Below are 55,972 nucleotides of genomic sequence, written 5' to 3' on the forward strand. Positions count from 1 at the left end.
GCGCTCGCCGCCATTGAGAACCCAGGCACGGTCACACTTCCGAAGAGCCAGGACTGACGGTCGCTCCTGCCGGCCGTCCCGGGCGGGTCAGCACGGCGCCGGGACGGGGCACGGCGAACAGTTACGATTTCGACGCCGTGCGGAATCATCGCGCTGTGCTCCGCCCCGCGGCCTCGAGTGCCTCCAGCGCCACCCGCACCGTCGCCGCGTCCGCGCCAGCCGGCACCAGGACACGTGCGCCTTGCACTTCGATGATGACCTGGGCGGCCCTGGGCGCCGCCTCGACGGAGGCCGGGGTCGTGACCAGCCGCACCATGGGCAGCACGGCGCCCGTCTCACCGCGCGCCGTCCCCGCCAGACGACTCGACCACCGATACAGCGGGCCTGTCGTGAACTCCTGGCCCTTACAGTGCTCCGCCGCACTCAGCCCGCTGGCGCGCCAGTCCGCGACTCGCTTTCTCCACAGCTCCGCGTTTGCCATGCGCGCCACCCTGCTCGCGTCGGCTCAGCTCTGCCAGACGGGGCTCATGCAGCGGATACCCTTCTCATGGGGGGCCGCGTCCGAGCCAAGCAGTCGCCGGTAGGCATCAATCCGCCCAGCGTCATCAATGTGGAGGAGTCGACCGCAGGCACGGCGCAGGGACGCCTCATGAGGGCCTGCCGGGAGTACTGGGAGCCCTGCGTCCTGGCACAGGTCCGACCAGCTCTTGTCCGCAGCATAGATGTCTTCGATCTCAAGCTCGGTCTCTGCCAGGAAGCCGCTGAGCGACATGCTCGCGGCGGTCTCGGCATAGCTGCGCAGCTCCTCCACCTTCTCGCTCCAACGTGAAGGGACGGCGTTGCGGATGCTTGCGAGGACGATCTCACTCGCGACGCGGTCAAACTCCATGTGACAACCCGCTGGGAGAAAGGGGAAGCCTTGCTCAACTTGCCTGGCCACTTCGACGCGAGTTCCACCTAGCAGCGCCCGGAGACGCTGGTCGAACCGGAACTCCGCATGATGGTGGCCGACGAAGTCGAGGACGGTGCACACCGATTTGGACGGATGACGGCGAAGTCCGCGGCCCAACTGCTGAAGAAAGAGCGTGGGACTCTCCGTAGGCCTCAGCATCAAGAGGGTGTCGACCGACGGGACGTCCACGCCCTCGTTGAATAGGTCGACCGAGAACACGACGTTCACGCGCCGCTGCGCCAAATCCCGAAGCGCCTGGCGTCGCTCATCATCAGGCGTGTCAGACCAGATCGCGATGGCACGAATGCCCGCAGCACTGAAGGCCCGCGCCATAAAGCGAGCGTGCTCGACGCTCACGCAGAACCCCAGTGCTCTCATCTGCGAGAGGTCTTCTGTCCGGCGTGCGACTTCTTTCAAGACGAGGCGCACCCACGCGTCATTGTGCGTGAACAAGTTCGAGAGGCTCTCGACGTCGTAGCCACGTCCGCGGCGCCATGGCACCTCTCGCAGGTCCATTCCGTCGTGAACGGCGTAGTAGGCGAAGGGAACGAGCCGATGCTGGTCGATGGCATCCCAGAGCCTCAGCTCCGCAGCAATTCGGCCATCAAACCAGTCGAGCACGGGCATGCCGTCGCTTCGCTCCGGGGTGGCGGTCAGCCCAAGCAACTCCGCAGGACGGAGGTGCTCCAGGAGGCTTTGGTAGGTAGGGGCTGCGGCGTGGTGGAACTCGTCGACGATCACAACGTCGAAGTGGGCTGGGTCCAGATGCTTGAGCCCCGTCGCCGTCAGGCTCTGGACAGATGCGAAGACATGCTCGAAGTGAGCGGGTCGCTCGCCGCCCACCCACAGTTCTCCAAAAGAATGCTCGCGGAGCGCATGGCGAAAGGTTGCACGGGTTTGCGTGAGGATCTCTTCGCGGTGGGCAACAAAGAGGAGGCGAGCGCGAGGAAGGGCCTCGCGCAGGCGCGCGTAGTCAAGTGCCGCCATGACCGTCTTGCCTGTACCCGTTGCGGAGACGAGCAGGTTCCGGTGATGGCCACACTGCCGTGACAAGGCGATCTGTTCGAGCAGTCGCTCCTGAAATGGCTCAGGGCGAAGTTCAATGGGGCTCAGTTCGAGTTGCGAGTGGTGGTCGTCAGCGCTTGCCGTCCGTGCCAGGAACTGCTCGCGGTCGTATGGAACAAAGTCCCCGCTGTTCCAGTAACTTTCAAAGACCGCTGCGACCTTGTCGACAACGCTCGGGTTGCGTGCGCGCGATGCGCGAACGTTCCACTCGAGGCCACTGACTTGCGCAGAATGGGTCAAGTTGGATGAGCCGATGTAGGCCGTCGAAAACCCTGACCGACGGTGGAAGAGCCACGCCTTCGCATGGAGCCGCGTACTGCTCTGGTCGTAGGACACCCGGATGTCCGCTCCCAACTCCCGGAGTGCATCGAGTGCCCGTGCCTCTGTCGAGCCTGTGTAGGTTGTCGTCAGCACGCGGAGGCGCCGGCCTGGCTGGCAATGTGCACGGAGGGCCTCCAGCATGGGGGCAATTCCGCTGCGCCGGATGAACGCCATGACGACATCAATTTGGTCGGCTGAGTGGATCTCCGCGAGCACCTGATTGCCTACGCGCGGTTCTCCGGGGGCATTTGTAAGCAGGGTCGTGTCGAGGAGTGGGATGAGTGGCTCAGAGAGTGTCTCGGTGCGGCCATCGGGGAGCTTTCCGAGAATGCTGCGAAGCATGCTGCCGGGCTCCACCGGACGCTCGCCCGTAAGGGCGCTCGCATTTGTTGCGCCGACAACGAGCTCGATGACCTTGCGCGCCAGGGCCGTGCCGACAGCAACTCGCTCTTCTCTATCGAGCGAGGCGATGGCTCGTTCAATCACCCGAGCCAAGTGGAGGCCGATGCGGTCCGCCGCCTCTGCTTCATGAAGTGCTGAGCGGTTGGCTTCGAGCTGAGGGTCCAAGGCGCTGAGCTGATCTTGGAGCGCTTCGGTGAGCAGGAGGTCGTAGAGACCGCGTTCGTTCCGCGACATCCTTTGATTCTATCCCCTCAGTCCCAGGCAATCTGGTCGAAGAGTGCGCGCAGCCTGGCTCCGCGGGCGGGGTGGAGGTGCGTCACCCAGGCAATCCTTCCGCGCAGGTGCGCGCGAAAATCGGGATGGCCGTTGGTGTTCTGGCTTGCTGGCCCTCGCGTGCGGCACAGGTGCAGGAGGGCCTTCAGCCGGTCGTAGTCCGCGCGGCGGAGGGCGGGGTGCTGATTCACCACCACCCCTGCCAGCCACTGCTGATGGCCTTGGTGCATGACCCGCGTCTTGTCCTCGCGCACCGTGAAGCCCTCTTCGCGCACGATGCGGCGCACGCACCGCAGCAGCCGACGCGTGCTCCCGGGCCTCGCGTCGCCTCCTGAGAACGCCAAGTCATCCGCGTAGCGCGTGTAACGCAGACCCAAGGCCGCTGCGAGCGCCGACAACCGGACGTCAAGCTTGTACGCCGCGAGGTTGGCGAGCGCGGGCGAGGTCGGTGCGCCTTGTGGCAGGTGCCGCGACTCCAGCCTCCGTGCCAGCAGCCAGCGCGCGTCCACCTCCCGGGCATGGCCTGCCTTGCGGGCCTTCGCGACGACTGCGCCGGGCGTCCGGTTCGTGCAGAGCCTCGCCAGGGCCCCCGCCACGCCATCCGGATACCCGGCGGCACGGAACACGCCCCAGACCCTCGGAGGCCTCACGGAGAGGAAGAAGTCCTCCAGGTCCAACCGCACGACGACCGCTTGTCCCGTGTGCGGCTCGACGAAGCCGCGGATGCCCCGGCTCTTCACGAAGCCGTGCGCCGCTTCGTGCGGAGGAATCCGGTCCAGGATGCCGTGAAGCACTTGGCGCTGAAGTCTCGCAAGCGCCTCGCTGGGCTGCTCGAGGAGTCGATCGCCGCCGCTGCGCTTGGGAATCCAGGTGTAGCGATAGCGCCGCCAGCGCCCCGGCGATGACGTGTGCTCCCGGCCCGACCCATCCGCGAGCCAATCCAACTGGGCGGCCGTCACTCTCAGCCAGTCCGCGAGGTGCGCCTGAGTGGGTAGGTCGGGAACGGGCCACGGTTGGCGTCCCATCTCTGGCTCGGAGGTGAGCCAGCGCACGACCCGCACCGGCATCGCGGGATTCGCACAGGCGCGCTTCAACGCGACCCGTGTCGCGAGCACCTCTGCGAGCAGCTCGAGCCTTCCGTGTGGCGGCCGGGGAAAGAACCTCAGCGCGCTCCGCGCGAGCGACCGGAGCCAGGGGAACCGGCCGCCCACAACCTCGGCGCCGTTCGCGACCATGCTCGACACCGTCCAGGGAGCCGCGAGGAATGCGGACGCAAGCGCCCGGGCCACCACGTTTCGGTCGCTCATCCGCCACGCATCCGCCATGCGGCGGTCCGGTCCCACCTGTCCCGTCTGGCGTGGCCCGCTTCGCGGCTTGCCGCGAGGTCGGCCACGCGTGGGGAAGTGCTCCGTGTATGAATTCCCCGGGGGTGCCCCGGAGAGGCAGGGGACCGTGTCTCCACGGACCGACTACCTGCTGAGTTTCCAGACCGCCGCATGACGTGGAAACCGTACACGGGGCCGGGGCTCCGGTCGAGCCTGGCGCGCAGGGTCCGGACGCTCCCTCCCGATGACTCAAGGGGCGGCCGGCGCCTGGGTCACGAAGCCGCGCTCTCGCATCAGGGCGTCGAGGCTCGCGTCCCGTCCGCGGAACGCCCGGTAGCCCTCGAACGGGTCGACGGTGTTTCCCACGGACAGCACGTGTTCGCGCAGCCGCGCGGCCACCTTCGCGTCGTAGGCGCCTCCGCCTTCCTGGAAGGCCTCGAACGCGTCCGCCGCGAGCATGTCCGCCCAGAGATACCGGTAGTAGCCCGCCGCGTAGGCGTTGCTGGCGAAGACGTGCCCGAAGTGGGGCATGCGGAAGCGCATCCCGACCTCCTCGGGCGCACCCGTCTGGCGGAGCACGTCGCGCTCGAAGGCGTCGGGGTCGATGCGCCTGCTCCCCGCCAGGTGCATCTTCATCTCCACCAGCGCGGAGGTCAGGAAGTCGACGGTGTAGAAGCCCTGGTTGAACGTCGCCGCCTTCTGGATGCGGGCCACGAGCGCCTGCGGCATGGGCTGGCCGGTCGCGTGGTGCACGGCGAAGCGGCTCAGCACCTCCGGCGTGGCGAGCCAGTGCTCGAACAGCTTGGAGGGGAACTCCGCGTAGTCGCTCACCACGCGCGTGCCGCCGAGCGACGGGTACGTCACGTCCCCATTCAGCGTGTGCATCGCGTGGCCGAACTCGTGGAACAGGGTCTGCGCGTCGCGCCAGCCCAGCAGCGCGGGGCTCCCCGCCCCCGGCTTCACGAAGGGCATGCTGATGGCCACCAGGGCCGGGACCTCGCCCCGGAAGCGCTCCTGGACGCGGTACGTCTCCGTCTGCCCGCCGTTGTACTTGCCCTCCCGCGCGTAGGGGTCGAAGTAGAGGAGCCCCCGCTCGCGGCCCGTCTCTCGGTCCTTCACCGCGAAGACGCGCACGTCCGGGTGGTAGACGGGCACGTCCGGCGCGGGCGCGAAGGTGAAGCCGAAGAGCTGGCCCGCCACCCAGAACATGCCCTCGCGCAGGGTCTCCAGCTGGAGGTAGGGCTTCACCTCGCTGTCGTCGAAGTCATACGCCTGCTTGCGCACCTTCTCCGCGTAGTAGCGGTAGTCCCAGGGCGCGATGGGCGCCTGCTGTCCCCGGCTCCGCGCAATCACAGTCATCGCGGCGACCTCTTCCTTCACGCGCGCGACGGCGGGCGTCCACATCGTCTCCAGCAACTGCATGGCCCGTTCCGGGGTCTTCACCATCGCGCGCTCGAGCTGCCGGTGCGCATGGGTGGGGTAGCCCATCAGCTTCGCCTGCTCCGCGCGCGCGGCGAGGATCTGCTTGATGACCGCGTTGTTGTCATGCGCGTCGCCGTGGTCCCCGCGGCTGTCGTAGTTGCGCCAGACCTTCTCTCGCAGGTCCCTCCGGTCGGAGTACGTGAGGAAGTCCGCCACCACCGAGCGGGTGTTCGCCACGGCCCACTTCCCCGGCTGGCCTCGCGCGCTGGCCTCGGCCGCCGCGGCCCTCCGCAGGGGCTCCGGCAGGCCCGCCAGGTCCGCCTCGCGCTCCAGGAGCGTGTAGCGCTTCTCGTCGGCGAGCACGTTCTGGTTGAACGTCGTGTAGAGCGTGGCGAGCTTCTGGTTGAGCGCGGCCAGGCGCTTCGCGCCCGCCGTGCTCAGCAGGGCGCCCGAGCGCACGAAGTCGTCGTAGTAGTACGCCACCAGGCGCTGCTGCTCCGGCGTCAGCCCGGCCTTCGCGGCCGAGTCCCGGACCGCCTTGACGCGGCGGAAGAGCCTCCGGTCCTGGGACTGCTCGTCCCAGAACGCCGACAACCGGGGCGCCATCGCGCGTTCCACGGCCTGGTACTCCGGGGTGCTCACGAACGAGGACCACGCGTTGTAGACCTCGTAGACGCGGTTGAACGCGCGGCCGGAGTCCTCGAGCGCGGCGACGGTGTTCTCGAAGGTGGGGGGCTCCTTCGAGTTCGCGATGGCGCCAAGCTCGCTCCGTGCCTGTGCCATGGCGGCCTCGAGCGCCGGCGTGAAATCCTCCACCCGCACACGGTCGAAAGGCGGAACGCCCCCATGCGGCCCGGACCAGGGCGCGAGCAGGACTTGCGGCGACGAAGCGGGGGCCGCGAAGGCCGTGCCCGCCAGGAGGAGGAGGCATGCAGCGATTCTGTGTCGTGGCATGCGGACAGAATACGGGTCAGGATTGTGCGCCATCCATCGAATGGAATTCGCCTGGGAGCCCCGAATGGCCGCACTCGACCGAATTGATCGCGCGATTCTGGAGGCCCTCCAGAACAATGCGCGGCTGTCCAACAAGGAGCTGGCCGCGCGCGTGGGGCTGGCCCCGTCATCGTGCCTCGCGCGGGTGAAGCGGCTGGAGACGGACGGTGTCATCCGCTCCTATCGGGCGGACCTGGATCCGCGCTCGCTGGGGTTGGGGCTCCAGGCGCTCATCGGCGTGCAGCTCCGGCTCCACGTGGGCGAGGCCTTTGGCAGCATCGGGGACCACCTGCGCTCGCTGCCGGAGACGGTGGCCGTCTACTGCCTGGGGGGCACCACGGACTTCCTGGTGCACGTCGTGTGTCGGGACACGGAACACCTGCGCGTGCTCACCATCCAGTCCTTCACCAGCCGTCCGGAGGTGAGCCGCATCGAGACGTCGCTGGTGTTCTCCTTCGCGCGCTCGGGGCTGCCGGTGGACCGCGGCGCATGAGGAACACGGCCCTGTAACCTTTGCGCGTGCTTCGTCGTGGTGGCCGGCGGATGCCTGGAGTGGCCTGGGCGCCTGGACGGAGGGCGGACATGCAGCGGATGAGGGTGGCCGTGGTGGGCGGGGGGCTGGGCGGCCTCACGGCGGCGGCGTTGCTCGCGCGAGGAGGCTGCGAGGTGACGCTGTACGAGCGCTCGAAGCACCTGGGCGGACGGGCGCGGACGACGGAGGTGGAGGGCTTCCGCTTCAACCTGGGCCCGCATGCCCTGTACCGGGCGGGGGCGGCGTTGCGCGTGCTGGCGCGGCTGGGCGTGAAGCCCACGGGAGGCATTCCAGCGCAGGCGGGCTCTCATGCGCTGCTCGCGGGCCGGCTGCACACGCTGCCCCGAGGCGCCGTGACGCTGATGACGACGGACGTGCTGTCGCTCGCGGGGAAGCTGGAGGTGGCGAAGCTGCTGGCGGGACTGGCCCGTATCGACACGCGGTCCCTGGGGGCGCTGTCCCTGCGCGAGTGGCTGGAGACGCGTCTGACGCGCAAGGACGGCCGGGCGCTCCTCGCTGCGCTGATCCGCGTGTCCACCTACTGCGCGGACATGGATGCGCTCAGCGCGGGGGCGGCGCTGAAGCAGCTCCAGTGCGCGACCGCCGCGAGCGTGCTGTACGTGGATGGCGGCTGGAGCACCCTCGTGGACGCAGTGGAGCGCGTGGGTCGCGAGGCCGGTGCGCGTCTGGAGTTGTCCGCGCGGGTGGCAGCCGTTGCCCTCCAGGAAGGCGGTAAGCGGGTCGAAGGCGTGCGGCTCGCGGGGGGCACGGTGCACCGCGCGGACGCGGTGGTGTTGGCGGGGAGCCCCGCGGACGTGGCGGCGCTCCTGCCGGGCGACGCGGTACTGGCGCGGGAGGCGCGGGAGGCGGTGCCCATCCAGGCGGCGACGCTGGAGCTGGGGCTGTCCGTGCTGCCGCGGCCGGAGGCGTTGTTCGCGCTGGGCTTGGACGGGCCCTGGTACGCGTCGGTGCATTCAGCCTCCGCGAAGCTGGCCCCGGCAGGGAGCGCGATGGTGCATGTGGCGAAGTACCTGGGCGGCGCGGACACAGCGGCGAGCGAGGCGGAGCTGGAAGCCGTGATGGATGTGCTTCAGCCGGGCTGGCGCGCGAAGGTCGTGGCGCGGCGCTTCCGTCCCTCGCTCATCGTCAGCGCGGGACTGCCGTGTGCGGCGAACGGAGGGCTGCTGGGGCGTCCCGCGGTGGAGGTGCCGCACGTGGCCGGGCTGTACCGCGTGGGTGACTGGGTGGGCGCGGAGGGAATGCTCGCGGACGCATCCCTGGCGAGCGCCGAGGCCGTGTGGCAAGCCCTGATGCGACGCACCAGGACGTCCCAGCGCCGCGCGGCGGGAGCCTGAGTCGAATGGACGTACACGCCAGGAGCCCCTCCCCGGAGGCGCAGGGCAAGAACCTGTCGGACAGCCGGACAGGTTTGGAGCACCTGGGGTGGGCCCTCGGCACTGACTCCAGGAAGCGGAGACCTGTCGGACAGTCGGACAGGTTTGGGGGACCATGCGGGGCCCAGTCGTGATTCCGAGTGGCGGAACTTGTCGGACAGTCGGACCGGCTTGGGGGGGCAAGCGGGACCCCATGGTGAGCCCGGATGACAGAACCTGTCGGACAGCCGGACAGGTTTGGGAACACCGTGCGTGGCCGGGGCCTTGGCTCAGGCACCAGGAAGCGGACCTGTCGGACAGTCGGACAGGTTTGGGAACACCGTGCGTGGCCGGGGCCTCGGTGCTGGCACCAGGAAGCGGGGACCTGTTGGACCGGTTTGGGAACACGGGGTCGGGGCGTCGGCACTGACTCCAGGATGCGGAGAGCTGTCGGACAGTCGGACAGGTTGGGTGGAACAGGCATGGACCGTGGTGACTCCGAGTGGTGGAGCCCTGTCGGACAGTCGGACAGGTTCGTGGACCGTGGCGGGCTGCCGGTGCTGCCCCCGGGCTGCGGGAACCTGTCGGACAGTCGGACAGGTTTTGACCGGTCCGGGCCCGGAGGGGCTCGGTGTGGACGTCCAGGGGCTTGGGGCTCCAACCATGGCGGTGCTCCGCTGCCGCTCCTGGATTGTTGGAGCGTGAGGACTTGAGCGGGATGGATGCACAGGCGCGAGGTGCACTGGAGCAGGCAGCGCGTGACCACGAGCGCTTCCTCTGGGGGCTCTGCTACCGGATGACGGGCGTGGCCGCGGACGCGGATGAGCTGGTGCAGGAGGTCTACGCTCGCGCGCTCGCGACGCCGCCGGAGCGGATGGACACGCTGCGGCCCTGGCTGACCCGCGTCGCCGTGAACCTGACGCGGGACCACCTGCGCCGGCGGCGCCGTGAGGCGTACGTCGGACCGTGGCTGCCCTCTCCGGTGGAGACCGGAGACGAGGAGGTCCCACCCTCGGTGGAGGCGCGGCTCCCCGGGGGCGGCTCGACGGAGGGGCGCTACGAGCTGCTGGAGAGCGTGTCCTTCGCCTTCCTCCTGGCGCTGGAAGCCCTGTCACCCAAACAGCGGGCGGTGCTGCTGCTGCGCGATGTCTTTGATTACTCGGTGCTGGAGGTGGCCGAGGCGCTGCGCATGTCCGAAGCGAACGTGAAGGTCGTGCACCACCGCGCCCGGACGGCCATGGCCGCGTATGCTCAGGCGCGCTGCGTGCCCACGCGCGACGTGCAGGCTCGCACGCGGGCCGCGCTGGCGGCCTTCCTGGGCGCGCTCGTGATGGGAGACGTGGCCGCCGCGGAGGCGCTGCTGGCCTCGGATGTGCGCGCCCTCTCGGACGGAGGCGGCAAGGTGCGCGCGGCCCTGGTGCCCATCGTGGGCCCCCGGCGCGTCACCCTCTTCATGCGCCGGCTGATGGAGCTGAGGGGCCCTCCCGTGGCGTGGGAGGCGCGCATGCTCAACGGCCTGCCCGCCGTGGTGGCGGTGTTCTCGCCGGCGATGGATCCGCTGCTGGCCCTGCGCGCCGTGATTCGCGTGGACGTGGATGCGAGCGGACGCATCCAGGCGCTGCACTCCGTGTTGGTGGACCGGAAGCTCACCGGCGTGCGCATGCCCGTGCCGGCATGACTCGGACTTCTGGAAAAATGGCTCTGGTAGATCTTTCGTGAGGCGCATCCGTTTGAGCGGGTTCCCAGGGAGAGGTGGGCAGGGCTCGCCACGTCCAGCAGAGAGGAACTCGAGTGATGATGCGGAAGAGGTGGGTCTCCAGGATCCTGATGTTGGGTGGTCTGACGCTGCTCGCCGCTTGCGGCCGTGAGCCCCGCCCCGTGGAGGTCATCCAGGCCCGGGGACCTGGAGACGTGGCGCTGTTGATCGAGCGGGAGGATGGCGCGGGGCCCTACGTCGAGAGCACGGCGGAGCGCTTCCGGGTCGTCGCCTCGGGAGAGGCCCTCAAGTCCGTGCGCTGGAGCGCCAACGCGGGGACCCTCGCGCCCTCCGCGGAGCGGGTCACCTGGACGCTGCCGTCCGCGGGGACGGCATCCCTGACCGTCTCCATCGAGACGGAGTCCGGAAAGACGGCGGAGGGCGCGTTCCACTTCAACGTGGTGGCCGCGCCGCTCGCGTCCATCACCGCCATCGACCCGGGGCCAGAGGTCACGGGGAGCAGCTGCGACATCGCGTTCGACGACGCGGGCACGGGCCACGTCGTCTACATGAACGACACCCACAACAGCCTCTGGTACGCCAGCTGGGACGGCAGCACCTGGAAGCGGGAGCAGATTGACGGGGCCGGGCTCAACAACGGCGGCGTCTTCGTCCAGAAGGGCGTGCTGGCCGTGGATCCGGCGACCGGCACGCCGCACGTCGCCTATGCCAGGGGCACCGGCAACCTCTCCACCGCGACGCTGCGGCTGGCCTATGCCACGCGAGTCAATGGCGTCTGGGTCCGCGAGGAGGTCGACGCCGGGCACGTGAACCGCATGGCCCTCGCGCTCAACCCGGCGCAGGGGCAGCAGCCGTCCATCGTCTTTGGCACCAGCGCCACGGGGAGCGTCAAGGTCGCGACCCGGACGGCCGCCAACACGTGGTCCATCACGCCGCTCTCCGTCGCCTCCCAGGTGCTCACGAGCGACGCCCTCTTCGACGGGAGCGGCGCGCTGCATTTCATCACGTACCAGCCCGTGGGCGGCGCCTACAACCACACCCTGCGGGTCCTCACGGGGGCGACCGTGGAGTCCTTCCCGCTGAAGGCCGCCAGCTCCATCCCCTGGTTCGCGATGGCCTGGGCGCCGGAGCAACACCTCCTGGCGCTCGCCAATGGCATCAATGTCGGCGAGCCCTCGGCCATCGAGGACATCGCGCTCGCGACGCCCATCGCGTCCAGCAGCCGGAGGGCCTCCCCCGTGGACTACGGCTATGGCTCGTCGGACCTGGCCTACGGCGCGGACAGGCCGGTGGTCGCCCTGCGCAACGGGACGACGCTGGCGCTCGGCACGACGGACGCGCAGGGCTTCTGGACGTACACGCAGCTGGGGACGGTGCAGGACGCCACCCGGCCGAGCGTGGCGGTCAACCCTTGGACCGGCCTGGCGCATGTCTGCTACCAACGGGACGGCAAGGTGACCTTCCAGTAAGCCGTTCACTCCCGCATTGCCCCAGGGGATGAAGCCCCTGCCCAAGCGCTCCTCCCGTCACCAGTTCCCTGGGGTGCGACGGAGCGGGCGGACGGGGGGCTGGCATGGCGGGGCGGAGTGACGACTCACCGGTGGGGGGCGGACCGTCCTGGTTCGCCCGCCTGGCGGTGGGCGTGTTCCGGCACCGGAGCTGGGTGTTGGTGGGCACGCTGCTGCTGCTCGGCGCGGCGGTCTGGGCGCTGCTCCGGGGCGGGCACCTCACCACCGGGACCATCGAGGGCATCGAGTCCGCGCGGGCGGAGGCGCTCGCGCGGGGCGCCGCCGCGGGGTCGAACGACCAGACCCTCGCGGTCATCTTCCATCACGACGCCTGGACCTCGGACGACCCGCGCTTCACCCAGGCGCTGACGTCCGTGCTGGCGCGCGTGGGGCGGCTGCCGGAGGTCGCGTCGGTGGTGTCGCCCGTCGGGGCACCCGAGGCCCTCCGGGCCCGCTTCGTGGCGCGCACGGGCCACGACGTGCTGGCGCTGGTGCGGCTCAAGGGCGGCGAGCGCGAGGCCACCGCCGCGTTCCCCGCCGTGCGCGCGGCGCTCAGCGACCCGCACCTCCGGACGACGCTCACCGGCAAGGTGGCCTTCCTGGCCGCGCTCAACGAGCTGCTGGAGCACGACCTGCTGCGCGCGGAGCTGCTGTCCTTCCCGCTGGCGCTGCTGGTCCTGCTGTGGGTGTTCCGGACGGTGGTGGCGGCCATGCTGCCCCTGGTGGTGGGCGGGCTGGCGGTGCTCTGCGGCGTGGCGGGCGTGCTGCTCCTGTCGCGCGTCACGAACATGGCCCAGTACACGCTCAATGTCGTCTCGCTCATCGGGCTGGGCGTGGCCATCGACTACTCGCTCTTCATCGTGAGCCGCTTCCGCTCCGAGCTCGCCAGTGGCTCCAGCACGGAGGCGGCCCTGGCGCGCACGCTGGACACCGCCGGCCGGGCGGTGGCGTTCTCGGGGCTGGCCGTCACGGTGGGGCTGGGCGGCCTGCTCTTCTTCCGGGGCTCGTACCTGAGCGCCATGGGCCTGGGCGGCGCGCTGGTGGTGGCCTTCGCCGTCCTCTTCGCGCTCACCGTGCTGCCCGCGCTCCTGGCCTGGCTGGGCCCCCGGGTGGACTGGGGGCGGCTGCCCTTCACGCGCACGGCGGGGCGCGGCGGCGGCTGGCATGCGCTGGCCACGTGGGTGATGCGGCATCCCTGGTGGGTGCTGCTGCCGACGCTGACGCTCCTGCTGGCCATGGGGCTGCCGTTCCGCCGCCTGCAACTGGCGGCCACGGACATCACCGCCCTGCCCGAGCACACCGAGGCCCGCCAGGGCGCGGAGACCCTGGCCCGCCTGTTCCCGCGCGAGGCCGCCACCCGCGTGCTGGTGGCGGTGGAGTTCCCCGGGGGGAGCCCCCTCGCCCCGGAGCGCGCGGGCGCCCTCTACGACGCCAGCCGCCGGGTGGCCGCCATGCCCGGCGTGGTCGGCGTGGAGAGCGCGGTGGACGTGGTCCCCGGCGTGGACCGCGCGACCGCCCTGCGGATGGCCGCCTCGCCGCCCGGGCTCCTTCCACCGGAGGTCCAGGCCGCGCGGGCCGCGTATGTCACCGGCAACGTGGCGGTGATGCAGGTGCTGACCTCCGCGCCCCCCAGCAGCCTGGAGGCGCGGAACCTGGTGCGCGCGCTGCGCGAGGACCGCGGCGTGGGCGACGGCCGGTGGCTCGTGGGCGGGCAGACCGCGGCGGACGTGGACGCGGCGGCCTTCGTGAAGCGCCACACGCCCGCGGCGGTGGGGTTCGTGATGGGGATGACGTGCCTGGTGCTCTTCGCGCTCCTGCGCTCCGTGCTGCTGCCCTTGAAGGCGCTCCTGATGAACCTGCTGTCGCTGGCGGGGTCGTTCGGAGCCCTGGTGTGGATCTTCCAGGAGGGGCACCTGCACCGGCTGCTGCGCTTCGAGCCCGGGCCCATCGAGCCGTCGCTGCCCATCCTGCTGTTCTGCGCGCTGTTCGGCCTGTCCATGGACTACGAGGTCCTGCTGCTGAGCCGCATCCGCGAGGAGTGGCTGCGCACGGGCGACAACACCCGCGCCGTGGCCGAGGGGCTGGAGCGGACCGGCGGCCTCATCACCAGCGCGGCGGCCATCATGGTCGCGGTGTTCGCGGCCTTCACGCTGGCGTCGGTGGTGGTGGTGAAGGCGATGGGGCTGGGCATGGCCATCGCGGTCGCGCTGGACGCGACGCTGGTCCGGGTGCTCATCGTCCCCGCGATGATGCGGCTGATGGGGGACCTGAACTGGTGGGGGCCCGGCCACTGGAGGCGCTCGCGGGCGCGGGCCCCTGGGACGGAGGTGCGGCCATGAGCGCGCAAGACCTCGGGTGGGCGGCGGCGGGAGCGGTGGCGCTGGGCGTGCTCGCGCGGGGACACCGGCAACTGATGGCCGGCCTGCGGCGACGTGTGGCGCCGCCCGCGAGTCGCTTCGAGCCCCCTTCCGTGACGGTCATCCGGCCCATCCGCGGCCTGGACGTGGAGGCGCGGGAGAACGTGCGCGCGCTCCTGGATCTGGACTATCCCGGTGAGTGGGAGGTGCTCTTCGTCTTCGACAGCGAGGACGACCCGGCGTTCCTCCCCACCCGCGACGAGGTGTCCGCGAGGCCGACGCGCGCGCGGCGGGTGGAGCTGGTGGTCGCGGGCGAGCCCCCCGCGGGGATGACCGGCAAGCTCAACGCGATGCAGGTGGGCGTGGCCCGCTCCCGGTGCGAGCTGCTGGCCTTCAGCGACTCGGACACGCGCCCCCCGCCCGGAGGGCTCACGGCGCTGGTGGGCGCGCTGCTGGAGGATGAGCGGACGGGCGCCACGTTCGCGCCCATCTACGCGGCGGCGGACGCGCCCCTGGCGGGCGACGTGGGCTACGGGCTGCTGGTGAACGCGTGGTACGGCGCGTCGGTCGCGTGCAACGCGGCGCCGGACGGCGCGCTGCCCTTCATCATGGGGCAGCTGATGGTCTTCCGCCGGGAGGCGCTCGCGGCCGTCGGGGGCGTGGGCTGCGCCGCCGGGCAGTTCGTGGACGACATGTACCTGGGCCGCCGGCTGCACGAGGCCGGCTGGAAGAACCGCGTCGTCCACGCGCCCCTGCGCGTCGTCACCGGACACCTGGGGCTGGGCCCCTTCCTGCGCGTCTTCCGGCGGTGGATCCTCTTCGCGGAGGCGGGCATCCCCGGCGGCTTCGCGCGGCCCCACTGGGTGCGTGGAGCGGTGAGCTGGCTGTCGTGGGCGGGCCTGACGCTGGCGGTGGCGAGGCGGAAATGGAGCCTGGCGCTCGTGTCGGCGCTGCCCATCGGGTTCTCCGTCTGGAGCCAGCTGCGCTTGCAGCGGGCCTGCCACGGGCCGGACATCGCGCCCCGGCACTACTGGGTGCCGGCGGTCCTTCCCCTGCTGGGCGCCGGGGTGGCGCTGTCCGCGAAGCTGTCGCGCGAGGTGGTCTGGCGCGGCCGGGGATACCGGCTGGACGCGAAGGCGCGCCTGGGGGAGACCCAGCCGGCCCGGGCCAGCGAGTAGACGGGGCGGCGGACGCGATGATGCAGCCAGCTCTCCACCTGCTCCACCGCGCTCGCCACGGTGCCACGCAAGGGCGGCCCGGCCGAGCGCAGCAGCGGCACGGCGGACCGCAGGCTGCCGCCGGGGCCCTGGGGCGCGAGCATCGCGGCGAAGGCGTGGACGACGACGCGCAGGTACTCGCGGGCCATCACCCGCATGCGGGGCTCCTCGGAGGAGAGCAGGGCCATGGAGGCGCGCGCGCCGCGGGGGCTGTGCTGCCAGTAGTGCAGCAGGCCCATGCGCAGCGCCCGCATGCCGTCGTCCTGCCCCGCGAAGGCGCTGTAGAGCGCGGAGGCGAGCGCGACGCGGGTGCGCTGCGCCGGCCGCCGCGCGTGCGCGTAGTGCTCCAGCGCGCGGGCGACGTCGTCCGGGTGGCGGTGCAGCGACTCCTGGAGCGCGCGGGCGTCGTGGAAGCACGACGCCATGCCGCTCGCCGTGAGCGGGTGGCAGCACGCGGCGGCGTCGCCCACCAGCACGGCGCTGCCCATCCACACGGTCTCCGCCAGCCAGTCGTCGTTGGAGGCCATGCGCACCGCGGCCCGCTGCTCCAGCGCCCGCCAGACGGCCTCCCTCAGCCGGGGGGGCAGGGCGAGCAGCAGGTCCGGCTGGTCCCGCACCGTCTGGACGGTGCTGCCCAGGGGCAGGTCCACCATCACGCGCGCCACGCCGGGCTGGATGGCGTACGCCAGCGCGTGCACGGCGCCGCCCACGAACTGGTGGCCATGGTCCGGATGGGTGAGGCAGGCGCTGTCCACGGTCACCCCCAGCATGGTGGAGAGGCGCCGGTGGTGCTCGGCGATGCCCAGCATCCGCCGCACCGGCGACGCGCGCCCGTCCGCGGCCACGAGCAGCCGCGCGTGCACGGTGTGCTCGGCGCCCGCGTGCGAGTAGCGCAGGCGCACGCCGTTCTCGCAGTTGTGCTCCACGGCCGTCACGCGGGCCCGGGTGCGCACGGTGACGCCGCGCCGCCGCGACACCGACTCCAGGAGGGGCAGGGTGAGGGCCGTGTGTTCGAGCGACAGGCCGGTGACACCGCGACCGTAGGGCAGCACGAGCGTGCGGGCAGGGGCATGGAAGCGCACCGCGAAGCCCCTCACGGGCTGGGCCGCCCAGCCCTCCACGACGCTCCCGAAGCCCAGCGCGCGCAGGTCCCGGATGCCCGCGGGGTGGAGCAGCTCCCCCGCGAGCTGCTTGTGCCGGTCCACGCCCGCGTCCAGCAGCAGGACGTTCCAGCCCAGCTCGGCGAGCGCCGCCGCCACCGCGCAGCCCGCGGGCCCACCCCCGGCGATCACCACCTCGGTGTCCTCCACGTGGCCTCCGCTCGAACCCCAGACTCCATGTCTGGCATTGACGAATTATCCATTCATGCGCGGTGTCGCACGCAGAGGAGGCAGGCATGAAAGAGCAGGCAGCGTCATTCTGTCGCACGCAACTGCCGCGGGTCTCCCGGACCTTCGCGCTCAACATCCCGCTCCTGCCCGGGCCCCTGGACCTGGCGGTGACGGTGGCCTACCTGCTGTGCCGCATCGCGGACACGGTGGAGGACGAGTCCCCCGGGGGAGACCCCTGCGCGTTGCTCGACGAGCTGGGAGCCCTGGTGTCGCTGGAGCCGGGCTGGGAGGCCCGCGCCCGCTCGTTCGCGGGGAGGGCGCGGCTCGCGCTGCGCGACGAGGCGCCCCCGGCGGAGGCGGAGCTGGTCTCCGAGACAGCGGCCGTGCTCGAAGCCCTGGCCTCGCTTCCCTCCTGGGTCCAGCCGCCCATCGCGCGGTGCGTGCGCACGATGACCGGCGGGATGAATCAAATCCAACGCATGCATGGGGCGAGCGGGCAGGTCATGGGGCTGCCCGACCTCCAGGCGACGTTTCTGTATTGCTATTACGTCGCGGGCGTCGTGGGTGAGATGCTGACCGGCCTCTTCATCGCCAGCGCTCCCCGGGTCGCCTGGCGCGAGGAGCTGCTCATGCCACGGGCGCCTGCCTTTGGCCGGGCCCTCCAGCTCACCAACATCCTCAAGGACGTGCGCGAGGACCTGGACCGGGGGAGCTGCTGGCTGCCCAGGGACCGCCTGGCCGCGCACGGCCTCACGCCCGCCACGCTGGCCCTGCCCTCGCGCCGCGCGCGCGCCGTGGCGCTGATGGACGAGCTGGTGGCGGTGGCGCGCCGGGAGCTGGACGTCGCGCTCGAATACTCCCTGGCCCTGCCCGCGGAGGAGGCCGGCCTGCGGCTGTTCTGCCTCTATCCGCTCTTCTTCGCGGTGGCGACGCTGGACGCGGTGGAGGGCAACCCGGACGTGCTCGAGCCCGCGCCGGTGAAGATCCGCCGGGAGACGGTGGCGGCGCTGATGCGGCTCACGCAGGAGCGGGTGGCGTCGGACGAGGCCCTGCGGGAGCTCTACGCCCGCTGCTCACGGGGGCCCGGGGGCGGCGTGGAGGCCTGGACCTGATGCGGCGGGCGCGCGACGTGCTGGCGCGGACGCAGGCGGCGGACGGCTCCTGGAAGGGGGACTACAGCGGCCCGCTCTTCCTGGGCCCGGTCTACGTGGCCGGGCTGTACGTGATGGGCCGCGCGCCGGAGCCGCGCGTCCGGGACGGCATGGTCGCCTTCACGCGCGCCCACCAGAACGCGGATGGAGGCTGGGGGCTGGACGTGGAGTCGCCGAGCCTCGTCTTCACGTCGGTGCTCAACTACGTCGCGCTGCGGCTCCTGGGCGTCGGCGCGGACGACCCGGGCCTCTCTCTCGCGCGGGCGTGGTTCCTTCCCCGGGGCGGCGCGCTCGCCAGCGCATCCTGGGGGAAGTTCGTCCTCGCCCTGCTGGGGCTCTACGACTACGAGGGCCTGGCGCCCGTGCCCCCCGAGCCCTGGCTGCTGCCGCGGGCGCTGCCCTTCCATCCGTCGCGGCTCTGGTGCCACTGCCGCATGGTGTACCTGCCCATGGGCTGGCTCTACGGCCGGAGGGCCCGCGCCCGCGAGGCGCCGCTGCTGGCCGAGCTGCGGCGCGAGCTGTACCCCCAGCCCTACGCGGACGTGGACTGGGGGGCGGCGCGCGGCCGCGTGGCGCGCACGGACGGCTACAGCCCCCACGGACCGGCGCTGCGCGCCGTGCACCGCGTGCTGGGGCTGTACGAGCGCTTCCACTCGAAGCGGCTGCGGGCGCGCGCGCTGGACGAGTCCCTGGCGTTGATCCGCGGCGAGGACGAGGCCACGCACTTCATCTGCATCGGGCCCATCAACAAGGTGCTCGACATGGTGGTGTGGCACGTGGCGCGGCCGGAGGGCCCGGAGGTGCGGGCCCACCTGGAGCGCCTGCCGGACTACCTCCAGCCCACCGCCCAGGGCATCACGGTCAACGGCTACAACTCCTCCCAGCTCTGGGACACCGCCTTCGCCGTGCAGGCGCTGGTGGCCTCTGGAGACACCACCGGAGGAGCCCGGGACGCGCTGGAGCGCGCGGGGCGGTACCTGGAGGCGCAGCAGGTGCTGGAGGATTCACCGGACGCCGCGCGGCACTACCGGCATCCGAGCCGGGGCGGGTGGCCCTTCAGCACGCGCGCGCACGGCTGGCCCATCAGCGATTGCACGGCGGAGGCGCTGAAGGCGTGTCTGTTGTTGGAGCCGCTCGGGCTCAATCGCGTCCCGCGCGAGCGCCTGGCGCAGGCCGTGGCGTTCATCCTGTCCCTCCAGAACCGGGACGGCGGCTGGGCCACCTACGAGCGGCGGCGCGGGCCGCGCTGGCTGGAGCGGTTCAATCCCTCGGACGTCTTCGCGGGCATCATGGTGGACTCCAGCTACGTGGAGTGCACGTCGGCCTGCGTGCAGGCGCTGGTGGCGTGGCGCGGGGCGCATCCGGACGCCCCGGTGGGGCGGGCCATCGCGCGGGGCGCGGACTTCCTGCGCCGCCAGCAGCGCCCGGACGGAGGCTGGGAGGGCTCCTGGGGCGTGTGCTTCAGCTACGGGACGTGGTTCGGCGTCACCGGCCTGGTGGCCTCGGGCGCGGGAGCCTCGGACCCCGCCCTGCGCAGGGCGGTCGCGTTCCTCGAGGCCCACCAGCGCGAGGACGGCTCCTGGAGCGAGACCCTCCAGGCCTGCCGCGAGCGCCGCTGGGTGGAGGGGCGCTCGGGCCACGCGGTGACGACGTCCTGGGCCGTGCTGTCCCTGGTGGCGGCGGGCGAAGCGGACGCGGCCGCCACGCGCCGGGGCGTGGCGTGGCTCCGCGCGCGGCAGGCGGCGGAGGGCGCGTGGCCCCCCGAGCCTCTCGCCGGCGTGTTCAACCGCACCTGCGCCATCCACTACGACGCCTACCTGCGCATCTTCCCGCTGTGGGCGCTGGCGCTCGCGGAGCGGCCCTCCGGCGCGCTCACGGCTTGCGGAGGCTGAGCGCCCCCAGGTAGTCCGCCTTGCCCAGGGTGACGCCGTTGTGACGCAGGAGCGCGTACGCGTGGGTGAGGTGGAAGTAGAAGTTCGGGACGATGTGCTCCAGGAAGTTGTCCGCGCCGCTCATCACCTGGCCCTCCCACCGGGGGTTGGTGATGACGCGGCTGGCCGCGCCCTCGAAGTCCTTCGCGGTGAGCGTGTCCAGGTACTCGATGGTGGACCGGACGCGGGCGCCCAGCTCCTCCAGCGTCTGCTCCGTGTCCGGGTGTGACGGCGCGGCCTTGCCTGTCAGTCTCGAGGCCCCCAGCTTCGCGGCGTCACAGGCGATCTGCACCTGCTTCACGAACGGGAGCTGGTCCGGCGCGAGCCGGAAGCCCAGGTAGAGGTTCGGGTCGAAGGACTTCGCCTTGGCGTGGGCCGCGGCCGTCTCCAGCCACCTGCCCAGCTGCCCCAGCTGCTTCTTCATCTGCGAAAAGGTCTCAAAGTACATGGGCGCGCAAGCTAACGAGGCTGCGCGGGCCTTGCGAGCCGATCGCGAGACGCCCTGCGTCACGCTGAACTCACTGCTTCATGGAAGGGGGCTCCGTGCGGTCCACCCGCGCGTGGAGGCGCGGCCGCCGACCGCCGCCGCGATGGAGGCGCTCGCGGGCCGGTACCACGGCGACGAGGTGGACATGACCTTCAGGGTGCGCGTGGAGGACGGCAAGCCGCGCGTGCGCTGGCAGCGGCAGAAGGGCACCGTGCTCGAAGCCGTCGGCGGGGACCGCTTCGTCAGCGACTCGCTGGGGACGGTCACCTTCACGCGCGCGAGGGCGGGCCGGGTGGACGGGGTGCTCATCAGCACCCCGCGTGCCCGCGGCCTGCGCGCGGAGCGGCCGCCGGCTCCGCGCGCCACGGCCGGGAAGGCGCAGGGCCGTTGAGGCGCCTCCCGCTCACGCCTTGAAGGTCATCAGCGGCCGCAGCCGGGCCACCTCCCGGACGATGTCCGCGTCCACCTGCGAGGCCACCACCGGGCCAATGGGCTTGTAGGCGGCGGGGGCCTCCTCGATGCGGCGCTCGGCCCGGAGCGCGATGCAGTCCACCCCCGCCAGGCCCAGGTCCTCCTCGCGGTGCTTCGCGCCGCCGCGCGACATGGAGAAGCGCGAGTGCGCCCGGCCCGCCCCATGCGACGCCGACGCGAGGGCCTTCGCGTTGCCCAGCCCCCGCATCAGGTAGGACGTGGCGCCCATCGAGCCGGGGATGATGACCGGCTGCTCCACCTCCGCCGGACAGGCCCCCTTGCGCGCCAGCCAGCCGCCCTCCCAGGGCAGGGTGATGTTGTGGGGCACGTCGTAGACGAGCGGCGCCTCCACGTCCCCGAACAGCTCCCGCAGCGTCTGCCGCACCAGCTCCGCGAGCAGCAGCCGGTTGAGGAAGGCGTAGTTGGCCGCCGTGGCCTCCGCCTTCAGGTACTCGCGCACCTTCACCGGGTCCGCGAGCGGGAAGATGCCGCTCGCCGGGTGCGGCGTCCCCTGGGGCCACGCGGCCCGCGCGCGCTCCTGCCACGCGCGCCCCACGTGCTTGCCCAGGTCCCGCGAGCCGGAGTGCACCATGAACGCGAGCTGCCCCTCCCGCACGCCCCAGGCCCACGCCCGCGCGCGGTCCACCACGGCCTCCACCCGCTGCACCTCCACGAAGTGGTTGCCGCCGCCAATGGTGGCCAGGCCGGGGTCGCGCACCACGCCCTCCCGCCTCAGCCCGGTGGGCGCCCAGGCCGGGTCGCCCTCCAGCGCCCCGCCCAGGTGGACGCGGTCGGACTCGCGGTGGAGCTGAGCCAGATCCGCCCGGGCCGCCATGCCCAGGGGCTGGCCTCGCGCCTCCTGGAGCCAGCCGGGCAGCCCGTCCCGCAGGAGCGCCTCCAGCGCCCGCGAGCCCTGGGCGACGTCCCGCGTGCCGAAGAAGTAATGCCCCTTCATCCGCTCGACGAAGGCGTCGCGCCGGGCGAGGAAGGCCTCCACGGGGACGTCCGCGACGTGCAGGCGCATGCCGCAGTTGATGTCCGTGCCCACGGCGCCGGGCACCACCAGGCCCTCCGTGTGGACCACCGACCCGATGGCCACCCCGGAGTCACCCGGGTGGAAGTCCGGCGTCGCGCGCACCTGCTTCACGCGGCCGCCGTCGGGGTGATGGAGCGCGGCGAGCGCCGCGAGCTGCTGGAGCGCCTTGCCCTCCACCGGCAGCTCTGGCGGAAGGAGGACCTCGGCGGGGGGGGCGTGGGGATCCGCCTGGAGGCGGACCGTGTAGACACGACCGTCGTAAGCGACGTCGAGCCCCTCGCGGGCAAGCGCCCGCAGGAGCCGGTTCAGTTTCGGCTGCATGACCTTCTCGGAATCTGACCCGGGCGGACCTCGGCCCGGGGGACGTGAGCGATGGGATTCGAGACCTCGGGTCAGCAGCCGCGGTCGGGACGCACGGAGCGTCCGCGCCCCCTGGGACGGCCGGACAGTCTCGTCCTGACAGGGCTCGCGAAAAGGCACGCTCCATCCGAGGATGGGCCCATGCATCTGTCGAAGCGGTGGAATGGAGCGGTGTCATGACGGTGGCGGTCCTTCGGGCCCAGGCCCCGGAGTTCGATGTGGCGTCCGTCCTGGACCGCTTCCCGGAGTGCCACCCCGACACCGTCTGGCTCCAGGGGGAGCAGCGGCGCCAGGGGAAGCACTCGACGTCCGGCTTCAACCTCACCCTGGTGGAGGACGGGGAGGGCACGCTGCACGGGCCCGTCGCCGCCGCCCGCCGGCAACTGGAGGTGCTGGCCCCCCTGCTCGCGGAGCTGCGCCAGCTGGCGGTGCCCTGCGTCGTGGACTTCGGGCTGTTCGTAGGGACCGCCCGGCACTTCGCCAGCTCCATCCACTTCCCACCCGACGACGTCCGGTGGTTCGCGGACCAGGGCATCGCCCTGGCCGTCTCCGCCTATCCGACCGCCGAAGAGGAGCCGGAGGACTCCTCGGCCAGCTTCCAGTGAGGCGCGGCCTCAGCCCGCGGAGCGGACCAGCCAGTACCAGTGCGACGCGACCAGGCGGCGCCGGCTCTTGCGCGCCGTCACCAGCGCGAAGCCGGGGCGGAAGACCTCCCGCACCGCCTCGGGGGTGAGCCGGAGGTCGCTCGGCGCGGAGTCCAGCGCCCAGATGAGGTGGATGCCGCCCGGCTTGAGCAGCCGGGACACCTCCGCCACGTAGGCCCGCTGGCCCTCCGCGCCGAGGCAGTGGAAGCACCCGACGTCGAAGGACGCGTCGTAGGGCCCCCGGAGCGCCTCCAGGCGGGTGACATCCCCCACCAGGAACTCGGGCCGCGGGCGGTCCCGGGCGGCCTGCTCCCGGGCCTTCGCGATGGCGACCGGCGAGAAGTCGACCCCGGTCACCCGCATGCCCTGCGCTGCCAGATGCCGGGAGAACCGCCCCACGCCACACCCCAGCTCCAGCACGCTCCGGGGACCTCCCTGCCGGGCCAGCGCCTGGACCTCCTCGGGAATGCGGACGTCCCCCCACAAGGTGAAGGGAGCCCGGTAGGCGCGGTCGAAGTCAGCGCTCGTCGCGGGTGCGGACATGGGGCCTCCAGCTTTCTTCCGACGCGGGTCGCAATCGGATGAGAGCCAAAGTAAATAGCATGCGATGAATGTCAAGAAGGCCCCCCCGTGGGACCCGCAGGCCGTACCGACCTTCTGGATCAACCATGCGTCCCGGCTGCTGATGCGCCACTTCGAGCAGCGGCTGCGGCCGCTCGAGTTCGGGATGGCCTACCTGCCGGTGGTCATCGCGCTGGAGGAGCATGGGCCGCTGCTACAGAAGCAGCTCGCGCGGTACGCCCACGTCGAGCAGCCCACGATGGCCGCGCTCCTCACGCGCATGGAGCGCGACGGGCTCATCGAGCGCGCGCCGCACCCGGACGACAAGCGCGCCAGCCAGATCTCCCTCTCGGCGAAGGCCCGCAAGCGCCTGCCGGAGGCGAAGGCCCGGCTGGGAGAGGTCGCGGAGCAGGCGCTGGCGGGCCTCAGCGAGCGCGAGCGCGCCACGTTCATGGCGCTCCTGCGCCGCGTGGTGACCAACCTCGACCCCTCGGACGGGGAATGAGCAATCACTTCCTCGAAAACCAAGACGGGGCCCGCATCGTCACTTGAGAATCTCGCGGACTGGGTGAATCCAGACAGCAGGATGTCAGATTGGCCCTGTAGGGTGCGTGCCCCTCCGGAAGATTCCCTTCCGGCATGACTCAAGGTCGAGGCCACTTGAACCGCTCCTCCTTCCTGATGCGCGCGCTGCGCGCCGGCACGTTCTGTCTCCTGGGCGCCAGCTCGCTGGTGACCGCCTGTGACTCCAACGATGATCCGCCCACCGACCCGCCGCCGGTGGACACCTCTCCGCGCACGCTGACGCTGCTGCAGACGAGCGACCTGCACACCAACATCTTCCCGTGGGACTACTTCAGCGGGAAGCCGGACGCGAAGCGCGGCCTGGCCAAGGTGGCCACGCTCATCAAGCAGGAGCGGGAGAAGAACCCGGACTGCACGCTGCTCGTGGACACGGGTGACACCATCCAGGGCTCGCCGCTCGGCACCTACTACGCCCTGGTGGACAACGCGCCCAAGCACCCCATGGCCACCGCCATGAACGAGCTGGGCTACGTCGCCATGGCGCTGGGCAACCACGAGTTCAACTATGGCCCGGACGTCCTCGACAAGTTCAAGGGGGAGGCGAACTTCCCCATCCTCGGCGCCAACGTGCGCAAGAGCGCGGACGGCTCCGAGGCCTTCACCCCGTATGTGCTGACCACGGTCTGCGACGTGAAGGTCGGCATCCTCGGCCTGGTGACGCCGGGCGTGGCGACGTGGGAGCGCAAGGACAACATCGCCGGGCTGCGCTTCGATGATCCGCTGGAGACCGCGAAGGTCTACGTGCCGAAGCTGAAGCAGGCCGGCGCGGACGTGGTGGTGGTGGCCATCCACAGCGGCCCGGACAAGCAGCCGACGGGCAGCGCGAGCAGCCCCGAGTCCTGGCTCGCGGACTACGCGGATGACTCGAAGTGGACCGACCGGGGCAACCTCCCCGGTGAGAACGAGGCCGTGCAGATCGCCCAGCAGGTGGCGGACGTGGACGTGCTCCTCACCGGCCACACGCACCAGCCCATCCCGAAGATGCTGCTGAAGCAGCAGGACGGCCGCGAGGTCCTCCTCACGCAGCCCAACCGCTGGGGCAGCCACCTGGCGGACGTGCAGCTCAAGGTCACCTGGAACGGCGAGCGCTGGGGCGTGGACGCGCATGACTCGTCGCTCCACGCGGTGGACGAGACGGTGGCGGAGGATGCCACCGTCAAGCAGCTCACGCAGACCTACCACGACACCACGGTGGGCTACGTGAACCAGAAGATTGGCAGCACCACCGCGGCCTTCACGGGCGGCTTCGCCGGGCGCTACGTGGACAGCCCGCTGGCGGACCTGCTCAACACCGTGCAGGAGGAGGCCGCGGCGGAGGCCGGCTATCCCGTGGACCTGTCCGCGACCGCCCTGTTCTCCAATGACGTGGCGCTGCCGGCGGGGGACGTCACCCTGCGTGACGCCTACAGCGTCTACATCTACGACAACACGCTGTACGTGATGGAGATCAACGGCTCCATCCTCCGGCGCGCGCTGGAGATGAACACGCTGTACTTCAAGCAGCTGGACGCGGCGAACCTGCCCGCGAAGCCCGAGGACGCGAAGGCCACCACGCCCGTCGTCGCGGACTACAACTGGGACCTCTACTCGCGCATCGAGTACGGCTACGACCTGACGAAGCCCGCGGGCTCCCGGCTCACGCACCTGCGCTTCCAGGGCCAGGAGGTGCAGGACGACCAGGTCTTCCGCATCGCCGTCAACAACTACCGCGGCGGTGGCGGAGGCGGGTTCAGCATGTTCAAGGAGGGCCGCATGCTGTGGTCCTCCGCGGACGGGGTGCGTGACTACGTCGCGCGCTACCTGCAGGAGCACCAGAACCTGTCGCCGGACGTGATGAACACCTGCAACTTCACGCTCTCGCCCGACCTCTACACGCCGTACTTCCAGGCCACGCTCGGCCCCGCGAAGTGCGCGCCCGGGCAGTGAGGTAGGAGGCCCGGGACGCCCGGAGGATGGCCCCCTTCCCCAGGGGGCTCGTCCCCCGGGCCCTTCGGGGGGTGGCGGTCAGGACGGATGCTCCCCGCTGGAGGCGCCGGGTGCGGCCCCAGGGGGGAGCAACATCCAGAAGGGCACTCGGCCCTGCCTCCGGGAGCGGTTTGCTGGCGGATGGGAGGTGTTGATGTTCCGCCATGCAATCCCATGGAGGAAGGAAGCCCATGCGCACCCTGCCGTCGAAGCGGATGTCACTGCTCACCGAGCGTGAAGCCCAGCTCGTCCTGTCCAGCGCTCCACGCAAGCTGGCCGAGCTGTCCCCCCGAGCGCTGCGGGGACGCATCCAGCGCACGCGCCGCCTGATGGAGAAGTACCAGGACGTGGCGCAGCGGCAGCGCAGGGAGGCGCTCCGCAAGGAGGTGCCTTCCCGCTCCCGCCGCGCCGAGGGCAACCACAACACCCTCCGGAAGGTCGAGTCCTTCGCCGCCGCGCTGGAGCGCTTCGAGAAGCGCCTCGCCCTGCTTGAGCGCGGGGCGCAGGTCCGGACCCGCGCCGCGAGCAGCCCGGGCCCCCGGCGGGCGACGCGCAAGCCCGCAACCCGCGTGGCCACGGGGGGACGCAAGCCCGTACGCCGGACGCGCGCCGCCGGGCGCACCGTGAAGGCCCCTGGCGCCAAGCGGTCCGCTTCCCGTCAGAAGCGAGGCGGGGCCCTGAAGCAGGAGCGCTTTCCTTCCCTCAAGCGCCAGGCCAACGCCTCTGCCCGGGGCCGTCGGACCCAGGGACGGCGCGACGCCCGGCGCTGAGTCCCGCGGGGGGCCGGGTGGCCCGGCGCGTGAGGCGGACCTGGCTCAGGGGCGCACGACGTCCCGGATGAACCGGCTCAGCGACTCCGCCATCTTCTGGTGCGTGGCGGCGGAGGGGTGCCAGTCCTCGCCGACGCCGTCGGCGAAGGGGTTCTGCATGGCCATCACGTGGCGGTGGACACGGGCGTCGCCGTGGCGCTGACGCTCGGCCACCAGGTCGGAGATCCAATCGCCGACGTGCACGGACGTCACCACGCCCCGCTGCTCCATCCGCTTGAAGCCATCCGTCATGCTGCCCAGCGTGCACACGATGTGCGCGCGGGGATGCAGCGCGCGGAGCCGCGCGAGGAACGTCCGGTACGCGGACTTGAAGGCCGCCTCGTCCGGCAGGAACGCGGCGGTGCCGCTGCCCGCGAACGTGTCGTTGGTGCCGACGTTGACGACAATCACCTCCGGCGGGTCGGTGGAGAAGTCCCAGGGCACGGGCGGGTCCGGGACCGCGAGCTCGTAGAGGGCGGGAATCAGCCTGGACGTGGTCAGGTCCAGGTTGCGGTACATGCCGTGGCCCGAATAGCAGACGAACGTGGCCTCCGCGCCCAGGGCCTGGGCCGTGAGCCAGCCATAGCCGCGTCTGGGGTTCTGGTGCTTCGCCGTGAAGGTGGGCGCCTTCGAGGAGGATGACTCCGGGACGAAGGAGACGTCGGTGCCGTAGCCGCAGGTGATGGAGTCTCCGACGAACTCCAGCCGGAGCCCGGAGTGCCGCGGGGGCGGCTCCTGGAGCTCCCCCCGCACCTCGAGCGCGAGGAGCGTGCTCGCGCCCACCAGGGACTCGGTGCGCTTGATGAGCTCCACCGTGTGCGGGCCCTGGGGCAGGTCGCTGGCGAGCAGGTACGTGCCTGGACCGGGATGCACCGCGAGCAGCCGGGGAGGCGCTCCGTCCACCACGACGTCGAAGTGGTTGGTGCCCACGTCGCCGCCCTGGCCCGCGTCGTCCAGCCGCATCCGCACGGCGTCCCCCTTGAAGCGCGCGCGCACCGTCACGCCGGGGTGGGAGAAGACGACCCCGGTGTTGGAGCGATACGTCCGGCCCACGTACTGAACCCGCGAGTCCGAGGCTGGAATGCTCACCCACGTCATGGAGGGGCTCTCTGGAGCGGGGGCGGGGGCCCTGCACGTGGCCAGCAGGAGGCCGGTGCAGAGCCAGGCGACCCGGCGTCCTGGTGCGAATGCGCGAAGGGAGTCCGGGAGCCTCATGGGGGAGGGGCGACGCTCCGATGGAGCTGAAGCGCCGTGTGTCGTTCGCGTCCTCATTCACCCTGGCCGAAGCGGGTGCTTCGGAAGACGCGAGCCTATCAGGTCGCTCAGCCGCCCATGAGCGACGGGGCGCTCCGGCGGGACACGGCCACCGCCACGGCCGCGAGCACGACGAGCCCCACCCAGGCGTGCCGCGACGCGGCCTCCGCCCAGGCATCCAGGGGCGTGCTCAGGCCCAGCGCGCGCTCGAGCACCCAGCCGCACGCGGCCACGCCCCCCACCGCCGCGCCGCCGATGCGCAGCGCGGTGAAGCCCTTCCCCCGGCTCCACAGCAGGAGCCAGGGCAGCACGAGCAGCACCACCGCGGCCTGCATGGCCTCGATGCCCAGGTTGAAGCCCAGGATGCTCAGCGCCAGCGCGCCCGAGTCGAAGCCCATGCCCGCGAGCACCGCGGCGAACGCGAGCCCGTGGACGAGCCCGAACAGCGCCGCGACGACGGGCTCCCGGCCCGGGAAGAGCGGGCGCACCGCGTGCACCGCCGACACGAGGATGCTCACCGCGATGAGCACCTCCACGGGCTGGCCCGGCAGGCGGAGCATGCCCACGGCGGCCGCCGCCAGCGTGAGCGAGTGGCCCCCGGTGAAGGCCGTCACCACGAAGAGGACGCGCTTGAGGCTCCGTCCCAGGCCGTCCGGCTCGCGCCAGCGGCCCCCGCGAGCGAGCAGCGGCGCGGGCAGGAGCAGCACGAGCAGGAAGAGCAGGTGGTCCGTCCCTTCCGCGATGTGATGCAGACCCAGGCGGAAGACGGCCTGGAAGCCCGTCCACCACGAGCCGTGCGTCCGGTCGACGCGGAGCGACGGCGCCTGGGCCGTCACCGCGCCCAGCAGCTCCTGGCCCTCGCCGAAGAGGCCGGTGTGGAAGTCGCGCCGCACCGACACCAGCGCGCGGTGGTTCATCACCTCGTGCAGGATGAGCGTGTCCTGGAGCGTGAAGACGCGGGCGGAGGCGCCGGGCGGCGCCCGCAGCGCGACGTGGGCCACGAGGCAGTCCCCGTCGTCCACCCGCTGCACGCCCACCTCGCCGACCTCCAGCTCGAAGGGCCGGCCGTCCGGCGCCGTCGCGCCGAAGTGCTCCCGGAGGTAGGCCGGGAGGGCGTGTGCCCGCTCGCGGACGACGTCCGCCGGCACCGCGCTGAACGACTTCGTCAGCGCGAGCGCGAGCTGGTCCAGGGGCAGCTGGAGCTCCACCTGGACCGCGCGCTCCCCCACGTCGAGCAGCACGGCCGTGTTCTTCACGAGGTGCGCGTGCGCGGACACCCCCGCCAGGAGCACGGCGAGCCCCAATGCCCAACGCAGCGTCCTGCTCCTGGCGGGAGTGGCCCTCATGGGCTCAGCTGGTTCCCGTAGTCCGTCTGCTTGTCTCGGTAGATGGTGTGGTAGTGCGTGGCGTTCTGGATGACGACGCCCTGCTGGCACGCGACCTCAATCCAGACGCGGGGCCCGTCGATGCGCATGTACGTGCCGTTGACGTCCACGTCGACGCCCGCGGACTTCGTGCCGCCCCAGGCCACGTAGGTGTGGGCGTAGGCGTCCGCGGACGTGTACGCCGCGACGAGCGGATCCGCGATGGCGGGCGCGAAGTCCGCCACCCACTGCTGGATGGCCGCCGTCACCAGCGCCTGCTGGCTCTCGGAGAGCGAGGAGACGAGCACGCCCTGCTGGGCGGGGAAGACGACGTTGGCGTAGCTGCCGGTGCCGTACTCCACGGGCCCGAGCACCACGTCCGAGAAGGTCCCCGTCAGGTAGGCGGCGTCGAGCTGCTCGGGCGTCAGGGCCTGGTACACGGCCACCATCGCGTCGCCGTCGTCCCTGAGCGGCGCGTAGGACTCGCCATTCACGGTGAAGGACGACTTGGGCTCGACGCCCAGGTGGTTGGGCGTCGGGTAGCCCGCGCCATTCATGTACGTCACGTTGAAGGCCATGTGGTGGCCACCAATCTGGAGCATCCAGTTGCCCGTCGTGGACGGCGTGCCGATGAACGCGATGATGTAGTTGTCCGACGAGTAGGCGAGCGTGGGGCCCCCGCCCATTCCGCCGTCACCTCCGGGCGGACCGCCCATGCCGCCGTCACCCGGAGGGCCACCCATGCCACCGTCGCCGCCGGGAGGACCGCCCATGCCGCCATCGCCGCCGGGAGGGCCGCCGGTGCTGCCGCCCTGTTCGTCGAGGTAGTCATCCGCCGCGAAGATGCCGGTCATGTCGGCATACCCCTCGGAGGTGAGGACGAGGGAGGCGAGGCCCAGCGCGGCCGCCTTGCTCTCGGCGCTGAGCGTGCCCCAGGTGATGCCGGTGCGGGTGACGCCGGGCAGGTTGCTCCAGTACGTCTTCGCCGCCTCGTCCGTCCAGGCATAGAGGACGGAGGTCCGCTGCGCCTCCGTCAGCGTGGCGAGGAAGGCATTGGACGCGCAGACCACCTGCTCGATGTGCGTCGCTTCGGCGGCGCAGTTCGCGGGGGTGGTGCCACCGTCCCCCGCGCCCGCGTCCACCTGGGCTCCGGCGTCGACCTCGGTCCCCGCGTCCGGCGAGGTTCCAGGGTCGGAATCGTCACCACAGGCGCCGAGCGCCAGCATCGAGCAACTCACACCAAGACACAGCCATCGGACGGCGGGTCGCCGCATTCGCCAACCCCTGAGTCAGGTTTCCAGGCTCAAGGCTTGTAGTAGTGAGTCCTTAAGAGATTCTGAAGGTCCCGGTTTTCCAGGGGCCTGGAAGACATTCAGGGCGCCTGATTGGTTGGTGGTTGGCGGTGTGGTCGGTCGTCAGTGCCAGGTGCCCACGCCGAAGCCCCAGCCGAAGTAGAGGCGGGACACGTCGGCGAAGCCGCTGATGCGCCACGATGTGTCGGGCGACATCAGGCCGAAGACGGACCACTGGAACAGCCGCAGCTCCGCGCTGGCGGTGCCGTGCAGGCGAGGCCCGACGGTGTCGAAGCGGCTGGGCTCCAGGTAGCTGCCCGCGCGCAGCTGGAGCCGGTTCTCGAGGGGCTCCAGCTCGGCGCCGATGCGAGGCGACACCGAGAGGTGCCGCCCCGAGCGCTCCAGCCGCTGAGACAGGAACGAGTCGAAGCCAATGGCATTCGACACGGGGCCGCTGAGGAGCACCGAGCCGGTCAGCAGCAGCTTGGAGCGCGGCAGCGCCTTGAAGCGCTCCGCGCGGTCCGGGCCCCACGGCAGCTGGAGCGGACGCGCGCCGAACTGCCAGGCGATGCCCGCTTCGATCTCCCAGGGGAGCCTGACGGAGGTGGGCAGGTAGAGGCCTGCGACCTTCACGTTGCCCGCGTCATCCGCGGTGGCGGGTCCGCCTGGAGTGAGGCCTCCATGGACCGGCGCCCGCAGGGTCAGCGCGGCGCGCAGCGGCAGGTCCATGGGCGTCCAGAGGGCACCGGCCTCCACGTTGGCGCCGAGCATGCTGGCGAGCTTGTTGTTCGCGTCCTCGGCGGTGTTGATCTCCAGCGAGACGGCGCGCAGGCCCATGCCCACCACCAGCTCTCCATCGAAGAAGCCGCGAGCGAGCTGGAGCTGGAAGCGGGTCATGCCCAGGTTGAGGAGCTGTCCGTTCGCGTCCTGTCCCAGGGCGTAGGTCTGGAGCGACGCGGCGCCGCCCAGCCCCCAGGGCCCCCACTGGATCAGCCCTCCCAACTGGGTGAAGACGAAGTTGTCGTTGGCGAAGCCCACCGCGCCGTTGTTGTCGAAGTCGGAGTCGCGCAGCGAGCTGGGAAAGGTGAAGGCCACCGACACGTCGTAGTCGACGTGCTTGGACGAATAGAGCGAGCGCACGGCCGGAGCGGCCGTGTTGACGGTGATGCCCTCGACGCCCTCGGCGATGGGGGCATAGGCGCCAGCCAGGCCCGACACCCGCACCGGCGCCAGCACCGGGCCCTGGTACACGTCGATGGCGTAGTTCGAGCTGGTCAGCGGCGGGTTGTCCGCGAGCGCGGCCCGGCTGGCGAGCAGCGCGGCCAGGGCCGCGAGCCGCGCGAAGGGCGGGGCGCGATGGACGAGTCGGGACCAGGACGGCATGGGGCGGCCCGCAATGTACCGCGACCCAGGCCGCGCCGAGGCCTCCCGCGCTCAACCTGGACGAAGCCTCCGGACGAAGAAGGCCAGGATCTCGTCGCGCGCCGCGAGGGTGGGTTCTCCGGCCGCGTCGATCAGGTGCGCCGTCACGACGCTGTGCGCCCCGCCCACCACCCGTTCGAAGAAGGCCGGCGGCCTGGGGTTCGCGGCTGAATCAGGCAGCACCTTGGGGACGAAGCGCGGTCCCAGCGCGGCGGCGTAGGCCGCGAAGCGCTGCGCCGTGCAGTAGCGGTCCCCTTGGAAGCGGTAGGCGAGCACCGTCAGGTCTTCACGCTCGAGCCGCTCCTTGACGGTCGCGGCCTCCTCGGGGGCGATCTGGAGCGCGCCCGGGTCCTCGAGTGGCAGCGAGGGCTGGCACAGGACCGGCGCCAGCACGGAGGGTTCGAGCATCATGCTGAGCGCGAAGTTGCCGGTGAAGCACATGCCGATGGCGCCGACGCCGGGACCTCCACATTCCTCGTGCGCGAGCCGCGCGAGCGCACGCAGCCACTGCGTCACGGGGCTGGATTCGTTTGCCGCGAACGCGCGGAACTCCGCGCTCACGCAGGCGCGCTTCATCACGGCGAGCCCCGCCTCCGCGTGAGGGTAGGCCCCGTCCCTGCCGAACAACGACGGCATGTACACCGTGAAGCCGGCGTCGCGGACCCATCGCGCGAAGCGCGCGACGTGGGGGCTGATGCCGGGCATCTCGGCCATGACGATGACCGCGGGGCCGCGACCGGCGACGTAGACCGTCCGCGTGGCGGAATCGAGGGTGATGGACCGTCGCTCGAAGTCGTCGAGCGGATCGTCGGCGGTGGGGGCGGGCTCGGAAGTTCGCATGCCCGGACGATGCGGAAGATCCACCGTCCCCGGCCAGTGGCGGAATCGACAAGCTTCGGTCTATTCTTGCCAGCATGATCACGCACGTCGTCCTGGATGGCGTGGCCGAAGGCCCGCTGGGCGTTGGCCTCGATGGGGTCGCCGCGGCGGCGCGACTCGCGGAGGCGGGCCTCGCCCCGCTCCCGCGACGAGCGGCGCCGCTGCGTCAGCGCGTGGTGTCGCTCGACGGGCACCCCGTCCGCTCGGGGACGGGGCGCTCCGTCTCCGTGGACGGCGCGCTCAGCCTTCGGAGCGTGAAGGCGGGGGACGTGCTGCTGGTGCCCGGGCTCTCCGCGGTCAGCGAGCGCGCCATCGACCGCCTGCTCTCCCGCGCTGACACCGCGCGCGTCCTCGACTTCCTCGCGCGAGCGTCGGCAAGAGGGGCGGTGGTCGCGGCCTCGTGCTCGGCGACCTTCGTCGTCGCCGCGTCGGGGCTCCTCGCGGGGCGGAGCGCGACGACGACCTGGTGGCTCGTGCCCGCGTTCGCGCGCCGGTTCCCCCAGGTCACCGTCCGCTCGGACCGGATGGTCGTCGAGAGCGGAGGGATCCTCACCGCGGGCTCGGCCTTCGCGCACGCGGACTTGATGTTGGCCATCCTCGCGCGCGTCGCGAGCCCGTCGCTCGCGCACCTGGTGGCGCGCTACCTCGTGCTCGACGAGCGCGTATCGCAGTCAAGGTACATGGTGATGGAGCATCTGCGCGTCTCGGACCCGGCGCTGAGCGCGGTCGAGCGATTCGTCGCCGCGAACCTCGGCCGGCAGGTGACGCTGGATGAGCTCGCCCGCGCTGCCGCCACTTCCACGCGGACGCTCGCCAGGCGCGTCCAGGCGGGCCTGGGGATGACGCCGCTCGAATTCGTCCAGCGGGTCCGAGTGGCTCACGCCTCCCACCTCCTGGAGACGACGCACGAGTCGGTCGAGGCGATCTCCGCCCGGGTGGGCTACGCCGACGCGGCCGCGTTTCGCCGCGTGTACCGGCGGTTCGCTGGCGAGACCCCACGGGGGAGGGCCGCTCGGAAGCGCTGAGCCCGTCCGCGCGGTGCCGGGCGTCGTCTCCATGAGCTGGTCAGGCTCGACCTGCGCCGACAGGAGAACACCACCCCGGAGTCCCTGGCGGTGCATCCGCTGGGCGAAGTCCCCGCGCTGGTGGATGGGGAGGTCACGCTGCTGGACTCCCTCTCCAGCTGTCTGCACCTGGCGGACCGATTCCCGGAGAGGCACCTGGCGCCGCCGGTGGGCTCCCCGGAGCGCGGGCCCTATTACGGATGGATGACCTTCGCGGAGCTGCACCTGGATCCCGCGGTGCTGGCGTTCTACGAGCGCACGCACCCGGATGAGGACGCCGCGAAGCACAAGGCCCGACTCGCGGCCGTGCTCGACGTCATCGACAGGGGGCTCGGCGACCGCGAGTTCCTCGTGGGCGGGGGGTTCAGCGCCGCCGACATCCTGATGGCCTCCATCCTCCACCTGGCCCACACGCTGAAGCTGCTCGACGGGCACCCGCGGCTGCTGGAGTACGTCCGGCGCCTCACGCAACGCCCCGCGGTGCGCAGGGCCGTGGCGGGCTGAGCGGGAGGGCACGGGCCGCACGCCCGCTCCCCAGGTGTGTCGTATGAATTGACAGGCATATGAACAAATGGGTATATAGTGCCCATGGATTCAACGTTCGCGATCATCGCGGAGCCGAACCGCCGGGCCATCCTCAGCCTGCTGGCGTCGTCGGAGCACTCCGTCGGCGAAATCGAGCACCGGCTGCGGATGCCCCAGACGTCGGTGTCCAAGCACCTGCGCGTGCTGCGCGACGCCGGCTTCGTGGAGTCGCGCGTCGATGCCCAGCGGCGCGTCTACCGCATCCGGCCGGAGCCGCTCATGGCGGTCGATGAGTGGCTCGCGCCATTCCGGCGCTTCTGGACGACCCATGTGGACGCGCTCGAACGCCATCTCGACCGGATGGACTCCCCACCCGAACCGAAGCCCGAACCCAAGAAGGGAAGGAACCGATGAGCCACCGTCAGCGATACGTCCCCGGCCCCGCCGCCGGAGCCCGGGTGCAGAAGGAAGGTGACCGGTGGACGCTCGTCCTCGTGCGGGACCTGCGTCATCCGCCGGCGAAGGTGTGGCAGGCGCTGACCGACCCCGCGCACCTGTCCGAGTGGGCGCCGTTCGACGCCGACCGCAGCCTGGCCGCGGTGGGGCCGGTGAAGCTCTCCACGGTCGGCGCGCCGACGCCGATGGTCACCGAGACCACCGTGAAGCGGGCGGAAGCGCCGAAGCTGCTCGAGTACAGCTGGGGGCAGCAGGAGCTCCGCTGGGAGCTGGAGCCGCTGGGCGCTACCGGCACCCGCCTCACGCTCTGGCACAACATCGACCGCGGCTTCATCGCGTGGGGCGCCGCGGGCTGGCACATCTGCTTCGACGTGCTCGACCAGCTCCTCTCGGGAGACCCGATGGGCCGCATCGTGGGGGGCGACGCGATGAAGTACGACTGGCAGCGGCTGAACGCCGAGTATGCGGAGCAGTTCGGGGTCCAGAGCCCCGCCTGGAAGGGCAGCAACTCGAAGGAGTGAAGGAGCACCTCATGGAATCGACCTTGCCGAAGCCGACGCTCGTTGCTCCCAGGAACCTCCCCAAGGCCCTGACCTTCGCCTACTGGGGCGCCACCGTGCTCCTCTGCCTCCAGATGGGCTTCACCGCCTATGCGCAGCTGAACCTGCCGCAGGTGGCGGAGGCGTTCACCCACATGGGCTTCCCGTCCTACTTCCGCGTGGAGCTGTCGTGGGCCAAGTTCATCGGCGTGGCGGTGCTGCTCGCGCCCGTGCCGGCGCGGCTCAAGGAGTGGGCCTACGCGGGCTTCGCCATCAACCTCGTCTCGGCGCTCATCGCCCACTTCGCCGTGGGGGATGGTCCGGAGGCGTGGGGCTTCGCGGCGGGCACGGGCGTGCTCTGGGGGCTCTCGTATTTCTCCTGGCGCCGCCTGACCGCCTGATTGGAGGGGACCGTGAAGAAGACCGTGGCGACGGAGTCCGCGTCCAGATTGATCGACCAGCGGATCCAGGATCTGGGGGACTGGCGCGGGAAGGTGCTCGCGAAGGTGCGCGCGCTCATCCACGCGGCGGACCCGGAGGTCGTCGAGGAGTGGAAGTGGATGGGGACCCCTGTCTGGTCCCACGACGGCATCATCTGCACGGGTGAGTCGTACAAGAGCGCCGTCAAGCTGACGTTCCTGAAGGGCGCCGCGCTGGAGGACCCCGCTGGTCTCTTCAACTCCAGCCTCGACGGAAACGCCCGGCGCGCCATCGACATCCACGAAGGCGATAAGATCAACGAAGCGGCCTTGAAGGCGCTCATCCGCGCCGCGGTGGTGCTCAACCTGGAGAGCAAGAGCCAGCCGAAGGCCTCGCGCGCGAAGCGCAAGCGGGCGGACTAGCTTCATCGTGGGGCCCGGCCACGGTGTCTTCCGGCGGGGCCCCACGATGATGTCTCAAGCGACCTGCTTCACGCCGCGCCTCGCACAAGCACGGCAGCCGGGCAGCCGCTGGCGGGCGCGGCTCGCCGATGGCTTCGAGGGCCGCGGCGCCTTACGCTGGGGAGATGTTGACCACCGACGAGCCGCCGGTTCCGGTCCCTGGCCCGGGGCGCGCGCATCGAGCGCGGTCGCGGGTGCTCCTCCATCGATTCGCCTCCAGGTCGAACGATGGCGACTGACCCGCTGTCGGACATCCTCCGGCTCACCGAGGCCCGAACAGTCATGGCCGGTGGCATTGCCGCGAGCGGCCCGTGGGCGCTCCGGTTTCCGCCGCCGGGCGAGATCAAGTTCTCCGTGCTCGCCAGGGGCTCCTGCGAGATGCGGCTCGAAGGCCAGAAGCGGGTGCTTCGCGGAGAGCCGGGCGATGTCCTCCTGCTGCCGGGCCGCCAGGGCTTCGTGGTGGGCAGCAGCCTGAAGGTGCCCCCGAGGGATGCGCTCCCGTTCTTCGCGCGGAAGCAGGGCCCGCTCTCCATCATTGGAGAGGGGACGGAGTGCCTGATTCTCGCGGGTGGGGTCGTGCTTCATCCGGCCTCCGCCGACCTGCTGCGCGACGCGCTCCCACCGGTCATTCACGTGAAGGGGAGCGCTCCGCAGGCGGCGATCGTGCGGTGGATCGTGGAGCAGCTCCTGGAGGAGCGGGCTCGGACCACTCCGGGGACGGAGATCGCGGCGTCCGCGCTGGCCCAGCTCCTGTTCGTTCAGGTGCTGCGAGCCCACCTGGCGACGGCCCCGAGCCTGCCGGCGGGTTGGCTGCGAGCCGTGCATGACGAGCGCCTCGCCGCGGCGCTTCGGCGCATGCATGACGCCCCTTCGCGTGACTGGAAGCTCCAGGAGCTGGCGAAGGCCGCGGCGATGTCGCGCACCACCTTCGCGACCCACTTCAAGAGGGCCGCGGGCATGGCGCCGCTCCAGTACCTCGCCCGATGGCGCATGCGCCTCGCGCAGCGGCAGCTGCGGGACGAAGACGCCGCGGTGTCCGAGATCGCCGCCTCCCTCGGCTATTCGTCGGAGAGTGCCTTCAGCCAGGCGTTCAAGCGCGTGACCGGCGTGCGCCCTCGCGACTACCGCGAAGAAGCGCGGCGCTGACCGCCGGCTCCGAACGCGCGCGACAGGAATCGGCACGCTGGAGCATTCTCCGTTCGCCGCCCGGGGCCTACACATGACGCATGGGAGAAGAGCGCATGCGCAAGGTCCTTGTTCTTGGTGGTACCGGGCTGGTCGGCCGCCGCCTCACGGAGACGCTGCTCCGCGGGGGCTTCGCGGTCCGTTGCTCCGTCCGGAATCCCGAGCGCGCACGGCAGGTGCTGCCCGCGGCGTGCGAGATCGTGCAGGGGGACATCGGCGACCTTCGCTCGATGCAGGCGGCCACGCGTTCCGTCGAGGCCGTCTACAACACCGTCCACACATTGTCGGCGCAGAAGAGCGGCTCACCCAACGGCAGCTTCGTCGACGCGGAGCTTGCAGGCCTGGAGCACATCGTGGCCGCATGCCGTGAGAACGGCGTCCGTCGCATGGTCTACCTCACGTTCCTGGGCATCGCGCCGGACGGCCCGACCGAGTGGGCACGGGGGCGCTGGAAGGCGGAGCAGCTGCTGCTCCACAGCGGGCTCGATGCGACGGTGCTCCGTCCCGCGCAGATTGTCGGGAAGGGCGGCTTTGGCTTCGACTCGATGATGGCGCAGGCGCGCCGACGGGTGACGCCGGTGCTGGGCAGTGGGAAGGGCCGACATCGGAACATCGCCCTCGACGACCTCGTGCACTACATGGTGCGGGTGCTCGACGAGCCACGGGCCTTCGGGAAGGCGTTCGACGTCGGGTGCGATGACGTGCTCACCACGGACGAGATGATTGATACCGCCGCGCGCGTGTTGGGGAAGGCGCCGCCGCGAAAGGTCCACGTGCCATTGGGGCTGCTGCGGCGGGTCGCGCCGCTGATCGAGCGGGCCGCGAAGCTCCCCAGGGGCGCCTTCCGCGACCTGGCGGTGGGAATGGACCTCGACATGGTTGGAGATCCACGGCCCCTTCGTGAGATCATCCCCCATGAGCCCCTGCGCTACGCGCAGGCCATCGAGAGGGCGTTGCAGGGAGATGAGTCCAGGCCCCCTCGCTGAGCCCCAACCTCCACTGGCTGCTCCGGGGGACGCCTGCCCGCCCGGACCTGCATCGGCGTCGCCCCGACGCTGTGGGCCCGACCCGCTCGGCCTACCCCGACTGGGTGGCGTAGGCATGCAGCACGGTGAGGCTGCCGAGGAGCGCGAAGCACACGAGCATGCCCGCCAGCAGGAGGAAGAGCCTCTGGTTCATGCCCATGCCCACGGCCGTGTGTTGTTCTGGCGCTTCCGCCAGATAGAGGACTTCGACAGGGGAGCCGGGGGCGCGCGCCGAGGCCAACGAGGACGCCTCGTCGAACTTGCCGCGGACCTCCGGGCCCTCCGGGGGCTGGAAGGCGTAATGGACGGTGCTCGGTTTGCCGGGGGACTCCCTGACGCTGATCACCTTGCCCTGCGCGCGCAGCCCTTCCTGCTCCAGCCGCACGGCCAGGCGGCGGGATTTGGCGAGGACGGCCAGGAAGAGGGCGGGGCCTCCCAGGAAGGCCGCCAGGAGGCAGAGAAGGAGGGGGAGGCTCATGGTGTCCCGGAAGGGTGGGGTCGCGGCTGGAGACGGTGAGAGTCTACCTCACGCGAGAAGGACTCCGCGTGCCAGCCGCGACGCGACGGCCGGGCCTATGGCTGTGTGACGTGCACGAGGCTCGTCATCGCGTCCACGTACAGGGTCGTGTCGTCGGCATACAGCGGCAGCAGCGGCGTGACCGAGACCTGGTTCAGCTTCGTCTTGCGGAGCAGCTGCGTGGCAGGGTCCTTGAACACGGCGTAGGGGACGTCCTGGATGACGTAGGGCTCGCCATCCACGTGGCCGATGATCATCAGCACGTGGCCCGGGACGACGACGAGGTCGCCCGCCTTCACGCGCGAGACCTGCTCGCCCACGCGGGCGACGCGGCCGACGATCTCGTGACCGGGCACGATGGGATACTTCGAGCGCCCGAACTCGTTGCGCACCTGGACGACGTCCGAGTGGCAGAGGCCGCAGAACAGGATGTCGATGGCGACGTCCCGGGGGCCGGGCTCACGCCGGTCGAGGGTGAAGGGGGCGAGCGGCTTGTCGGCGGCGGTGGCGGCGTAGGCGGCGGTCTTCATGGGCGGGTCCTTGCGCGTTCGAAGCAACTGACACCGCACCATGCGCCGGCGGGGAGCCCGCTCGCGCGCCCGTTCCGGGCAAGGTCTTGCCTGATCCGCTCACGGGGCGCTCGCCGCGGCCGCGCCCCGGTCTCCCCGAGAGCGAGGGGCATCGGGTGCGCCTGGGGCTTCGTGGTAGTTTCAGGCGCCTGATGTCAGGAGTGCGCGGCATGCATGGGACCGGCCCCGAGTCCTTCGAGTGGGTGTTGCAGGCTGCTGGCGAGCCGACCTCCGCCCGCCTGCGTGAGACCCCAGGAGCCCGGGAGGCCGTGGAGCGCGCCTTCTCCCAGGCCGCGGCCCTCCACGACGCCGCGCCCGCGCCACGGGACTTCGCGCGCCACCTGGGCGCCCTGCTGGCGCGCGCGGCGGATCCGCTGCCCGCGCTGGAGCGCTTGCATGGCCGGGACGTCGCGCTCGCGCTCGCCTGCGCGAGGGGGCTGCCGGCGGCCCGGACCCTCCTGGAGCAGGAGGTCCTCCTCAAGCTGCGAGCGCCCCTGTCACGGCTCCATCCCTCGCCGGTGTTCGTGGACGAGGTGCTCCAGACGCTCCGGGCCAACCTCCTGATGCCGCGCGAGGAGGCCCCCTCCCGGCTCCTCGGCTACGCGGGCACGGGCCCGCTGCTGCACTGGGTGGGCATCTCCGCGACGCGGCTCGCGCTGCGGCTGCGCAAGACGCTGGGCGACGCGTCGCAGGTCGAGGCCGAGGTGCTCGCCGCGCACCCCGCGCCGGGGGGATTGGAGCTGGGCTTCGTCCGGGAGGAGTCGCGGGGCCATGTGCGCGCGGCCTTCATCCAGGCGGTGGCCTCGCTGGACGACGAGGACCGGGAGCTCTTGCGCCTGCACTTCGTCGACGGCCTCTCCCTGGAGCGGATGGGCGCCCTGTTCGGCCTGCACAAGTCCACCCTGTCGCGCCGGCTCTCCGCGGTGCAGGCGCTGCTGGAGAAGCGGACGCGGCGCGCGCTCGCCGAGCGCCTGTCGCTGCCCGAGCCGGAGGTGGACAGCCTGATGCGCGCCATCCATGGGCGGCTGGACCTGAGCCTCTCCGGCCTGCTGGCGGCGCGCGAGTGAGCTGCCCGGACGAGAACACGCTCCTGGGCTACGCGAGCGGGGCGCTGGACCCCGAGGGCACCACGACCGTGCGCCAGCACGTCACGGGCTGCCCGGAGTGCCGGGGCGTGCTCGCCGCGCTGGGCGGGCTGGAGGCGCCGCCTCCGCGGGGGGACCCGGGACGGCTCGTCCCCGGCGCGCGCGTGGGGCGCTACGTGGTGCTGGGGCTGCTGGGCGAGGGAGGCATGGGGCGCGTCCATGCCGCGCATGACCCGGAGCTGGACCGCAAGGTGGCGCTCAAGCTGCTGAACCTCGCGAGGCTGGGGGAGGACTCCCTGGCCCAGGCGCGTCAGCGGCTGGAGCGCGAGGCGCGCACGATGGCCCGGCTGTCACACCCCCACGTCGCCCGGCTGCACGACGTGGGGGAGTATCAGGGACAGCTCTTCCTGGTGATGGAGCTCGTGGAGGGCGGCACGCTCCGGCGGTGGCTGGCGGAGAAGCCGCGCCCGCGGCGGGAGATCGTCGCGCGCTTCATCCAGGCGGCGGAGGGGCTCGCGGCCACCCACGCGTTGGGCATCACCCACCGCGACTTCAAGCCGGACAACGTCCTGCTGACGCGCGACGGCCAGGTGCGCATCACGGACTTCGGCCTGGCCAACGCCGCGGCGGGATGGACGCCTCCCCGCGAGCCCGCGGACTCCGTCTCCGGGGACGCGTCGCTCACCACCACCGGTGTGTTCCTGGGGACGCTCGCCTATGCCGCGCCGGAGCAGCTTCGCGGAGAGCGGGGAGATGCCCGCTCGGATCAGTTCGCCTTCTGCGTCGCGCTCCATGAGGCGCTCCACGGACAGCGGCCGTTCGCGGGCGCCACGCGCGAGGAGCTCCTGGCGTCCATGCTGCGCCAGGAGGTGCGCGCAGAGAAGCGCGACGTGCCCTCGTGGCTCAAGGCCGTGGTCCGGCGCGGGCTCTCCGTGGAGCCGTCGCGGCGCTTCGAGTCCATGCGGGCGCTGCGGGCGCACCTCTCGCGGGAGGAGGGGGCGTGGAAGCGCGTCGCCGCCACGGCGGTGCTCGCGGGCGGTCTGGTGGGCCTGGGGTTCCTCGCGCTGGGGCCCTCCGCGGCGACGCCCCGCGAGACCTGCCAGGGCAGTGAGCGGCACCTCGCGGGCATCTGGGACGCCTCCGTGCGCGAGTCCACGCACCAGGCCTTCCTGCGGACCGGGGACCCCGTGGCCGAGGCCTCGTTCCAGGCCGTGGCCTCCACGCTGGACCGGTGGAGCCGGGACTGGACGCACGCGCACCAGTCCGCGTGCGAGGCGACGCGCGTCTTCGGCGAGCAGCCGGAGGCGGTGATGGGGCTGCGGATGACGTGCCTGGACCAGCAGTTGGGCGAGCTGTCGCGGCTGACGGTGGCGCTCCAGGGCGCGGACGCGCGGACGGTGGAGCGGGGCTTCGGGCTGGGGAAGGCGCTCGGGGGCGTGGCCCGGTGCGCGGACGTGCGCACGCTGCAGGAGGCCGTGTCGCCTCCGGAGGACCCTGGGGTCCGCGCGGAGGTGGACGCGGTGCGCTCGGAGCTCGCGCGGGCGAACGCGGAGCTGCTCGCGGGCCATACGCCGGAGGGCCTGCGTATCCGCCCTCGATGACGGGCGGCGCGCTGGGTGACGGCCTGTACCGCATGGAGTTCGGCCAGGACGACGCGCAGGCCATGCTCATCCAGGGCAAGTCCGTCCTCTGGGTGCGTGAGCCCTGGGTCAACCGGCTGGGGACCTGGAAGGTGGAATCCGGGCGCCTGGTCATCTCGCTGGAGCGCCGCTGCACCCCCACCCAGGACGAGGCCGACACCGAGACCCTGCACCTGGCCTTCGGCTTCAAGGGAAACGTCCTCTACACGCAGGAGCTGGATTTCGAGGACATGCCCGTCCTGGCCTGGCGCAAGGTGGAGTCGCTGTGCGAGGAGAACGACTCGTTCACCTGCCGGGTAACCCCGTGTGCCTGTGAATTCGTGACGAACAAGCCGCTGAGCGGGCAGTCCCGCTGCCGCTGAGGGGGCGCGGAGCGGGGGCGCGGGATGCGGTATGCTGGCCCCATCCCCATGGCCTCCTCTCGGAAATCCCCTGGCTTCGTCCAGCGCTATGTGCTGCCCGCGCTGTTGCTCTTCGCCCTCCCGCTGTTCGGGCTCTGGTTCTCCGGTCATGCCTCCGACCGCTTCGACGCGCAGGTGCTGGCGGTCATCGAGAAGCAGATAGGGCTCGACGCGGAGTTGAGCGCGGAGGACCGCCAGGAGGCGCTCGCCTTCTACCGCGCGGTTTCCGCGTCCGCGGCCTGCCTGAGCGACGGCGAGGAACTGGCGCGCTACCGCGAGAACCTGGGGAGCGCGTGCTCGGACGTGAAGCAGTTCGGGTGGGCGCGCCTGGGCTCGTGGGTCCTGCTGGCGCTCGGGGTCGCCTCCACGGTGGTGGCGCTCTTGTGCGGCCTGGCCGCGTTCATCTCGCGCCCCTTCCAGTACGGCAGCTTCCTGGTGGGCTGGCTCGTGCTCCGGGTCACCAGCGCGCTCCAGGTGCTGGGGCAGGGCGTGCTGGCGGTGTGGCTCTCCTACTGGGTGACCGCGCTCTGGACCCAGCGCTACTACCCGAAGCTCATCGGCGCGATGGCGGTCATCGCGGCGATCGCCATCTTCCTGGTGGTGGTGGCCATCTTCCGCCGCCCGCCCATGGACTTCGACGTGGAGGCGGAGGAGGTCCCCGAGGAGCGCGCCCCGGAGCTGTGGGCCTGCGTGCGCCGGCTGTGCGAGCGGCTCCAGACGTCCCCGCCCGACCACATCCTCGCGGGCATCGACACCAACTTCTTCGTCACCGAGCACGAGGTGCGCGTGGACGGGCGCGTCCTCACCGGCCGCACGCTCTTCGTGAGCCTGTCCCTGCTGCGCCTGCTGGAGCGCTCCGAGGCGGAGGCCGTGCTCGCGCACGAGATGGGGCACCTGCTGGGCGGCGACACCGGGCACAGCAAGCGGCTGGCGCCCATGCTCGCGCACTTCGGCCACTACCTCCAGACGCTCTACGAGGGCGGCGTGACGCGCCCCGTCTTCTATTTCATGGCGGCCTACCGCGGGCTCTTCGAGCTGTCGCTGGGCCGCAGCCGCCGCGCCAGCGAGCTCGCGGCGGACCGGCTGGCGGCGGGGGTCACGTCGGGGCAGGACATCGCCCGCTCCCTGGTGAAGGTGGGCGCGTACGCGAGCTTCCGGGACCGCGTGGAGGCGAAGCTCTTCGCCCAGGACGAGCAGCACCAGTCGGTGGCCATCGCGCAGCGGGTCGCGCACGGCTTCTCCGAGTATGCCCAGTCCGAGGCCGTGCACGATGACCTGCACCGCGCCGTGACGCCCCATCCGTTCGACTCCCACCCGCCCCTGGGCGCGCGCATGGAGAACGTGGGCGTCCACCTGAAGCCCGCGGACATGGCGCAGGTGCTCCTGGAGCCCGTGGCGTCCTCGTGGGTGGAGGCCTTCGTGGACGCGGAGGCCATCGAGTCGCGGCTGTGGGGGGTCTACGAAGAGCGCTTCTCCCAGGCCCATGACCTGGCGCTCGCCTACCGCTACGAGCCGTCCACCGAGGAGGAGCGGCAGCACGTGGAGAAGCACTTCCCGCCGCTCACCTTCGAGGGCAAGGCGGCCGGCCACGAGGTGCGGCTGGACTACGCGCAGGTGAGCTGCTCGGAGTGGGAGCAGCCCATCGAGTTCGACCGGATCACCTCCGCCTCCACCGCCGACCGCATGTTCAAGAAGTACCTGGACCTCCAGGTCACCGGAGAGGGCCGCTTCAAGGGCCGGCGCTCCATCTGCCTGAGCAAGCTGAAGGACCCCGAGGGGGCGCTGGAGGCCGTCGGGCGCTACCTGGGACGGCACCGCTTCATGAAGGAGCACCGCTCCAAGTCCGAGGCCGCTTGAGGGGAGCCTCCGCCCGCGGCCGTCACGCCGCGGGCGGGCGGGTGCGGAAGAGGCGCCCGGCCACGAGCTCGAACCCGGTGCCGGCGGGGAGCGTGGTCCCCGCGACGTTCGCGTCGGCGCGCAGCGTGCCGCTGTGGAGCTTCTCCATCAGCAGCACCACCCGGGTGCCGCCGGCCAGGGGGACGCCGTCCACGTCGTGGTCGCGGGCCAGCACGCCGCTCACGCCGGGGGAGACCGAGACCTCGTGGAAGGGGGCCAGCGGGAGGCCGTCGACGACGATGGGCTCCGTCGGTGTGAACTTCAGCGGGCGCCCGGTCTCCGGATGGATGGCGAGCGCCGTGCCCTCGGCGCACGGGATGCCGTCCACGACCGCGCGTTCGGCCAGGGTGACGTATTGGATGCGGCCCGCCTCGGTCATGAAGACGGACGTGCCGGCCCGGGCCACGAAGCCGCCTTCGCAGCGCGCGTCGTCGTGCACGGTCACGACCGCGGGGCCGCCGGTGCTCGCGTGGACGCGCTCGATGTCCACCGGGCCTTCGATGCCCGGCACGCGCACGTTCTTCGGCGGCTGCCGCGAGGCGAGCGCATCGAACGAGGGCAGGTCGCCCGGGCGCAGCCCCTCCGCGACGCGGTGCAGGAGCTCCTCGTAGGAGGCCGCGATGTAGCGGGTGTCGCCGTACGTTTCGCCCATGTGGAGGTAGAAGACGGCCCCCACGCCCTGCTTCAGCGCGTCCTCGACGTCGAGGTACCAGACGCCGCCGCCCCCATCCCGGGCGAAGGGCACCAGCCCGGCGGGCAGCTCCTCGCTCTCGTCTCCGCCCCTGTCGAGGTCGAGGCGCGTGTGCGGCCCGACGATGCCGCGCTGCTGGGACAGGTCTTCCAGAAGTCTGGCGGGGAAGCGTGGGTCGATCATCGCCGGGCAGCTTCCGGGCAAACGCGCCGGACGGCAATCGCCGGCGCATGGTGACTGACGCCATCCTCCTGGTGACCGCGGTCACCAGCTGGCCGCCTGTCGCGAGTCCTCCGTCCCAAGGAAATCCATGGGTTACGGGGGGCGCCTGGCTGGCATCCGCGCTGCAATAGGGCAAGGCAACGCTGTCACGAACCAGGTGATACCCATGATCAAGCCCAAGGCCCTCTCCTCTCCCTCGCTGCGCCAGAGCGCTGCTCCGGTGTCCACCCTCAACCCGAAGCAGCAGCTCTCCGCGGGTCCAGTGCAGGGCGGCTCCCAGGCCCAGGGCGCGGCGGCGCAGGGCTTCAGCAAGGTGGACTCGTTCGAGCCCGCCATCATCAACCGGCACCAGCCCCGCGCCTCGGAGCTCCAGTCGTCGCTTCAGGGGCTCCAGCCGTCGCTCCAGGAGCTCCAGCCGTTGCTTCAGGGGTTCCAGCCTTCGGTCCAGGAGCTCCAGCCGTCGCTTCAGGGGTTCCAGCCTTCGGTCCAGGAGCTCCAGCCGTCGCTTCAGGGGGGCCAGCCTTCGGTCCAGGAGCTCCAGCCGTCGGCTCAGGAGCCCCAGGCCACCGGCTCGGGCGTGCCGAGCGCCAACGACAAGCGGCCGGCCGGCGACACCCGGTCCGCGGCGCAGATCGTCGACGACACCCCGGTGCTCAAGAACCTGGGCCGTCAGAAGGACATCAAGTTCGAGCAGCTGTGCAAGCAGACGGGCGTTGACCCGAAGCTCGACCTGAAGGACCCGAAGCAGAACGCCGACGGCGTCTACCGGCTGGCCAAGGTGCTGGAGTTCATCGACAGCGCGAAGGCCTCCACCGGCGGCGACCGCTCGAACAAGGTCCAGGGCGGCGTGGGCGACGGCAACATCGAGGGCATCACCAAGGACGGCGACGCGCGGCACGGCACCGAGGCCGGCATGCTCAAGGACTTCGCCGAGAAGGGCTACTCCTTCCTGGGGGAGCACCAACTGCCCACCACGAACGACACCCACGTGAAGGCGGACGGGAGCAACAAGGACAACTTCCAGTGGTTCGCGGGCGAGGCGGGCAAGGCCCTGTGGTTCATGCCGGTGGTGAGCAACGTCCTGACGGGCGTGGGCAACTCGGAGGGCGGCTTCAAGGGCGTCCTCGAGGGCGCCGCGACCGGCTACGTCAACACCCTGAAGGGCGCCGCGGAGGGCGTCATCGGCTCCATCACGAAGGGCCGCGCCAACCCGGCCGGCATGATCTTCGGCGGGGTCATGGGCGCGCTGGGGAACACCGAGGCCGCGCCGCAGCCGGTGAAGGACATCGCCAACCTGCTGGGCTGATGACCGCTGTCCCCGGGCTGATGACCGCGGTCACCAGCCCGGGCCCTCCTTGCGTGAAGTCTCTCCCGCCAACCTCTTGAAACCACAGGCGGGCTCTGGCCACACCGTTCGACATCGCCTCGGCATGCCGGATGCAATTGGACAGGGCATCGCTGTTTCGCTCCCCCTTCGACGTACTGCTGAGGTTCCCGCCATGGCCCGTCGCATTGGTTCGTCCCCCTCCCTCTTCCGCTCCTCCTCGCTCCCGACCTCCTCGACGTCCCAGGCCAGGCCGCCGGCGCGCGCGTCGACGCTCCCCGCCTCGACGTCGGCGACGAAGCCCACGGCGACGAAGCCGCCCGCGACGACCGTGAAGCCCCCGGCGACGACGCCGGCCACGACGACGCCCGCCACGACGGCCACGAAGCCCCCGGCGACGACCCCGGCCGCGACCACGGCGACGCCGCCGAAGCACGCGGGGACCCCCGAGGGCGCGCCTTCCTACACCCCCTGGGAGAAGACCACGGGCCAGGGCTCGGACGTGGCGGTGAGCGGCGGTGACAACAAGCTCACGGCGCCCCCGGGCGCGAAGCAGAACGTGCTCATCGACAAGCCGGGCAACCCCTTCGAGAAGGACACCTTCGGCGGCGGCAAGCTGAGCGGCAACGTGGGCTCGGTGCAGGCCTCCACCACGAGCCACAGCGGCGGTGGCGTGCACCACTACTCGGCCCAGGCCGAGGTCCAGGGCCCCAACGCCTCCTTCGGGATGCAGAAGACGCACGCGGGCCGGCTGGGCGTGTCGAGCGCGCAGCTCACCGGCGAGGCCAACTCCTTCAAGGCGCAGGCCCAGGCCGGCGTGTCGGCCGACACGAACTCGCACGCCTACACCGCCGCGCTGACGGCCAAGGCGGAGACGGGCGTGGGCGTCACGGCGAGCGCGAGCCACGACTTCAACCGGCACGTGGGCGGCTACGTGAAGGGTGAGGCGAAGGCCGGCGCCTCCGCCTTCGCGGAGGGCGTGGCCACGGTGGACCCGCGGGCGGCCACGGCGATGGTCTCCGGCCAGGTGGGCGCGGGCGCCACGGCGGGCGCGTACGCCACGGCGGGCGGGCACGTGGGCCGGGTGCACGGCTCGGTCACCGCGGGCGCGGTGGCGGGCGCTTCGGCCCAGGCGGGCGGGAAGTTCGGCATCGAGAACGGCTTCCTCAAGCACTCCGCGGACGTGAACACGGCCATGGGCGTGGGCACCCACGTGAAGACGGACGTGGCGGTCGACCTGCGTCACCACGTCAAGCCGGGCGTCGCGTCCGGCCTGCGCCCCGCCCTCGGCACCGCGATGGGCGTGCCCGCGCCCTCGATCGCCATCGAGCCCGAGAAGTCGGGCATCGAGAAGCTCTTCGCCAAGGCCTTCGGCAAGGAGTGACGCGCGCGCCGGGCCCGCGTCATGGACGCGGGCCTGGGCCGCGAGGGACGCGTCCGGCAGGGGCTACGCGCCGGCAGGGACGCCGCCGGGTCGCCCCTGCTCAGCCAGGGCGCCCGGGCTGGCGGACCGAGTATTCGGTGCCTGAGCGGAAGGGCACCGTCATGGACGCGAAGCCGTTGCTCGGATCGCGCACCCAGGCGACGTAGTCGCGATAGTCGCCCTTGAAGACGCCGACGTTGTCGGTCACCACCACCGCGCCCGTGCGCAGCGCTGGCGCGACGAGCTTCAGCACGTCGAGCGCCCGCAGCGGGAACCCATCGTTGAGCATGAAGTCCACCTCACCGAGGTCCGACCGCAGCGTCTCCGTCGCATCGCCCACCCGGATCTCGACGAAGGAGGCGAGCCCTGCCTCCTCCAGGTGCGCCTGCGCGCGCCGAGCCTTCTCCGGCAGCAGCTCGGTGCCGATGACGCGGCCGCCGCCGTTGTCGCGCACCGCGGCCGCCAGCCAGAGCGTCGAGACGCCGAAGGACGTGCCGAACTCGATGATGCTCCTGGCGCGGAGCGCCCGCGCGGTCAGGTAGCAGAACGCACCCTGGGCGCGATCGATCGCGAGGTACTTGTCCGCGAAGGTGTGCTCCGTGCCCGGCGTGTCGATGGGCCGGCCCAAGAGCAGCCGCGGCAGCTGTGGCAGGAGCTGGAGGAGGACGCCTGGAACCTGGCGGTCCGCCTCGCCGTGGAGGCGACGCAGCACGGCGCGCACCCGCTCGTCGGGCAGGACGGCCAGGGGATCCCAAGCATTGTCGTTGGCGCTGAACACGGAGAAGCCCTTTCATCCTGGGGCCAGGAGGCCACGTGGGTGCCCTCGCCGTACCGCGCGAAGGCCTGTGGGCGACCCTAGGGAGTCTCGCCACTGGCGGCATTGCGCAATCAGGACAATTTGTTTATCAAAACGGCCATGGCGGCGAAGCGGCGCAGCGCGAGGACGACACGGGCCGTACCCTCGACGAGCTGGACGTTTCGCGGAGCCGTCCAGGTGGCGAACGGGCCTCCTGGCGCGGCGGCCTCCCTCGAATCGCTCGCGAGCCGTTTCGTGCTGGATGCCCGTGGGCGGTTGAAAGCCGCGGTCGCGCGGCCGGCGAACGCGATAGGGCTCAGCATGACGAGTGGTGGGGCCGAGAGCGAGCCCCACGAGCACCGCGAATCACAGCTCCTGTACCTGGTGCGCGGAGAGATGATCTGCGAAGGGTCAAACGCCCTGTGGATCGTGCCGCCCCAATCCGCGCTCTGGATCCCCGGGTCCGTGACGCATCGGATCCGCGCGCGTGCGCCGCTCGAAGGTTACAGCGTCTTCGTCGAGCCTGGCGCTGCGCCGAACCTCCCGAAGGAGTGCTGCGCGGTGTCGGTGACGCCGCTCTTCCGCGAGCTCCTGCTGCGGCTGGCGACGCGGCCCGCGCCCTACAAGCTCAAGGGGCCGGATGCGCGCCTGGTGAGCGTGCTCCTCGACGAGCTCGCGACGGTCTCCATCGAGAAGCACCGTCTGCCGATGCCGAACGATCCCCGGCTCCGGCGCCTGGTGGACGCGATGACCGCCGAGCCGGCGATAGGCGTGACGACGCAGGCGTGGGCGAAGCGGATCGGCGTCAGCGAGCGGACCTTGAACCGGGTCCTGGTCGAGGAGACGGGCTTGAGCTTCGGCCGCTGGCGTCAGCAGCTCCACATCATCCTCGCCATCCAGAAGCTCTCCCGGGGCGCGTCGGTGCAGAACGTGGCGCTGGACCTCGGCTATGAGAGCGCGAGCAGCTTCGTGACCATGTTTCGCAAGGCGCTCGGAGCCTCACCCGCGCGGTACATGGCCCGCCGGCTGACCACGCAGGCTTGAGCGTCGGCGGTCCGGCCTGCCCGAAGGTGGCCCTCCCCGTGGGACCGCAGGGGTTGCCGTCCAGGCCGCCGAGCGTAGCGCCTGCGTCGCGATGCTCGGTGGGTGGCGTGGGCGAGCTGGATGCGCCTGCGAGTTAGAGCGCGGCCTCGATGCCCGTCAGGATGAGCTCGATGCCGGCGAGGAACTCGGCGAGGTCGTCGTGCCTGGCCAGCTGGGCCGCGATCTTCCGGAGGAACGGATACTCGTGGGCGTCGAGCGCCTTCCACCGGGCCGAGACCGCGTCGAGAAAGTCCGTGCGATTCACGGGCGGATCGAACATGCGGCCGTTCGCGGCGTTCTGGATGCTCACCCCGATGATGTAGCTCAGCAGCGTCGACGCCGCCGTGAACTGGGCGCCGCCTGAAACCCCCAGCGCCTGGACCTGGCGCCCGATGCGCTCGAAGAGCCGCAGCTGCGGGGACTCCCACGGAGCGCGAGAGAGCTGCGCGCCCACCCACGGATGCGCATCGATCGTCTCGAACACGCCGACGGCGATCTTGCGGAGCGCTTCCTTCGGTCTGGCGGAGGCGGTGACCTCGGTCATCGCGCGGGCGACGACGGCGTCGGTGGCGGCGACGAGCAGCTCGTTCTTGTTCGCGATGTGCCAGTAGATGGCGCCGGGGCCCGTGGCCAGCCGCGTGGCCAGCGAGCGGAAGGTCAACCCGTCCTCTCCCTCCGTGTCGAGCAGCTCGATCGCCGCGTCGACGATCCGCTCGCGAGAGAGCGCATCCTCACGTCGTTCCGACCCACGCCTTGCTGTGCCCATGGCCCCATCTTGACAGGTCTGGAACGGCGTTCCAGTATGTTTTATGGAACGCCGTTCCAGGGGCCGCCAGCAGAGGGCTTCGAGCGGTCTCCACCCTGAAAGGAAGCACGATGACTCCCGTTGCGATCATTGGGGCCGGCCTCGGTGGGCTGACGCTCGCCCGCGTCCTGCACGTCCACGGCATCGCCGCCGCAGTCTACGAGGCCGAGGCGTCCGCGGATGCGCGGACGCAGGGCGGAATGCTCGACATCCATGAGTACAACGGGCAGCTCGCGCTGAAGGCGGCCGGGCTGTCCGACGCGTTCCGCCGCATCATCCATGAGGGCGGCGAGGCGACGCGGGTGCTCGACCCGCACGGCACGGTCCTGCTCGACCAGCCCGACGACGGCAGCGGCATCCGCCCCGAGGTGCGGCGCGGCGACCTGCGGCGCATCCTGCTCGACTCGCTGCCCGAAGGCGCGGTCCACTGGGGACGCAAGCTCACGGCCATCCGTCCGCTCGGTGGCGGGCAGCACGCGCTGACGTTCGCGGACGGCTCGACCGTGACGGCGGGCCTCGTGGTCGGTGCGGACGGCGCCTGGTCGAAGGTCCGGTCGCTGCTGTCCGACGCGAAGCCCGAGTACGTCGGCACCTCGTTCATCGAGACCTACCTGCTCGACGCCGACGCACGCCACCCGGCCAGCGCGAGGGTCGTCGGCGGCGGCGCCCTCCACGCCCTCGCGCCCGGCAAGGGGATCGTCGCCCACCGTGAGACGAACGGCGTCCTGCACACCTACGTCGCGCTCACCAGGCCGCAGGAGTGGTTCGCGGGCATCGATTTCGCCGACCCGACGGAGGTGAAGGCTCGGGTCGCGGCGGAGTTCGAGGGCTGGGCGCCAGAGCTCACCGCGCTGATCACCGACGGGGAGACCGCCCCCGTCCTCCGGAAGATCCACGCGCTCCCGCCCGGCCACCGGTGGGAGCGCGTGCCCGGTGTGACGCTGCTCGGCGACGCCGCGCACCTGAACCCGCCCGACGGTGAGGGCGCCAACCTCGCGATGTACGACGGCGCCGAGCTTGGCGAGGCCCTTGCCGCGCACCGGGGCGACCTCGAAGCCGCGCTCGCCGAGTACGAGGAGGCCATGTTCGTCCGGAGCGCGAACGCAGCCGCCGAGGCCATGAAGATCCACGCGCTCTGCTTCAATGACCCCGACGCGCCGCACGGGCTGATCAACCTCCTGACCGGCGGCTCCGCGTCGAGCACGTCGCGCTGACCGCGAGCGCAACGCCTCGGCTTCGAGCGTTGCGACGGCCGGTTGAGGCCCTCCGCCCCGCGGGCCGAGCAGCGTCGGGTCAGCTCCTCGCGGCGGGATGTTCGCGGCTCGCGAACCAGCTCGCCGCGGCTCGTGTGACCTCCTCGGGGTGGGGCGTCGTCTCGCTCGCCCAGGCCACGAACCCATCCGGGCGCACGAGCAGCGCGCTCAGTCCCAGGCGATCCCTGGCGTCGCTGGCCACGTACCTCACCTGGTCGCCCCAATGGCCATCCAGCGCCTGGAGCGATGGCTGCCGGTCGAAGTCCAACAGCACACCGCTTCCATCTCGGAGCAGCGCGCCGAGCCTCGTCCCGTCCTCGAACTCGAAGTCCGGGCAGCTGCGGCCCACCAAGGGGTGGTCACCGCCCAGGTCGTAGCGGAGCGAGACCCCCCAGAGACGTTCGGCGAAGTAGGTCGCGCCGTCGCGCGTGTCGAGCAGGTCGCGGAGGATGGCTTCGAGCGCGCGGGAAGGGGGGCTGGGTCGCATCAGCGCGACCTGGGCCCGCGTCCAATCGAGGATGCGCGCCCCGATGGGGTGCCGCTCCGTGGTGTAGCTGTCGAGCAGCCCCTCGGGGGCATCGCCGCGCAGGGTCGAGGCGAGCTTCCACCCCAGGTTCATGGCGTCGCCCAGCCCGAGGTTCAAGCCCTGTCCGCCCAGCGGTGAATGGATGTGCGCGGCGTCGCCCGCCAGCAGCACCCGCCCCTTGCGGTAGGTCGTCGCCTGGTGCGAGCGGTCGGTCCACGTCGAGGCGAGGTGCAAGGCCTTGAGGGTCACGTCGGTGCAGGACACCCGCCGCAGGACGGCTTGCACGTGCTCGCGCGTGATGGGTTGGGTGCGATGGAATGCGCCGCCGTCGAAGTCGGTCATCGCGATGACCCCGGGCCGCCACTGGGTGAACATCCCGGTCGGCGTGTAGTGACGGCCCAGGGGGAGCTTCTCCGGCTCGGCGATGTCCGCCATGACCGAGTAGCCCGTGAACTCAGGCTCGGTCCCGAGGAACTCGAAGCCCCCTTGCTTGCGGACCGTGCTGCGACCGCCGTCGCAGCCCACGAGCCAACGTGCGCGAAAGCGTTGGCCGCCCGCCTGGACGGTGACCTCGTCGTTCGAAGCCTCGAAGCCTTCGACACCCTGGCCGCGCCGGAGCTCCACTCCGAGAGAGCGCGCGTGAGCGGCGAGGACGCGCTCGATGTGCTCCGTCTCGGCCCCCAACTGGAGGTCGGATGGGCCCGGGAGTCGATACTTCCAGCGCGACGAATCGATGTTGCTGTAGTCGAACGGGATGCCCGCGAAGTGGCCGGCCGGCCCGCGGAGGTGTGCGCCGGACGCGATGGCGCCAGGGCTCGGCTGGCCAGGGGCGCCCTCGGCACGATATTGCGACGCGATGGGGTCCAGCAGTCCGCGCCGGTAGAACGCCTCGATGCTGGGGCCCCAGAGTCCTCGCCTTCCAAACGGGAGCCGCTTCAGGGGGGAGTGCGGATCCTCCAGCTGTTCCAGCACCAGCACGGAGCGCTTCGCGAGCCGCAGCTCGCAGGCGAGGAACAGGCCGACCGGGCCAGCCCCCGCGATGATCACGTCGTAGACCATGGTGTCCTCGGGTGGAGACAATACCGTCGCGCGCTCCATGACGCCCTCGATGCGCATGGGCCGCGGAGGCAAGGTCCCCCGGGCCTCCCTACCAGATCCCATGGGGTTCAAGAGCTTGCGCTGGCGGAGGTCTGTCGCTCACGCGCCGGTTGGCCGAGAGCGCGGTATGTCCACGCCCGCCAGGCGTTCCAGGGGGGATGTGGCCTGGAGGCCCGAAAGGCCCGCGGCAACGAGCGTGAGGCGCAGATGGCCCAGCACCTGCTGGATGCCCGGTCGAAGCGCCCGCGGGCCTGGACGCTGGTGCTCACGGGCAGCGTCCACGCGCGCACCACGGCGGTGAGCTGGGGTGGCGACTTCGAGGCCATGGGCTCGCGCGTGGCTCGCGTCCTGCCCTCGGTGCGTGTCCTGGACGTGGGCTTCCAGCGTGGCACCCAGTTCGCTTGTCGCTACAACGTCTGGGGCGAGGCGGTGGAGTGCGACGTCTTCGGGATCAGCCCGGCGCTTGAGGCATGGCAGTCCGCCAAGCAGGCCGCGGGCCTGAAGCTCTTCACGTCCGAGGAGCCCCACGGCTTCCACGGCCGGCTCTACCTGGGCGCGCTGACCGCATCGCCTCCCGCGCTCACGGCGCCGAGCGAGGTCACCCGCGTCCACCCCGCGCCCAGGTAATATGCGGTGAGCGAGCCGCGGTCTTCCATCGTTCGGACGAGGTCATCCATGCATCGAGGGTCCTGCTTGTGCGGCGCGGTCCGCTTCACCGTGGCGGGCGAGTTGCCTGCCCCTGACGCGTGCCACTGCGGCAAGTGCCGCAAGCACTCGGGCCATTACTTCGTCTCGACCGACGTGCCGCGCTCCGCTGTCGCGATCGAGGGCGCGGAGAAGATCAGCTGGTTCCAGTCATCGGAGAAGGCGCGCCGCGGCTTCTGCTCCGTCTGCGGCTCGTCGCTGTTCTGGGATCCGCTCCACCGCGATTGGATTGGAGTCGCGATGGGCGCCTTCGACACGCCGACCCACACCCGCATCGCGCTCCACATCTACATGGCCCACAAGGGCGACTATTACGACGTCGCGGACGGGGCGCGGCAGTTCGACACGATTCCACCCCCGCCGGGGTGAGGTCGTTCCAGGGGGCAGGCAGCACCCGCGCGGGGAACGCCGAAGCATGTCCGGAGTCTGGGAAGAGGACGCGGGAGGCGCCCCTCCATGAGGGGGCCGATGTCACAACCCGCGGGCGTCCGGTGTCTTCGGGTCGAGCGGAACCAACGCTGACACCCGGAGAAGACATGACCTCGACCAGGATTCCCCCGAGAGACGGGGCGATGCGCCAGACCTTCTCGGTAGGAGCGCACGGCGCGATCTTGAGGATGTGGTCGTCACTGGAGACGACGCCGACGAGGGCCTGGCGACCGCCCCTCTCCCATGGAGGCCGTCAATGACAGTCCCGACTCGCATCCTGGTGGTCGAGGATGACGCCCCCATCGCCGCGGGCCTCGTGCGTGGCCTGAAGCAGGCGGGGTTCCAGGTGATGCTCGCCACCGACGGGTGGCTCGCGCTGGAGGCGTCCGAGCGCGAGCGGCCCGACCTGGTGGTCCTGGACCTGAATCTCCCCGGGAAGGACGGCTTCGAGCTGCTGGATGCGTGGAAGGGCCGGCTGCGCGTGCCTGTCATCGTGCTCACCGCGCGGCAGGAGCTGGAGGCCCGGCTGCGCTCGTTTGGCCTGGGGGCGGTGGACTATCTCGCCAAGCCCTTCTGGATGGAGGAGCTGGTCGCGCGCATCCGCGCCAGGCTCCTGCTCCGGGAGGAGCGCCCGCGCCGTGTGCTGCGTTGGGACGACGTGCGCCTGGACCTCGATGCGCGCGACGTGAGCCGAGAGGGCGCGGGCCCCGTGTCGCTGACCCGCCATGAGTTCGACGTGCTGGCGTACCTCGCGGAGCGCCCGGGGCGGGCCATGACGCGGGCCCAGATCGCCCAGCACGCCCTCTCTCCCAATGAGGAGCGCGATGACCGGACG

The 55,972-nt window shown here is 71.4% G+C and carries 49 protein-coding genes, 2 pseudogenes and 1 CRISPR repeat array (1 of these 52 cut by a window edge); of the genes and pseudogenes, 32 read left to right on the top strand and 19 right to left on the bottom strand.

Annotated features, from left to right (window positions below):
• Nucleotides 1-145: 145 nt before the first annotated feature.
• From U8525_RS30000 to U8525_RS30015, 4 genes and pseudogenes are all read right to left on the bottom strand, one after another.
• Nucleotides 146-481: a hypothetical protein gene (locus tag U8525_RS30000; RefSeq protein WP_374270127.1), complete on the bottom strand. Its 336-nt coding sequence runs from the start codon at nt 479-481 to the stop codon at nt 146-148.
• A 54-nt stretch (nt 482-535) separates the two neighbouring features.
• Nucleotides 536-2,974: pseudogene (locus U8525_RS30005) on the bottom strand (DEAD/DEAH box helicase family protein); the annotation flags it as partial.
• 17 nt (nt 2,975-2,991) lie between these two features.
• Nucleotides 2,992-4,320: a reverse transcriptase family protein gene (locus U8525_RS30010; protein ID WP_374270128.1), complete on the bottom strand. Its 1,329-nt coding sequence runs from the start codon at nt 4,318-4,320 to the stop codon at nt 2,992-2,994.
• 267 nt (nt 4,321-4,587) lie between these two features.
• Nucleotides 4,588-6,543, bottom strand: a complete 1,956-nt coding sequence (locus tag U8525_RS30015; protein ID WP_374270129.1) for a M3 family metallopeptidase — start codon at nt 6,541-6,543, stop codon at nt 4,588-4,590.
• Between the two features lie 235 nt (nt 6,544-6,778).
• On the opposite strand from U8525_RS30015, the gene U8525_RS30020 reads away from it, so the two are divergent.
• From U8525_RS30020 to U8525_RS30045, 6 genes and pseudogenes are all read left to right on the top strand, one after another.
• Entirely contained in the window at nt 6,779-7,246 is a 468-nt protein-coding gene (locus tag U8525_RS30020) for an Lrp/AsnC family transcriptional regulator (RefSeq protein ID WP_374270131.1), read from the top strand.
• Nucleotides 7,247-7,335: 89 nt separating this feature from the next.
• A complete protein-coding gene (locus tag U8525_RS30025) occupies nt 7,336-8,640 on the top strand; it encodes a phytoene desaturase family protein (protein ID WP_374270132.1) in 1,305 nt (434 codons plus the stop codon).
• A gap of 325 nt (nt 8,641-8,965) precedes the next feature.
• Nucleotides 8,966-9,261: a CRISPR direct-repeat array (repeat unit 22 nt; unit sequence CTGTCGGACAGTCGGACAGGTT).
• Nucleotides 9,262-9,376: 115 nt separating this feature from the next.
• A complete protein-coding gene (locus U8525_RS30030) occupies nt 9,377-10,336 on the top strand; it encodes a sigma-70 family RNA polymerase sigma factor (protein WP_374270133.1) in 960 nt (319 codons plus the stop codon).
• Nucleotides 10,337-10,485: 149 nt separating this feature from the next.
• A complete protein-coding gene (locus tag U8525_RS30035) occupies nt 10,486-11,844 on the top strand; it encodes a hypothetical protein (protein ID WP_374270134.1) in 1,359 nt (452 codons plus the stop codon).
• Between the two features lie 104 nt (nt 11,845-11,948).
• Nucleotides 11,949-14,222, top strand: coding sequence for an MMPL family transporter (locus U8525_RS30040; RefSeq protein WP_374270135.1), 2,274 nt, complete (start codon nt 11,949-11,951; stop codon nt 14,220-14,222).
• A 74-nt stretch (nt 14,223-14,296) separates the two neighbouring features.
• Nucleotides 14,297-15,169 (top strand): annotated as a pseudogene (locus U8525_RS30045) (glycosyltransferase family 2 protein); the annotation flags it as partial.
• A gap of 98 nt (nt 15,170-15,267) precedes the next feature.
• Here the strand turns inward: U8525_RS30045 and U8525_RS30050 are convergent.
• A complete protein-coding gene (locus U8525_RS30050; RefSeq protein ID WP_374270136.1) occupies nt 15,268-16,767 on the bottom strand; it encodes an FAD-dependent monooxygenase in 1,500 nt (499 codons plus the stop codon).
• 86 nt (nt 16,768-16,853) lie between these two features.
• On the opposite strand from U8525_RS30050, the gene U8525_RS30055 reads away from it, so the two are divergent.
• Nucleotides 16,854-17,900, top strand: a complete 1,047-nt coding sequence (locus U8525_RS30055) for a phytoene/squalene synthase family protein (RefSeq protein ID WP_374270137.1) — start codon at nt 16,854-16,856, stop codon at nt 17,898-17,900.
• On the top strand, nt 17,900-19,831 hold the full coding sequence (locus U8525_RS30060) for a 2,3-oxidosqualene cyclase (RefSeq protein ID WP_374270138.1): 1,932 nt from the start codon (nt 17,900-17,902) through the stop codon (nt 19,829-19,831). Before U8525_RS30055 ends, U8525_RS30060 begins: the two co-directional genes overlap by 1 nt.
• On the opposite strand, the gene U8525_RS30065 is transcribed toward U8525_RS30060, so the two are convergent.
• Entirely contained in the window at nt 19,812-20,318 is a 507-nt protein-coding gene (locus U8525_RS30065; protein ID WP_374270139.1) for a DUF1993 family protein, read from the bottom strand. The two genes, U8525_RS30060 and U8525_RS30065, sit on opposite strands and share 20 nt — an antisense overlap.
• Before the next feature lie 31 nt (nt 20,319-20,349).
• Between U8525_RS30065 and U8525_RS30070 the strand changes: the two genes are divergently transcribed.
• On the top strand, nt 20,350-20,748 hold the full coding sequence (locus tag U8525_RS30070; RefSeq protein ID WP_374270140.1) for a hypothetical protein: 399 nt from the start codon (nt 20,350-20,352) through the stop codon (nt 20,746-20,748).
• A gap of 12 nt (nt 20,749-20,760) precedes the next feature.
• Here U8525_RS30070 and U8525_RS30075 read toward each other — a convergent pair whose 3' ends face one another.
• Nucleotides 20,761-22,185: an RtcB family protein gene (locus U8525_RS30075; RefSeq protein WP_374270141.1), complete on the bottom strand. Its 1,425-nt coding sequence runs from the start codon at nt 22,183-22,185 to the stop codon at nt 20,761-20,763.
• Nucleotides 22,186-22,400: 215 nt separating this feature from the next.
• On the opposite strand from U8525_RS30075, the gene U8525_RS30080 reads away from it, so the two are divergent.
• Nucleotides 22,401-22,829, top strand: a complete 429-nt coding sequence (locus U8525_RS30080) for a hypothetical protein (protein WP_374270142.1) — start codon at nt 22,401-22,403, stop codon at nt 22,827-22,829.
• A 9-nt stretch (nt 22,830-22,838) separates the two neighbouring features.
• Here the strand turns inward: U8525_RS30080 and U8525_RS30085 are convergent, their stop codons facing one another.
• Complete coding sequence (locus tag U8525_RS30085) at nt 22,839-23,411, bottom strand: class I SAM-dependent methyltransferase (protein ID WP_374270143.1); 573 nt, start codon at nt 23,409-23,411, stop codon at nt 22,839-22,841.
• Nucleotides 23,412-23,475: 64 nt separating this feature from the next.
• Here U8525_RS30085 and U8525_RS30090 point away from each other — a divergent pair, with 64 nt between their 5' ends.
• From U8525_RS30090 to U8525_RS30100, 3 genes are all read left to right on the top strand, one after another.
• Complete coding sequence (locus tag U8525_RS30090; RefSeq protein WP_374270144.1) at nt 23,476-23,934, top strand: MarR family winged helix-turn-helix transcriptional regulator; 459 nt, start codon at nt 23,476-23,478, stop codon at nt 23,932-23,934.
• A 155-nt stretch (nt 23,935-24,089) separates the two neighbouring features.
• The gene (locus U8525_RS30095) at nt 24,090-25,940 is read left to right on the top strand and encodes a bifunctional UDP-sugar hydrolase/5'-nucleotidase (RefSeq protein ID WP_374270145.1); all 1,851 of its coding nucleotides are present in this window, start codon (nt 24,090-24,092) and stop codon (nt 25,938-25,940) included.
• A gap of 230 nt (nt 25,941-26,170) precedes the next feature.
• A complete protein-coding gene (locus U8525_RS30100; RefSeq protein WP_374270146.1) occupies nt 26,171-26,749 on the top strand; it encodes a hypothetical protein in 579 nt (192 codons plus the stop codon).
• Nucleotides 26,750-26,794: 45 nt separating this feature from the next.
• On the opposite strand, the gene U8525_RS30105 is transcribed toward U8525_RS30100, so the two are convergent.
• The 5 genes from U8525_RS30105 to U8525_RS30125 all read right to left on the bottom strand — a co-directional run bounded on the left by U8525_RS30105 (nt 26,795) and on the right by U8525_RS30125 (nt 32,960).
• A complete protein-coding gene (locus U8525_RS30105) occupies nt 26,795-27,886 on the bottom strand; it encodes an SGNH/GDSL hydrolase family protein (RefSeq protein WP_374270147.1) in 1,092 nt (363 codons plus the stop codon).
• 224 nt (nt 27,887-28,110) lie between these two features.
• The gene (locus U8525_RS30110; protein WP_374270148.1) at nt 28,111-29,388 is read right to left on the bottom strand and encodes a HupE/UreJ family protein; all 1,278 of its coding nucleotides are present in this window, start codon (nt 29,386-29,388) and stop codon (nt 28,111-28,113) included.
• Nucleotides 29,385-30,632 carry a DUF3500 domain-containing protein gene (locus tag U8525_RS30115; RefSeq protein WP_374270149.1) on the bottom strand — a complete coding sequence of 416 codons (1,248 nt, stop codon included), beginning with the start codon at nt 30,630-30,632 and terminating at the stop codon, nt 29,385-29,387. Before U8525_RS30115 ends, U8525_RS30110 begins: the two co-directional genes overlap by 4 nt.
• 189 nt (nt 30,633-30,821) lie before the next feature.
• A complete protein-coding gene (locus U8525_RS30120; RefSeq protein ID WP_374270150.1) occupies nt 30,822-32,081 on the bottom strand; it encodes a hypothetical protein in 1,260 nt (419 codons plus the stop codon).
• Nucleotides 32,082-32,132: 51 nt separating this feature from the next.
• Nucleotides 32,133-32,960, bottom strand: a complete 828-nt coding sequence (locus tag U8525_RS30125) for a dienelactone hydrolase family protein (RefSeq protein ID WP_374270151.1) — start codon at nt 32,958-32,960, stop codon at nt 32,133-32,135.
• Nucleotides 32,961-33,034: 74 nt separating this feature from the next.
• Between U8525_RS30125 and U8525_RS30130 the strand changes: the two genes are divergently transcribed.
• The 8 genes from U8525_RS30130 to U8525_RS30165 all read left to right on the top strand — a co-directional run bounded on the left by U8525_RS30130 (nt 33,035) and on the right by U8525_RS30165 (nt 38,635).
• Nucleotides 33,035-34,024 carry a GlxA family transcriptional regulator gene (locus tag U8525_RS30130; RefSeq protein WP_374270152.1) on the top strand — a complete coding sequence of 330 codons (990 nt, stop codon included), beginning with the start codon at nt 33,035-33,037 and terminating at the stop codon, nt 34,022-34,024.
• Nucleotides 34,025-34,075: 51 nt separating this feature from the next.
• Nucleotides 34,076-34,567, top strand: coding sequence for a glutathione S-transferase family protein (locus U8525_RS30135; protein WP_374270185.1), 492 nt, complete (start codon nt 34,076-34,078; stop codon nt 34,565-34,567).
• A gap of 84 nt (nt 34,568-34,651) precedes the next feature.
• Nucleotides 34,652-35,002: an ArsR/SmtB family transcription factor gene (locus tag U8525_RS30140; RefSeq protein WP_374270153.1), complete on the top strand. Its 351-nt coding sequence runs from the start codon at nt 34,652-34,654 to the stop codon at nt 35,000-35,002.
• Nucleotides 34,999-35,565, top strand: coding sequence for an SRPBCC family protein (locus tag U8525_RS30145; RefSeq protein WP_374270154.1), 567 nt, complete (start codon nt 34,999-35,001; stop codon nt 35,563-35,565). The genes U8525_RS30140 and U8525_RS30145 overlap by 4 nt, the downstream gene beginning before the upstream one ends.
• An 11-nt stretch (nt 35,566-35,576) precedes the next feature.
• Nucleotides 35,577-35,984 carry a DoxX family protein gene (locus U8525_RS30150; RefSeq protein ID WP_374270155.1) on the top strand — a complete coding sequence of 136 codons (408 nt, stop codon included), beginning with the start codon at nt 35,577-35,579 and terminating at the stop codon, nt 35,982-35,984.
• 12 nt (nt 35,985-35,996) lie between these two features.
• Entirely contained in the window at nt 35,997-36,425 is a 429-nt protein-coding gene (locus U8525_RS30155) for a DUF1801 domain-containing protein (RefSeq protein WP_374270156.1), read from the top strand.
• A 267-nt stretch (nt 36,426-36,692) separates the two neighbouring features.
• A complete protein-coding gene (locus tag U8525_RS30160; protein WP_374270157.1) occupies nt 36,693-37,610 on the top strand; it encodes a cupin domain-containing protein in 918 nt (305 codons plus the stop codon).
• A 95-nt stretch (nt 37,611-37,705) separates the two neighbouring features.
• Nucleotides 37,706-38,635: an SDR family oxidoreductase gene (locus U8525_RS30165; RefSeq protein ID WP_374270158.1), complete on the top strand. Its 930-nt coding sequence runs from the start codon at nt 37,706-37,708 to the stop codon at nt 38,633-38,635.
• 91 nt (nt 38,636-38,726) lie between these two features.
• Here the strand turns inward: U8525_RS30165 and U8525_RS30170 are convergent, their stop codons facing one another.
• Together U8525_RS30170 and U8525_RS30175 are read right to left on the bottom strand one after the other, a co-directional pair.
• Nucleotides 38,727-39,152 (bottom strand): DUF3592 domain-containing protein, encoded by a 426-nt coding sequence (locus U8525_RS30170; RefSeq protein ID WP_374270159.1) that lies wholly within the window; start codon nt 39,150-39,152, stop codon nt 38,727-38,729.
• A gap of 95 nt (nt 39,153-39,247) precedes the next feature.
• Complete coding sequence (locus tag U8525_RS30175; RefSeq protein ID WP_374270160.1) at nt 39,248-39,721, bottom strand: alcohol dehydrogenase catalytic domain-containing protein; 474 nt, start codon at nt 39,719-39,721, stop codon at nt 39,248-39,250.
• A gap of 209 nt (nt 39,722-39,930) precedes the next feature.
• On the opposite strand from U8525_RS30175, the gene U8525_RS30180 reads away from it, so the two are divergent.
• From U8525_RS30180 to U8525_RS30195, 4 genes are read left to right on the top strand one after another with little or no spacing between them, the layout of a single operon-like run.
• On the top strand, nt 39,931-40,827 hold the full coding sequence (locus U8525_RS30180) for a transcriptional regulator (RefSeq protein ID WP_374270162.1): 897 nt from the start codon (nt 39,931-39,933) through the stop codon (nt 40,825-40,827).
• Nucleotides 40,824-42,446 carry a protein kinase gene (locus U8525_RS30185; protein WP_374270163.1) on the top strand — a complete coding sequence of 541 codons (1,623 nt, stop codon included), beginning with the start codon at nt 40,824-40,826 and terminating at the stop codon, nt 42,444-42,446. Before U8525_RS30180 ends, U8525_RS30185 begins: the two co-directional genes overlap by 4 nt.
• Nucleotides 42,443-42,847, top strand: coding sequence for a hypothetical protein (locus tag U8525_RS30190; protein WP_374270164.1), 405 nt, complete (start codon nt 42,443-42,445; stop codon nt 42,845-42,847). The genes U8525_RS30185 and U8525_RS30190 overlap by 4 nt, the downstream gene beginning before the upstream one ends.
• 48 nt (nt 42,848-42,895) lie before the next feature.
• Nucleotides 42,896-44,743 carry a M48 family metallopeptidase gene (locus U8525_RS30195; protein ID WP_374270165.1) on the top strand — a complete coding sequence of 616 codons (1,848 nt, stop codon included), beginning with the start codon at nt 42,896-42,898 and terminating at the stop codon, nt 44,741-44,743.
• A 22-nt stretch (nt 44,744-44,765) separates the two neighbouring features.
• On the opposite strand, the gene U8525_RS30200 is transcribed toward U8525_RS30195, so the two are convergent.
• Nucleotides 44,766-45,656, bottom strand: a complete 891-nt coding sequence (locus U8525_RS30200; RefSeq protein ID WP_374270166.1) for an SMI1/KNR4 family protein — start codon at nt 45,654-45,656, stop codon at nt 44,766-44,768.
• A 205-nt stretch (nt 45,657-45,861) separates the two neighbouring features.
• Here U8525_RS30200 and U8525_RS30205 point away from each other — a divergent pair, with 205 nt between their 5' ends.
• Both U8525_RS30205 and U8525_RS30210 read left to right on the top strand, forming a co-directional pair.
• Complete coding sequence (locus U8525_RS30205; protein ID WP_374270167.1) at nt 45,862-47,001, top strand: hypothetical protein; 1,140 nt, start codon at nt 45,862-45,864, stop codon at nt 46,999-47,001.
• A gap of 193 nt (nt 47,002-47,194) precedes the next feature.
• Entirely contained in the window at nt 47,195-48,403 is a 1,209-nt protein-coding gene (locus U8525_RS30210) for a hypothetical protein (RefSeq protein WP_374270168.1), read from the top strand.
• 100 nt (nt 48,404-48,503) lie between these two features.
• Here the strand turns inward: U8525_RS30210 and U8525_RS30215 are convergent, their stop codons facing one another.
• Entirely contained in the window at nt 48,504-49,220 is a 717-nt protein-coding gene (locus U8525_RS30215; protein WP_374270169.1) for an O-methyltransferase, read from the bottom strand.
• Nucleotides 49,221-49,436: 216 nt separating this feature from the next.
• Here U8525_RS30215 and U8525_RS30220 point away from each other — a divergent pair, with 216 nt between their 5' ends.
• Complete coding sequence (locus U8525_RS30220) at nt 49,437-50,282, top strand: helix-turn-helix transcriptional regulator (RefSeq protein WP_374270170.1); 846 nt, start codon at nt 49,437-49,439, stop codon at nt 50,280-50,282.
• A gap of 133 nt (nt 50,283-50,415) precedes the next feature.
• On the opposite strand, the gene U8525_RS30225 is transcribed toward U8525_RS30220, so the two are convergent.
• On the bottom strand, nt 50,416-51,087 hold the full coding sequence (locus U8525_RS30225; RefSeq protein ID WP_374270171.1) for a TetR/AcrR family transcriptional regulator: 672 nt from the start codon (nt 51,085-51,087) through the stop codon (nt 50,416-50,418).
• Nucleotides 51,088-51,197: 110 nt separating this feature from the next.
• On the opposite strand from U8525_RS30225, the gene U8525_RS30230 reads away from it, so the two are divergent.
• Nucleotides 51,198-52,340 carry an FAD-dependent oxidoreductase gene (locus U8525_RS30230; RefSeq protein WP_374270172.1) on the top strand — a complete coding sequence of 381 codons (1,143 nt, stop codon included), beginning with the start codon at nt 51,198-51,200 and terminating at the stop codon, nt 52,338-52,340.
• Nucleotides 52,341-52,419: 79 nt separating this feature from the next.
• Here U8525_RS30230 and U8525_RS30235 read toward each other — a convergent pair whose 3' ends face one another.
• A complete protein-coding gene (locus tag U8525_RS30235; RefSeq protein WP_374270173.1) occupies nt 52,420-54,036 on the bottom strand; it encodes an FAD-dependent monooxygenase in 1,617 nt (538 codons plus the stop codon).
• Nucleotides 54,037-54,210: 174 nt separating this feature from the next.
• On the opposite strand from U8525_RS30235, the gene U8525_RS30240 reads away from it, so the two are divergent.
• The 3 genes from U8525_RS30240 to U8525_RS30250 all read left to right on the top strand — a co-directional run.
• The gene (locus tag U8525_RS30240; protein WP_374270174.1) at nt 54,211-54,630 is read left to right on the top strand and encodes a hypothetical protein; all 420 of its coding nucleotides are present in this window, start codon (nt 54,211-54,213) and stop codon (nt 54,628-54,630) included.
• Nucleotides 54,631-54,678: 48 nt separating this feature from the next.
• Entirely contained in the window at nt 54,679-55,077 is a 399-nt protein-coding gene (locus U8525_RS30245) for a GFA family protein (RefSeq protein WP_374270175.1), read from the top strand.
• Between the two features lie 316 nt (nt 55,078-55,393).
• Nucleotides 55,394-55,972, top strand: the 5' portion of a protein-coding gene (locus U8525_RS30250; protein WP_374270176.1) for a response regulator transcription factor. It continues 111 nt past the right edge of the window; the window shows 579 of its 690 coding nt (coding positions 1-579); the start codon lies at nt 55,394-55,396; its stop codon lies off the right edge, out of view.

Origin of the sequence: Corallococcus sp. RDP092CA (assembly GCF_041903675.1) — a bacterium.
GTDB lineage: Bacteria > Myxococcota > Myxococcia > Myxococcales > Myxococcaceae > Corallococcus.

Excerpts from the sequence above, each read along its gene's own strand:
- U8525_RS30000 (WP_374270127.1), bottom strand. The coding sequence starts at position 481 with ATGGCAAACGCGGAGCTGTGGAGAAAGCGAGTCGCGGACTGGCGCGCC.
- U8525_RS30010 (WP_374270128.1), bottom strand. The coding sequence starts at position 4,320 with ATGAGCGACCGAAACGTGGTGGCCCGGGCGCTTGCGTCCGCATTCCTC.
- U8525_RS30015 (WP_374270129.1), bottom strand. The coding sequence starts at position 6,543 with ATGGCACAGGCACGGAGCGAGCTTGGCGCCATCGCGAACTCGAAGGAG.
- U8525_RS30020 (WP_374270131.1), top strand. The coding sequence starts at position 6,779 with ATGGCCGCACTCGACCGAATTGATCGCGCGATTCTGGAGGCCCTCCAG.
- U8525_RS30025 (WP_374270132.1), top strand. The coding sequence starts at position 7,336 with ATGCAGCGGATGAGGGTGGCCGTGGTGGGCGGGGGGCTGGGCGGCCTC.
- U8525_RS30030 (WP_374270133.1), top strand. The coding sequence starts at position 9,377 with ATGGATGCACAGGCGCGAGGTGCACTGGAGCAGGCAGCGCGTGACCAC.
- U8525_RS30035 (WP_374270134.1), top strand. The coding sequence starts at position 10,486 with ATGTTGGGTGGTCTGACGCTGCTCGCCGCTTGCGGCCGTGAGCCCCGC.
- U8525_RS30040 (WP_374270135.1), top strand. The coding sequence starts at position 11,949 with ATGGCGGGGCGGAGTGACGACTCACCGGTGGGGGGCGGACCGTCCTGG.
- U8525_RS30055 (WP_374270137.1), top strand. The coding sequence starts at position 16,854 with ATGAAAGAGCAGGCAGCGTCATTCTGTCGCACGCAACTGCCGCGGGTC.
- U8525_RS30060 (WP_374270138.1), top strand. The coding sequence starts at position 17,900 with ATGCGGCGGGCGCGCGACGTGCTGGCGCGGACGCAGGCGGCGGACGGC.
- U8525_RS30065 (WP_374270139.1), bottom strand. The coding sequence starts at position 20,318 with ATGTACTTTGAGACCTTTTCGCAGATGAAGAAGCAGCTGGGGCAGCTG.
- U8525_RS30075 (WP_374270141.1), bottom strand. The coding sequence starts at position 22,185 with ATGCAGCCGAAACTGAACCGGCTCCTGCGGGCGCTTGCCCGCGAGGGG.
- U8525_RS30080 (WP_374270142.1), top strand. The coding sequence starts at position 22,401 with ATGACGGTGGCGGTCCTTCGGGCCCAGGCCCCGGAGTTCGATGTGGCG.
- U8525_RS30085 (WP_374270143.1), bottom strand. The coding sequence starts at position 23,411 with ATGTCCGCACCCGCGACGAGCGCTGACTTCGACCGCGCCTACCGGGCT.
- U8525_RS30090 (WP_374270144.1), top strand. The coding sequence starts at position 23,476 with ATGAATGTCAAGAAGGCCCCCCCGTGGGACCCGCAGGCCGTACCGACC.
- U8525_RS30100 (WP_374270146.1), top strand. The coding sequence starts at position 26,171 with ATGCGCACCCTGCCGTCGAAGCGGATGTCACTGCTCACCGAGCGTGAA.
- U8525_RS30105 (WP_374270147.1), bottom strand. The coding sequence starts at position 27,886 with ATGACGTGGGTGAGCATTCCAGCCTCGGACTCGCGGGTTCAGTACGTG.
- U8525_RS30110 (WP_374270148.1), bottom strand. The coding sequence starts at position 29,388 with ATGAGGGCCACTCCCGCCAGGAGCAGGACGCTGCGTTGGGCATTGGGG.
- U8525_RS30115 (WP_374270149.1), bottom strand. The coding sequence starts at position 30,632 with ATGCTGGCGCTCGGCGCCTGTGGTGACGATTCCGACCCTGGAACCTCG.
- U8525_RS30120 (WP_374270150.1), bottom strand. The coding sequence starts at position 32,081 with ATGCCGTCCTGGTCCCGACTCGTCCATCGCGCCCCGCCCTTCGCGCGG.
- U8525_RS30125 (WP_374270151.1), bottom strand. The coding sequence starts at position 32,960 with ATGCGAACTTCCGAGCCCGCCCCCACCGCCGACGATCCGCTCGACGAC.
- U8525_RS30130 (WP_374270152.1), top strand. The coding sequence starts at position 33,035 with ATGATCACGCACGTCGTCCTGGATGGCGTGGCCGAAGGCCCGCTGGGC.
- U8525_RS30140 (WP_374270153.1), top strand. The coding sequence starts at position 34,652 with ATGGATTCAACGTTCGCGATCATCGCGGAGCCGAACCGCCGGGCCATC.
- U8525_RS30145 (WP_374270154.1), top strand. The coding sequence starts at position 34,999 with ATGAGCCACCGTCAGCGATACGTCCCCGGCCCCGCCGCCGGAGCCCGG.
- U8525_RS30150 (WP_374270155.1), top strand. The coding sequence starts at position 35,577 with ATGGAATCGACCTTGCCGAAGCCGACGCTCGTTGCTCCCAGGAACCTC.
- U8525_RS30160 (WP_374270157.1), top strand. The coding sequence starts at position 36,693 with ATGGCGACTGACCCGCTGTCGGACATCCTCCGGCTCACCGAGGCCCGA.
- U8525_RS30165 (WP_374270158.1), top strand. The coding sequence starts at position 37,706 with ATGCGCAAGGTCCTTGTTCTTGGTGGTACCGGGCTGGTCGGCCGCCGC.
- U8525_RS30170 (WP_374270159.1), bottom strand. The coding sequence starts at position 39,152 with ATGAGCCTCCCCCTCCTTCTCTGCCTCCTGGCGGCCTTCCTGGGAGGC.
- U8525_RS30175 (WP_374270160.1), bottom strand. The coding sequence starts at position 39,721 with ATGAAGACCGCCGCCTACGCCGCCACCGCCGCCGACAAGCCGCTCGCC.
- U8525_RS30180 (WP_374270162.1), top strand. The coding sequence starts at position 39,931 with ATGCATGGGACCGGCCCCGAGTCCTTCGAGTGGGTGTTGCAGGCTGCT.
- U8525_RS30190 (WP_374270164.1), top strand. The coding sequence starts at position 42,443 with ATGACGGGCGGCGCGCTGGGTGACGGCCTGTACCGCATGGAGTTCGGC.
- U8525_RS30195 (WP_374270165.1), top strand. The coding sequence starts at position 42,896 with ATGGCCTCCTCTCGGAAATCCCCTGGCTTCGTCCAGCGCTATGTGCTG.
- U8525_RS30200 (WP_374270166.1), bottom strand. The coding sequence starts at position 45,656 with ATGATCGACCCACGCTTCCCCGCCAGACTTCTGGAAGACCTGTCCCAG.
- U8525_RS30205 (WP_374270167.1), top strand. The coding sequence starts at position 45,862 with ATGATCAAGCCCAAGGCCCTCTCCTCTCCCTCGCTGCGCCAGAGCGCT.
- U8525_RS30210 (WP_374270168.1), top strand. The coding sequence starts at position 47,195 with ATGGCCCGTCGCATTGGTTCGTCCCCCTCCCTCTTCCGCTCCTCCTCG.
- U8525_RS30225 (WP_374270171.1), bottom strand. The coding sequence starts at position 51,087 with ATGGGCACAGCAAGGCGTGGGTCGGAACGACGTGAGGATGCGCTCTCT.
- U8525_RS30230 (WP_374270172.1), top strand. The coding sequence starts at position 51,198 with ATGACTCCCGTTGCGATCATTGGGGCCGGCCTCGGTGGGCTGACGCTC.
- U8525_RS30240 (WP_374270174.1), top strand. The coding sequence starts at position 54,211 with ATGGCCCAGCACCTGCTGGATGCCCGGTCGAAGCGCCCGCGGGCCTGG.
- U8525_RS30245 (WP_374270175.1), top strand. The coding sequence starts at position 54,679 with ATGCATCGAGGGTCCTGCTTGTGCGGCGCGGTCCGCTTCACCGTGGCG.